Below are 53,872 nucleotides of genomic sequence, written 5' to 3' on the forward strand. Positions count from 1 at the left end.
GCCCCGCTCCCCACCACCACCCGGCTGCTGCGCGCCCTGGTGCTGGCGGCCTGCTGCGGCTGCAGCCTGGCGACGGCCCAGGTGGCCGAATACGACCTCAAGGCGGCGTTCGTGTTCAACTTCGCCGTCTTCACGGAATGGCCGGCCGAAGCGCTGCCCGGCGGCGCGCCGCTGCAGCTGTGCGCCTATCCGGGCAATTCGCTGCACGGCGCGCTGGCCGCGCTGGGCGACAAGCAGATCAACGGCCACCGCGTGCAGCTGCGCCAGCCCGGCAGCGGCGCCGCAGCCCGCGCCTGCAATGTGCTGTTCCTGGACGGCCAGGACCGCGAACGCTGGCACGCGCTGCGCCCCGAACTGGCCGGCGCCAGCGTGCTGACGGTAGCCGACGACCGCGTGATCGGCGCCGCCGGCGCGATCCTGGCGTTGGCCATGGACCATGCCCGCATCGTGTTCGACGCCGACCTGGCGGCCGCCCGCCAGGCGCACCTGACTATCAGCTCCAAGCTGCTGCGCCTGGCCAGGAGCGTGCAATGATCGCCCGCGCCAAGATCTCGACCCGCGCGCTGGGCCGGCGCGTGGCCCACCTCAACATGCTGGCCGCCGGCGCCGCCCTGGCGCTGGCCGGCGTGCTGCTGATCGTGGTCCAGTTCATCGCCCTGCGCGGCGCCCTGCGCGACGACTTGCAGGTGCAGGCCCGCATCGTCGGCAGCAACAGCAGCGCGCCCCTGCTGTTCCAGGACCGGCGCGCCGCCACCGAAACGCTGGCCGGGCTGGCGCTGTCGCCCAGCGTCCAGGGCGCGGGCATCTACGACCCTGCCGGCGTGCTGCTGGCCGGCTACCAGCGCCGGCCGGCCGACGCCATGCCGGCCAGCGACCAGCCACTGCCGCCGCCGCGCTACGAATTCGGCGCGCGCCATGTGGAAGTGCTCGAGCCGGTGGAGGCGAATGGCGCGCGCATCGGCACGGTGCTGATCCGTGCTTCGATGGCGCCGCTGTACCAGCGCCTGGCCAGCTTCACCGGCTTTACCCTGGTGGTGGCGGCCGGCTCCTACGCGCTGGCCTGGCTGCTGGTGGCGCGCATGCGGCGCGCCGTGCAGCGCGCCGAGGACCACCTGCACTACCTGGCCCACGTCGATCCCGTCACCGCCCTGCCCAACCGCAACGCCTTCAACGACAAGCTGGCCACGGCGCTGGCACACGCCGACCGCCAGGAGACCAGCGTGGTGCTGCTGCTGCTCGACCTGGACAACTTCAAGGTCGTCAACGACACGCTGGGCCACAACAGCGGCGACGTGCTGCTGCAGATGGTGGCGCAGCGCCTGACACAGACCTTGCGCACCACCGACGTGATCTGCCGCATCGGCGGCGACGAATTCGTCGTCATCGTCGAGCCGCACGAGGACGAGACGGAGCCGGACGCCGTGGCGCGCAAGATCCTGCGGGCGCTGGCCGCCCCGTTCCAGCTCGACCATCACCTGCTGTACGTAAGCGCCAGCATCGGCGTCAACGTCTATCCGCAGCACGCGCGCGACGAGCAGGCCCTCATGCGCGGCGCCGACACGGCCATGTACTACGCCAAGAACCAGGGCAAGAACGACTACGAGACGTTCAAGCCGGAGATGGAGCAGCGCGCCCGCAAACGGCTGCAGCTGGAAGCGAACCTGCGCCGCGCGCTGGAAAACAATGAACTGAGCCTGCACTATCAACCGCAGATCGACGTGGCCAGCGGCCGCATGACGGGGCTGGAAGTGCTCACGCGCTGGACCTGCCCGGAGCTGGGACCGGTCAGCCCGGTCGAATTCATCCCGGTGGCCGAGGAAAGCGGCGTGATCGTGCCGCTGGGACGTTGGGTGCTGCAGACGGCCTGCCGCCAGGCCGCCGCCTGGCACGCGGCCGGCCTGCTCGACGAGATCAGCCACGTGGCCGTCAACCTGTCGGCCTGCCAGACCCGCGACAGCGACTTGATGGCCGACGTGCACGCCATCCTGGCCGAGACCGGCCTGCCGCCGGCGCTGCTGGAACTGGAGATCACGGAAGGGGTGCTGATGGAAAACGTGCACGCCAACCTGGCGCTGATGCAGCAGATCCAGACGGCCGGCATCCACCTTTCGATCGACGACTTCGGCACCGGCTACTCGTCGATGGCCTACCTCAAGCGTTTCCCCATCGACCAGCTCAAGATCGACCGCAGCTTCGTCAACGACGTGCCCGGTGACGGCGCGGCCATCGCCACCGCCATCATCGCCATGGCGCACAGCCTGAATCTGAAAGTGGTGGCCGAAGGGGTGGAAACGGAGCAGCAAGTGCGCTTCCTGCGCGAAGCCGGTTGCGACGTCATGCAGGGCTACTACTTTGCCAAGCCCATGCCGCCGGCCGCCCTGGAACAGCTGCTGGCCGAACGGCGCCAGTTCCTGGCCGCCGCCTGACCCCGCCCTGCTTACAAAAAAAGGCAGGGCATCGCTGCCCTGCCCTCCTTGTCATTCAACCTACATCGGCGCCCGCGGTGCGGGGCCGATGGCGGCCTCAGTTCGATGCCTGCATGGCCGCCTGCGGCAGCTGCGCCACGGCCGGCCCGGCGCCGTCCCAGCCGCCGCCCAGCGAGCGGATCAACGCCACCGTCGTCACGGCCCGGTTGCCGCGCAACTGCACGGCGTTGCGCTCGACCGTGGCCAGGTTGCGCTGCGCGTCGAGCAGGTCCAGGTAGCTGGAACGGCCCGCCGCATACAGCTTCTGCGCCAGGTCGGCCGAACGGCGCGCCGAGACGACGGCGTCGTCGATCTGCGCCGTCTGCCCGGACAGGATGCGCAATCCGGCCAGGTTGTCTTCCACCTCGGCGAACGCGGTCAAGACGCTCTGGCGGTAGCTGCCCACCGATTCCTGCAGGGCCGCTTCGCTGCGCGTGATGTTGGCGCTGTTGCGGCCACCGTCGAGCAGCGGCATGGACATCAGCGCGCCCAGCATCCAGGACCGGCTGCTCCACTTGAACACGTCGGCAAAGGTGCCGGCCGCGCCGCCGCCGTTGGCGCTGATGGTCAGCGCCGGGAACATGGCGGAACGGGCCACGCCGATGCGGGCGTTGGCCGCCTCCATGTTGCGCTGGGCAGCGGCGATGTCGGGCCGGCGCTCGAGCAGCGTGGATGGCAGGCCGGCCGGGATCACGGGCAGCAGCGACGAGTCGAGCAGCGGGCTGGCGCTGGCCGTGAAGCCGGCCGCCGGCTTGCCCAGCAGGACGGCCAGCGCATGCTCGGTCGTCACGCGCTGGCGTTGCAGGCCGATGGCCTCGGCGCGTGCCGTCGACAGTTCCGTCTTGGCGCGCGACAGGTCGAATTCGCCGATGTCGCCCAGGTCGAAGCGGCGCTGGTTGACCTTCACGCTCTCCTCGCGCAGGCTGACGGTGCGCTCGAGCGTATCGAGTTCGGCGTCGGTGGCGCGCAGACGGAAATAAGTCTGCGCCACGTCGGCCTGCACCGCCAGCAGCACCGAGCGGTAGGTCGCTTCCACCGCGGCGGCGTCGTTGCGGGCGGCGCTGACGTTGGACGACACGCGCCCGAACAGGTCCACCTCGTAGCTGGCCGTCAGGTTGGCCGAGTAGGCCGTGCCCGGCGCCACCGGCGTGCCGGCCGGCAGGCCCAGCGACAGGGCCGAAGCCCGGTTGCGCTGGGCGCCCACGTTGACGCCCACCTGCGGGATGCGGTCCGCTTCGGCGATGCCGGCGATGGCGCGCGCCTCCTTGACGCGGGCCGCCGCCACTTCCAGGTTGGCGTTGGCCCTGGTCGCCTCGGCGATCAGCTCATTGAGGGCCGTGTCGTGGAAAGCCAGCCACCATTCGCCGCGCGGCTGGCGCTCGGCCGGCTGGCCCAGCTTCCAGGTGCTGCCGTCGGCGGCCGTGCGTACTTCGGCGGCCGACGGCGTCTGGGTTTCCTTGAACGCGGCCGGCACGTCCATTTTCGGCTGCTTGAATTCCGGCGCGGCGCAGGCGGTCAGCAGCAGCGCCGCCACCAGCGGGGCCACGCCCTTGGCTATCAGGTTCGGTTTCATCAGTGGGTTCCTTCCAGTTTCGCCGCGACGACGTCGGCCGTCGCGGATTTTTTCTCCAGGCGCTGGGCCAGCTTGCGCAGCAGGACGTAGAACACGGGCGTCAGGAACAGGCCGAAGAAGGTCACGCCCAGCATGCCGGCGAACACCGCCACGCCCATCGCATGGCGCATCTCGGAGCCGGCGCCGTGCGAGAACACCAGCGGCACCACGCCCATGATGAAGGCGATCGACGTCATCAGGATGGGACGCAGACGCAGACGGCACGATTCCAGCGCGGCCTGCACCACGGTGCGGCCATGCAGTTCCAGTTCGCGGGCAAATTCCACGATCAGGATCGCGTTCTTGGACGCCAGGCCCACCAGCACGAACAGCGCGATCTGGGTGAACACGTTGTTGTCGCCGTGGGTCAGCTTGACGCCCAGCAGCGCGCACAGGATGGACATCGGCACGATCAGGATCACGGCCAGCGGCAGGGTCCAGCTTTCGTACTGGGCGGCCAGCACCAGGAACACCAGCAGCACGCACAGCGGGAACACATAGATCATCGTGTTACCGGACAGGATGTCCTGGTACACCAGTTCCGTCCATTCGTAGCTGATCCCCTTGGGCAGCACTTCGTTGACGATCCTGGTCATCTCGGCCTGCGCCTCGCCGGACGACACGCCAGGCGCTGGGCCGCCGTTGATTTCGGCCGACACGTAGCCGTTGTAGCGCTGCACCCGGTCCGGACCATAGCTGTCCTTGACCCGCATCAGCGACGACAGCGGGATCATCTCGCCCTTGTCGCTGCGTACCTTGAGCTGGGCGATGTCTTCCGCGTGCGAGCGGAACTTGGCGTCCGCCTGCACCCGCACCTGGTAGGTACGGCCGAACTGGTTGAAGTCGTTCACATACAGCGAGCCGAGGTTGATCTGCAAGGTCTGGTAGATGGTCTGCAGCGGCACGCCCAGCTGCTTGGCCTTGACCCGGTCCACGTCCGCGAACAGCTGCGGCACGTTGATCTGGTAGCTCGAGAACACGCCGGCCAGCTTGGGATTCTGCCAGGCCTTCATCTGCACCGCCTGCACCGCCTTGTTCAGCTCATCGTAGCCAAGGTTGTCGCGGTCTTCCAGCATCAGCTTGAAGCCGCCCGTGGTACCGAGGCCGTTGACGGGCGGCGGCGGCAGCACCATCACGAACGCGCCTTCGATGGCGCCCATGCGCTTGTTGATCTCGGCGGCGATGGCCTGGGCCGATTCGCTCGGCTTGGTGCGCTCCTCGAACGGCTTGAGCGGGGTGAACACGATGCCGGCGTTGGGCGCGTTGGTAAAGCCGTTGATCGACAGGCCGGGGAAGGCGACCGACGCTTCCACGCCCGGCACGTCCTTGGCGATGTCCGACATCTTGCGGATCACGGCGTCGGTGCGGTCCAGCGAGGCGGCGTCGGGCAGCTGGGCGAAGCCGATCAGGTACTGCTTGTCCTGGGCCGGCACGAAGCCCGGCGGCACCAGCTTGAACATGAAGCCGGCGGCCGCGGCCAGCACGGCGTACACCACCAGCGAACCGCCCTTGCGCTTGAGGATGCTCGTCACGCCGGTCTCGTAGCTGTCCGAGGTGCGGTGGAAGAAGCGGTTGAACCAGGCGAAGAAGCGGCCGAACACGGCGTCCATCAAACGCGTCAGCTTGTCCTTGGGCGCGTCGTGCGGCTTCAGCAGCGAGGCGGCCAGGGCCGGCGCCAGCGTCAGCGAGCTGAAAGCGGAGATCACGGTCGAGATGGCGATGGTCAGCGCGAACTGCTTGTAGAACTGGCCCGACAGGCCCGACACGAAGGCGATCGGCACGAACACGGCGCACAGCACCAGCGCGATGGCGATGATGGGGCCACTGACTTCCTTCATGGCCTGGATGGTGGCGTCGTGCGGCGACAGGCCGTTGGCGATGTTGCGCTCCACGTTTTCCACCACCACGATGGCGTCATCGACCACGATACCGATGGCCAGCACCAGGCCGAACAGCGACAGCGTGTTGATCGAGAAGCCGAAGCCCAGCATCACGGCGAAGGTGCCGATGATGGACACCGGCACGGCCAGCAGCGGAATCACCGAAGCGCGCCAGGTTTGCAGGAACACGATCACCACCAGCGCCACCAGGATCACCGCTTCGACCAGGGTGTGGATGACGGCACGGATCGATTCGCGCACGAATTGGGTCGGGTCATATACAACGCTGTACGTGACGCCTTCCGGGAAATCTTTCGACAAACGGGCCATGGTCTCGCGCACGTCGTGCGACAGCTGCAGCGCGTTCGCGTTCGGTGCCTCGAAGATGGGGATGGCCACCGCCGAATTGTTGTTCAGCAGCGAGCGCAGGGCGTAGGAATTGGAGCCCATCTCCATCCGCGCCACGTCCTTCAGGTGCGTGACGGCGCCGACGGCGTTGGTCTTGATGATGATGTTGCCGAATTCCTCTTCGCTCTGCAGCCGGCCCTGGGTGTTGACGGTCAGCTGGAAGTCCGCATTTTTAGTGGGACCGGCGCCGATCACGCCGGCGGCCACCTGCACGTTCTGCTCGCGGATGGCGGCCACCACGTCGCCCGCCGTCAGGCCGCGCGCGGCCACCTTCTGCGGGTCGAGCCAGATGCGCATGGCGTAGTCGCCCGAACCGAACAGCGACACCTCGCCCATGCCAGGCAGGCGGGCCAGCTGGTCCTTGATGTTGAGCACCGCGTAGTTGCGCAGGTACAGGTCGTCGTAACGGCCGTTGGGCGACTGCAGGTGCACCACCATGGTCAGGTTGGGCGAGGACTTGACGGTCGTCACGCCGATCTGGCGCACTTCCTCGGGCAGGCGCGGCAAGGCGCGCTGCACGCGGTTCTGCACGGCCGTCTCGGCCTGCTCCACGTTGGTGCCGATCTTGAACGTGACGGTCAGCGCCAGCGCGCCGTCGGAGGTGTTCTGGGACGACATGTAGAGCATGTTCTCGACGCCGTTGATCTGCTCTTCGAGCGGCGCGGCCACCGTTTCAGCGATGATCTTGGGATTGGCGCCCGGGTACTGGGCCCGCACCACCACCGACGGCGGCACCACGTCCGGGTATTCCGAGATCGGCAGCTTGAAGATGGCGATCAGGCCCGCAACGAAGATGATGATCGACAGCACACCGGCGAAGATGGGCTTGTCGACAAAAAAACGCGATATGTTCATGGTTTATTCCTTCTTGGTGGCAGCGTCGCCGGTGCTGACGGCCGCTACCTTGTCTGCTTTTTTCGCTTCCGGCTTGGCCACGTTGGCGGCCAGCGGATCGAAGTCCATCGCCACCACCTGCGGCGTGACGGGCGCGCCCGGATGCACGCGCTGCAGGCCGTTGACGATGATCTTCTCGCCCGGTTTCAAGCCCTCGCGCACCACGCGCAGGCCGTCGAAGGCCTGGCCCAGCTTGATGGGGCGGTATTCGGCCTTGCTGTCGGCGCCCACCACGAACACGAACTTGCGGTTCTGGTCCGTGCCCACGGCCCGCTCGTTGATCAGGATGGCGTGCGACTGGCCGCCGTTGCCGCCGGCGCCGCCGTCCAGCTGGACGCGGGCGAACAGGCCGGGCACCAGGGTGCGGTCGGCGTTGGCGAAGGTGGCGCGCATGCGCACGCTGCCCGTCTGCGGGTCGAGCTGGTTGTCGACGAATTCCAGCTTGCCTTCGTGCGGGTAGCCGTTCTCGTTGGCCAGGCCCACTTTCACCGTCACCGGCTGGCCCTTGTGCGACATGGCGCCCACCCGCAGGTAGGTGTCCTCGTCGCCGTCGAAGCTGGCGTAGATGCGGTCGGTGGAGACGACGGAGGTCAGCACGGCCGACGCATCGACCAGGTTGCCCAGCGTGATCTCGGCCTTGCTGACGCGGCCGTTGATGGGGGCGCGCACCTGGGTGTAGCTCAGGTTCAGCTTGGCCGCCTCGAACTGGGCCACGGCGGCGCGGGCGTTGGCGTCCAGCTCTTTCAGGCCGGACGCTTTCTCGTCATATTCGCGCTGGGCGATGGCCTTGTCGGCCAGCAGCTTCTCGGCGCGCACCAGTTCCAGCTTGGCCAGGTCGGCCTTGGCGCGGGCCGAACCGGCGGCCGCCTCGGCCCGGTCACGCTCGGCCTGGTAAGGACGGGGATCGATCACGAACAGCACGTCGCCCTGCTTGACTTCGCTGCCCGGCTTGAAATTGACAGCCGTGATGAAGCCGCTCACGCGCGAGCGGATCTCGACCCGCTCCACCGCTTCCAGCCGGCCCGAAAACTCCTGGGTCTCGGTGACGGCTTTTTCCACCACGACGGCGGCGGAAATGGGCGGGCCGCCGGCAGCCGGCGCCTCGGCCGGCTTGCCGGTTGCTTCATCGCACCCTGCCAGACCGATCGCGGCCAGCCCCGCCAGTGCCATAGCGGCGACCAGGGGCCGGGCTACAGCGGTCAAGTGTTTCATGTTTTTCATGTTAATTCCTTTTTCTATGAAAATCTTTAATAGATATGGCGGAACCGGGCGACTCGGGCAAAATTCGAGGCAACACGGTACTACCGCTGCGGCGGCGGGCCACGCGCAGCGTCGTTCGGGTCTTGCTAAGGTGGCGGGGATCCCTTATGCGGCTGGCGGCGTCTCGGTCCGGTCCAGGCCAGCGATGAAGCTGGCGATTTCTCCCAGCGCGTGGACTTTGCACGCGCATTCATTACGCGCCCCCGATTCGTGCAGGGGCGCCGGCGGCAGCCGGCTGACGGTGGTCTTGATGCCGCAGGCGATCAGCTTGGCGCCATAGAGTTCCGCTTCGTCACGCAGCGGGTCATCCTCGGCCGACAGGATCAGTGCCGGCGGCAAATTCTTCAAACGGCTCGACTGCAGCGGCGACGCATACGGGTGCGTGCGGTCGGCCGCGTTGGGCAGATAGCCGCGGTAGCCGGCCGCGCAGGCGTCGGCTACGTCCACCATGTCGGCCCCCGCGCTGTTGCAGCGCATGGAGCCGGTGCTCAGGCCCGGGTCCAGCATGGGCATGATCAGCAGCTGGCCGGCCAGCGGCGGGCCGCCGCGGTCGCGCGACATGAGCGCGCTGACGGCGGCCAGGTTGGCGCCCGCCTCGATGCCGGCCACGATCATCTGCTTGCCGGTCCAGCCCAGCTTGGCCTTGTTCTTGCGGGCCCAGTTCAGGATGGCGTGCGCATCTTCCACCGCGGCCGGGAACGGGCGCACGGGCGCCAGCGTGTAGCTGGCCGCCAGCACCAGCTGCTCCGGATTGTCGTTGACCAGGTGACGCAGGAACAGGTCGCTGTCCTCCAGCCCGCCCGTCACGAAACCGCCGCCGTGGAAGAACACGATCAGCGCGTCGCGCCTGGTGCCGGCCGGGCCGTAGCTGTACAGGCGGGCCGGCAGCATGCCGTCCACGCCGCGCACGTCCAGGTTGCGGCTCTTGAGCTGGTCCGACAGCACCGCGTTCATTGATGCACCGTCAGCGCGACGTCGTCGGCGCAGGCGATAACGTCGCCGTTGGCCTGCCATTGTTCGGTCAGGGCATGGTAGCCGCTTGCCTCGGCCTGGGCCGCCAGCGCGTAGGTATCGGTGTAGACGACGGCCGCCAGCGCAGCCGCGCCCAGCGTCAATGCGATCGTTGCCATGATTTCAGTCCGATATGCCATGATGATTCCCTCCCAAACTGCCGGCGCCTGCCCGAAGGGGGCCGCGTTCCATGCTGCAGTACGGCAATCATAAACTTCCACTACAATTAGATAAATGAGGCAATGTCGAATTGATTGTTCACGAATCCGAACAATGAGTGGGGAAGATGAATAAACTGCAAGCGATGGAAGTATTTGTACAGGTGGTCGACGCGGGCGGCTTTACGCGCGCGGCCGACAACATGCAACTGCCCAAGGCGACCGTATCGACCCTGATCCAGTCGCTCGAGGCGGCCCTGTCGGTCAAGCTGCTGCACCGTACCACGCGCCACGTGAGCGTGACGGCCGACGGCGCCGCCTATTATGAACGCTGCCTGCGCATCCTGTCGGACGTGCGGGAAGCGGAGGAATCGCTGTCGCGCACGCGCCTGAGCCCCAGCGGCCGGCTGCGGGTGGACGCGCCCACGGGACTGGCCAGCGAAGTGCTGGTGCCGGCCCTGCCCGACTTTTTCGCCCGCTATCCCGACATCGTACTGGAACTGGGCTGCAGCGACCGCCCCGTGGACCTGATCGAGGAAGGGGTGGACTGCTGCGTGCGCGGCGGCGCCCTGGGCGACTCCAACCTGATCGCGCGGCGGGTGGGCTTTCTGCACTTTCTCACCTGCGCCGCGCCATCCTACCTGGAGCGCTACGGCCGGCCCCAGCACCCCAACGAGTTGCCGCGCCACCGCTGCGTGAACTATTTTTCGTCCCGCACCGGCAAGATCTTCGAATGGGACTTCAGCCGCGGCGACGAGAAGGTGCAAACCATGCTGCCCGGCTCGATCGCCGTCAACGACGCCAACGCCTACCTGAGCGCGGGGCTGGCCGGGCTGGGCATCATCCAGGCCGTGCGCTTCGTGCTGGAGCCGCTGATCGCCGACGGCAGGCTGGAACTGCTGCTGCCCGACTGGACGTCCGAACCCGTGCCCATCCACGTGGTCTACCCGCAGAACCGCCACCTGTCGGCCAAGGTGCGCGTGTTCGTGGAATGGGTGGCCGAACTGTTTGCCCAACATCCCGGCATGCGCCTGCCCAAACCGGCGCGCGCCGCCACCGCACTGGAGAATGCCCGATGAACCCGTCGCACCGCATCGTCTTCCTCGACCGTGACAGCCTGCTCGCCAGCGTGCGCCTGCCGGCCTTTCCCCACCACTGGAGCCAGTACCCGGCCACGGCCCATGCCGACGTGGTGGAACGGCTGCGCGACGCCACCATCGCCATCACCAACAAGGTGCCGTTGCGGGCGGCCGACCTGGCCCGGCTGCCGCAACTGAAGATGATCGCCGTGGCCGCCACCGGCACCGACATCCTGGACCTGGCCGCCTGCCGCGAGCGCGGCATCGTCGTGGCCAACATCCGCAACTACGCCGTCCACAGCGTGCCCGAACACACCTTCGCCCTGATGCTGGCCCTGCGCCGCAACCTGCTGGCCTACCGGGCCGACGTGGAAGCGGGCCGCTGGCAGCAGGCGGGCCGCTTCTGCCTGCTCGACCATCCCATCGCCGACCTGGCCGGCAGCCGCCTGGGGCTGGTCGGTTACGGCGCGCTGGGCAAGTCGGTGGCGGCGCTGGCGCGCGCCTTCGGCATGGAAGTGTGCGTGCATACGCGCTCGCCCGTGGACGATACGGCCGTGCGCCAGGTGTCGTGGGACGAGCTGCTGGAAACGTCGGACGTGATCAGCCTGCACCTGCCGCTGACGGCCCAGACCCGCCACCTGATCGGCGCGCCGGAACTGGCCCGCATGAAGCGCAGCGCCCTGCTGATCAACACGGCGCGCGGCGGCCTGGTGGACGAGCAGGCGCTGGCCGACGCCCTGCTCAATCACACCATCGCCGGCGCCGGCTTCGACGTGCTGACCCAGGAACCGCCGCCGGACGAGCACGTACTGCTCAAGCTGCGCCTGCCCAACTTCATCCTCACCCCGCACACGGCCTGGGCCAGCGGCCAGGCCATGCAGACGCTGGCCGACCAGTTGATCGACAATATCGAAGCGTGGGTGGCGGACGCGCCGCGCAACGTGGTGGCGTGAGCGGCGCGGCCGATTCAGCGTGACAGTCCGCTAGAAGCTGAGCGGCGTGCCCTTGTAATAGAGCGATGCGGGCACGATGCTGCAGTTGAAGGTGATCGGTGTGACCACCTCGTATGCCCAGCCCCGCGTGACCAGGTTGGCGACGTCCACCAGCGTCAAGGTGCGGTGGTTGGCGGCGCCCGCGGCCAGCCCTTCCGGCGTGAAGACGACCAGCACCACGGACCATGCGACGTTGAAGTCGCCCGTATGGGGCACCCCGATCAGGTGGTCATGGCCGATCAGCAGCGCGCATTGGTTGGCCGGATAGCCATACTGGACGCAGGCCGCCCCGCCGTTGGGATAGCCGGGCGCCGGGAACGGCAGCACATTGACGTGATCGCAATTGTGCGGCTGGCAGTTCAGGGTAGCCGGATTGATCGTCGAATTGCTGGGATAGGCGGGCAAATAGAGCGGGGCCGCGGCCCGTGGATTGGCCATGGCCGGGAACGGCGCCTTACTGGGCGTCAACAAATAGACGGTACTGCCGTCCGCAAGGTTTACCGCCGGTTCGACGGTGGCTTGACCGAAAGCGGTTTGCCCGGACTGGGCGTGTGCGTTCATGCCCCAGCCGGCCAGGCCAGCCGCGAGCAGCAACATCAAAGCAGTCTGCTTGCACATCTTCTTCTCCCGATGAAAACGGGCGCACACGGGGGCGCCCTTGCCCTCCTCCAGCGCCGCGGCGCGCCGCAAACAGCGCGCCCCGCCCTGGACTGATGCCAGTGCCTGCACGGATGGGCACCTGTTGGCCGCGCCCACGGCTTCACGGCGGAAGCCACCCGATGTCGCTTTCAATATAGTTCACGTAACTCTTCCGTGCGTTGTTTCACACTTCAATTGTGCGCATGGCTGTGCCGTATTGGCGCGTTTTGCGGCTCAGCACGCCGGGCTTGTCTTTGCTGAGATGCGACCTACAGTGAAGCATGTGGCATTACCGCGCGCGCAACTTTCAGGGAGGCGATCATGGCAACCGCAGACTGGCGTCTGGAAGGAGATTGGGTAAAGAACTGCACCTGTGCCTATGGGTGCCCATGCGACTTTAATGCAAGACCGACGGAGGGATATTGCAAGGGCCTGGTCGCCATGCATATCACGTCCGGCTATTTCGAGGCAACGCGGCTCGACGGGCTGACCTTCTGCGTCACCGTCCACTTCCCCGGCGCCCTACACGAGGGCAATGGACAGGCCCAGCCCATCATCGACGAGCGCGCCACGGCGGCGCAGCGCGACGCCCTGTTCGCCATCCTGTCGGGCCAGAACTCGCAGGAAGGCACGCTGTTCAACATCTTCAGCCTGATCGTGACCAAGATGCACGACCCCGTCTTCGCCCCCATCAGCTTTGAATTCGACCAGGGCGAACGCAAGGCCCGCATCGTCATTCCCGGCGTGCTGAGCACCGAAGTGGAACCGATCAAGAATCCCGTGACGGGCGCACCGCTGCGCGCCGCCATCGTCCTGCCCGACGGGTTCGAGCACCGCGAGGGACAGATTGCATCGTCGGACATCGACAGCACGGGCGCCATTGCCTTCGCCACGAAAGGCAAGCACAGCACCCTGGCCCATGTGATCCAGAGCCCGGCCGGCGTGCTGGGATAACGCAGCGCGGGCCATGACAGCGGCAACCCTGGCGCGCATCCTGCACCACGAACGGGCGCTGCCGGTCGTGGCGGTGGCGCTCGTGGCCGCGCTGGCGTGGGCCTACCTGCTCACCGGCGCCGGCACCATGCAGGACATGGACGGCATGCTCATGCCCATGAGCGCCGGACCATGGACCGCCGCGCACGCGCTCATCATGCTGTGCATGTGGGTGGTCATGATGGTGGCCATGATGCTGCCCAGCGCCCTGCCCATGATACTGCTGCACGCGACCATCGCCCGCCGCAACACGGCCGCGGGCGGACCGGGACCCGCCGTCGCGCTGTTCGCGCTGGGCTACCTTGCCGTGTGGAGCCTGTTCAGCATTGCCGCCGTCGCGCTGCAATATCTGCTGGAACGGGCGGCCCTGCTGTCGCCCATGATGGAAAGCACCAGCATCGTGCTGGCCGGGGGCACGCTCGTCGCGGCCGGCATCTACCAGTGGACGCCCGTCAAATCGGCCTGCCTGGCCCATTGCCAGTCGCCGCTCGATTTCGTGCTGGCCCATTGGCGCAGCGGCAGGCTGGGCGCGCTGCGGATGGGCATCCGGCACGGCGCCTACTGCGTGGGTTGCTGCTGGGCGTTGATGTTGCTGCTGTTCGTGGGCGGCGTGATGAACCTGGCCTGGATCGTCGGGCTGGCCGGCTACGTGCTGGTGGAAAAGCTGACACCTGCAGGCCACTGGATCAGCCGCGCCACAGGTGTCATCTTCGTCGCCTGGGGCGTGGCGACCCTGCTGGCGCCTTACCTGGCGCTGAATTTGGCGTAGTACGCCTGGATGGCCGGGGTGTTGGCGATGCGCTCCAGGTGGGCGTTCAGCGCCGGCGCGACGCTTTGCACCAGGTCCGTCGGCACATGGTCCAGGCGGCCGGAGTTGAGGTTGCGCACGTCGACGAACACCTTCAGGTCGGCGACGGTGAGGCGGTTGTCGGCGAAGTACTGGCCGCCGTGCGCCAGCAGCTGCGCTTCCAGCCAGCGCAGGTAGACGGGCATGGAACCGTTGACCAGGGCCAGGCGCGCCGCTTTCTGCTCGTCGCCCGTCATGCGGAAGCTGGGGCCGAGTTTGACGTTGGCGTCTTCCACCACATAGGTCACCTCATCGCACAGCAAGGCCTGGTAAGGGTCGGTCGGATAGAGGCCGGCCAGCTTGCCCGCGTAGCGCAGGATGGCATCGCTCTGCGTGACCAGGGTGCCGTCCACGTGCAGCGTGGGCACCTGGCCGAACGGCGTCGCCTTGCGCAATTCGGCGAACTCGGGAAAGGCGAAGCGGTGGTCTTCAAATGGAATGCCGCCGATATGCAGCGCCAGGCGGGCAGGCTCGCCGCGGCCGCCGTGGAAATCGAAATAAGTCAGTTTGAGCTGGGGCATCATGTTTTCCTGAGGTAGGTGGCGCGGGGTGGCCGCGCCAGGGTTGGCGAAAGATCAGAAATTCAAAATCGCCAACAATGATAATCCAAAGCGGGCTGGCGTGAAGGCGGGCACCGGAAAGCGACGGGTTCTCAACGTATAAATCGAACTTCGCGCAATCAGCTCATCGCCGCACTCGGCCGCTCGGCAATCCGGTCACGCCACGCCTGCAAATGCGCCATGCCTTCCGCACCGGGCCGGAACTTCATCAGCCCGCGCGCGAACTCCAGCGCGCAGAAGGCCGTGATGTCGGCGATGGTGAAACGGGCGCCGGCCACGTAGGGCTGGCTGGCCAGGGTCTGGTCCAGCCAGCGCGCCACTGCCCGCATCTTCTCGCCCTGCGCCGCGCCAAACTCGGGGAACTGCGGCTGCTCCAGCGACGCCAGGCCCGGATGGGTATGGCGGATGCAGTTGGCGATGCCGGCAAACAGGCGCAGTTCCACGCGGCGGTCGGCCATCTCGATGAAGGCGCGCTCCTCGTAGCCTTCGCCCATCAGGTTCGGCTCCGGCGCATAACCTTCCAGCCAGGTGCAGATGGCGCGCGTTTCGCACAGCATGCGGCCATCGTCCAGTTCCAGCGCCGGCACCTGCGCGAAAGGATTCCTGGCCAGGTAGGCGGCGCTTTTATGCTCGCCGGCGCCCAGGTCCACCATCACATGTTCGATGCCCTCGATGCCCTTTTCGGCGATGAACATGGCGACGCGGCGCGGATTCGGCGCGCGGAATGCGGTGTACAGCTTCATCATCAAACTCCTTGTTCGCGGGATTGTCCGGTTTCCAGCATCTTGCGCGCTTCGGCTGCAAACTGCTGGGCTTTCTCGTCGCTGGCCGTGCGGTCCAGCTGCGACGGCGGCAGCTGGATGCCGCGCTTGACGGCCGGGCGCTCGCCCACCGTGGCCAGCCAGCGCGTCAGGTGCGGCAGGTCGTCCGTCGGTACGCCGGACCAGTTGTGGGTGCGCACCCAGGCCCAGTTGGCGATATCGGCGATCGAATAATCGCCGGCCAGGTATTCGTGCTGCTTCAGGTGGCCGTCGAGCACGCGGAACAAGCGCCTGCTCTCGCCCTGGTAGCGGTCGATGGCCGGCTGTAGCTTCTCGGCGAAATAGCGGTAGAACACATTGGCCTGGCCCATCATGGGACCGATGCCGCCCATCTGGAACATCAACCACTGCATCACCAGCGAGCGGCCCTTGGGGTCGGACGGCATCAGCCGGCCCGTCTTCTCGGCCAGGTAGATCAGGATGGCGCCCGATTCGAACACGGCGAAATTGTCGGCCGCGCGGTCGACGATGGCGGGAATGCGGCCGTTCGGATTGATGGCCAGGAACCACGGTTCCTTCTGTTCGTTCTTCGACAGCTCCAGCGCATGCAGCGTGTAGGGCAGTTCCAGTTCTTCCAGCGCGATGGAAATCTTGTGGCCGTTCGGCGTGGCCGCGGTGTACAGGTCGATCATGTCTGCATCTTTCCTTTTGGGTCGGTGACGGCCGGCGGGAGGCGGGCCATGCAGCCCAGATCATAGCGCCATTTACCGGCCGGCGCTCCCCGGGCCGGCGAGTGTGGTCGCATTGACAAGAATGTCCTTTGCCCGTAGATTGCCGCTACACTCCAATCGTTTTCCCGACTCCACAAGATAAAGGGTTCAGCATGCAACGCAGCTTGATTTCACTGGCCGTCCTCGCGCTGGTCGCCAGCCACCAGTTTCCAGCCACGGCGGCCGTCGCCGCACCGGCCAAGGCCAGCGCCACGGCCGCCCAGGTCACCACCCAGCTGCCGCGCAATGCCCGCCCTAGCCATTACGCGCTGTCCATCGCGCCCGACGCCGAACACGGCACCTTCAGCGCCAGCGTCACCATCGCGCTCGAGATCGGCCAGCCCAGCACCAGCCTGACCCTCAACGCCGTGGACCTGGACTTCGCCAGCGCGGCCATCAGCGCCGGTCCCGGCCAGGCGCCGCTGGCGGCCAGCGCCATCACCACCGATGCCGACGAGCAGACCGTCACGCTGCGCTTTGCGCGCGAACTGGCGCCCGGCAGCTACCAGCTGCAGCTGGCCTATCGCGGCAAGATCGGCACCCAACCGGCCGGCCTGTTCCAGCTCGACTATCAGAACGGCGGCGTCGCCAAGCGCGCGCTCTACACCCAGTTCGAAAATTCGGACGCGCGCCGCGTGCTGCCCTGCTGGGACGAACCGAACTACAAGGCCACCTTCGCGCTGGAGCTGACGGCGCCGGCCGGCCAGAACGCCATCTCCAACATGCCGCTGGCCTCATCCAGCCCCCTGCCCGACGGCCGCCAGCTGCTGCGCTTTGCCACCACGCCGCGCATGTCGAGCTACCTGCTGTTCTTCAGCATGGGCGAGTTCGACCGCGCCACCGTGCAGGAAGGCGCCACCGAACTGGGCGTCGTCACCCAGAAGGGCAAGCTCGATCAGGCCCGCTTCTCGCTCGACGCCAGCCGCGCCGTGCTGCGCGAATTTAACGACTACTTCGGCCTGCCCTACCCGCTGCCCAAGCTGGACAACATCGCAGCACCGGGCCGCAGCCCCTTCTTCGGCGCGATGGAGAACTGGGGCGCCATCTTCTACTTCGAGAACGCGATGCTGCTCGATCCGTCCATCATGACCCAGACCGACAAGGAAGAAGTGTTCCTGACGGTGACGCACGAAATCGCGCACCAGTGGTTCGGCGACCTGGTCACCATGCAGTGGTGGGACGACCTGTGGCTCAACGAGGGCTTCGCCAGCTGGATGGAAAGCCGCACCACGGCCCGCCTGCATCCGGAATGGCATACCGAACTCAATGCCGTGAGCACGCGCGATCACGCCATGGGACAGGATGCGCTGGCCACCACCCACCCGGTGGTGACCCATATCGCGACGGTGGAACAGGCCAACCAGGCCTTCGACAGCATCACCTACCAGAAGGGCGAATCGGTCATCCGCATGCTGGAAAACTACGTGGGCGAGGATGCATGGCGTGCCGGCGTGCGCAGCTACATGCGCCGCCACGCCCACGGCAACACCGTGTCCGACGACCTGTGGCGCGAGATCGAGCACGCGGCCCACAAGCCGGTGCGCGCCATCGCCCACGACTTCACGCTGCAACCGGGCGTGCCGCTGATCCGGGTACAGGATGCCGTGTGCCGCAACGGCAGCACCAGCGTCACCCTGTCCCAGGGCGAATTCAGCAAGGACCGGCTGGACAAGGCACCGCTCACGTGGCAGGTGCCCGTCATTGCCCAGACCGTGGGCCACGCCAGCGCCCGCGCCATCGTCAGCGGCAAGCACGCCAGCATGACGGTGCCCGGCTGCGGCGCCGTGCTGGTCAACGCCGGCCAGGCCGGCTACTACCGCACGTTGTACGCGCCCAAGGTGTTCGACGCGCTGGCCGGGCAGTTCGCCAGCCTGGCGCCGATCGACCAGCTCGGCACCTTGACCAACAGCTGGTCGCTGGGCATGGCCGGCCTGCAGCCGGCCTCCGACTTCCTCGACCTGGCCAGCCGCGCGCCGCTGGACGCGGTGCCCCAGGTGTGGAGCCAGATCGCCCAGGTCTATGCCGACATCGACCAGCACTATGAAAACCAGCCGCAGCGCCGCGCCACCTTCGGCCGCTACGCGCGCGCGCGCCTGGCGCCCGTGCTGGCGCGCACAGGCTGGAACGCGGCCGCGAACGAGGGCGGCCCCGTGGCCAACCTGCGCGCCGAACTGATCTCGGCCCTGAGCGTGCTCGGCGACGCCGGCACCATCGCCGAAGCGCGCCGCCGCTTCGACGCCGCCGCCACCGATCCGTCGGCCATGCCGGCCGCCCTCAAGCTCACCATCATGAGCGTGGTGGCCCGGCATGCGGACGCCGCCACCTGGGAACGCCTGCACCAGATGGCCAGGGAGGAAACCACCGCCCTGGTGCGCACCGAGCTGTACCTGCTGCTGGGCGCGGCCGAAGACGCGGCGCTCGCTCAGCGGGCCCTGGAGCTGGCCCTCAGCGGCGAGCCGGGCGCCACCGACAGCGCCGCCATGATCTCGCGCGTGGCCGTGCACCATCCGGAGCTGGCATTCAATTACGCCGTGGCGCACCGCGAACAGGTGGAGGGCAAGATCGACGTGGCCTCGCGGTCCCGTTACTTCCCCCACCTGGCCAGCCGTTCGGCCGATCCGGCCATGATGGACAAGCTGACGGCCTATGCCAGGGAGCACTTGCCGGCCGGCGCCCAGGGCGACACCAGCGCCGCCGTGGCCGGCATTGCCTACCGCATCAAGGTGCGCCAGCAGCGCCTGCCGCAGATCGATGCCTGGCTGGCGCGCGCGGCGCCCTGAACGGCAAAAAAAGAGGCCGGCAGCATCGTTCGATGGGCCGGCCTGAAACGCTGATTAAAGCGTAGGGATTATCGGTTCCGGCGGCCATGGTGCCGCCTGGAGAATTCTGTGCCGGAGGATGAGTCCGGCAACTCTGCGCCGGGTTGATACCGTGCGCTACAGGTGTTACTTTGCCAGCTATCGGCAACGCTAGGCTTAGGACTTCATTAAGGTAACTGAATAATCGTTCACCCGGCCACGCGCGGGCGAACATGGGGAGCTGGGCGGGCCGGGATGCCCGCCGCGCAGGAATTCTGGTGCCGGTGCTCCAGGCCACCGGCTAACCTGCTGAGTCGTGCTCTGTGAAATCCCGTGCCGGCTCGGACACGGTGACCAGCTCAAGCACGCTGGGACCAGCGGGACGAATCATATAGGGCCATTGTGACGGCCAAATGACGGGCGGATATCCATTTCATGACATTATCAACAATATTACACCGCTTGCCGTTGCCGGCGCCATGGCGGCCGTCCGCCGCACCGCCCCGTAGCGTGCAATCGCCCCCTCCGTCCGCCTGGCGCGCCGGGCTGGCGCCGCTCCGTCCGTCGCGCCGGCGCGCCAGGCTGGCGGCCCCGCTCCTCGCCTGCCTGCTGGCCGCCTGCGCCCCAGCCGGATTGCAGCGGGAAACCGTGCCTGCCGGCGCCCCGCCGGCCGCCGCAGCAACGGCCGACTGGCGCGCCCCCTATCTGCAATGGCAGGCGGCCGGCCAGGCCGTGCTGCGCATCGACGGCCAGCGCTCCCTGATCGCCGTGCTGGTGCGGCGGGCCGGGCCCCTGGCCCGTTTCGGCCATGACCACCTGGTCGCGGTCCGCCAGCTCGACGGCTACGTGGCGCCGGCCCAGAACCGCGCCGATTTCCAGTTCCGGCTGGACCAGATGACGGTGGACGAGGCGGCGCTGCGCACGGAAGCGGGCCTGGCGCCGCAGCCGGCGGCCGACGCCATCGCCGGCACGCGCCACAACATGCTGACGCGCGTGCTGGACGCCGAACATTACCCGCTGGTGCAAGTGCACACTGAACGGAGCGACGGCGACCATCTGCAAGTGACGGTCACCCTGCATGGCATCACCCGCACCGTGCCGGTGCAAGCGCAACGCGAAGCGGACGGCGACGGCCTGCGGGTGCGCGGCACCGCCAAGCTCAAGCAGACGGATTTTGGCCTGGTGCCGTTCTCCGTCATGGCCGGCGCCATGGCCGTGCAAGACGAGCTCGAGCTGCGCTTCGACCTGCGCGCCCGCTAACTACCCGGCGAGGTCAGTGCGAGGAACCCCGATTGTAAAAAAATGGGGACGTACCCCTTTTTTTTTTGATTAAAAAAAAGCCCGCTCCCTTGCGGGGCGGGCGAAGATTTTCAAATCGGGAGAGACTTGAAAGAGCAAGGCCATTGTGGCAGTGCAGCATGACGGCTTGATGACATCGCTTATTACCATGACATTTTTTCTCTTTCGATAACGTCCCCGCCTCCACCCTTCAGCGGGCCACGATCAGGCGCAGGCCCAGGCCGACGAAAATGGCGCCCGCCACCCGGTCCAGCCACAGCCCGGCACGGGGATGGCGGTTGATCCAGGTGCCGACGGCGCCGGAAAAATAGCCCAGCAAACCAAACAGCAGGCAAGCCTGGGCCGTGAAGATCAGCCCCAGCTGGGCCGTCTGCCAGCTGGCGCCGCCCCGCTCGGCAATGACGAACTGCGGCAGGAAGGACAGGAAGAACAACACCACCTTGGGATTGATGCTGTTGGCGAACAAGCCCTTGGCAAACAGCTTGCCCAGCGATTCATCGGGCAGCGCGCTGCCGTCCACCCGGGCGCCGCCCCGGCTGCGCAAGGCACCTATGCCCAGCCAGACCAGGTACAGGCCGCCGGCCAGCTTGAGGCCGCCAAACGCCAGCGGCGAGGCCTTGATCAGGGCGCTCACGCCCAGCGCGGCCAGCACCGTGTGACTCAGACAGCCGAGCGCGCAACCCAGGCCGAATGCCATGCCCTGGCGCCGCCCGCGCGACATGCCCACGCCCAGCACCATCAGGTTGTCCGGCCCCGGCGAGACGGTAATCAGCAGCGCGGCGGCAAGGAAGGCGAAAAATTGTTCTGGGGCTATCAACATGACACCATCTCCGGCGAAAACGAAAAGCGCCATGATACCTGCAGGCCGTCAATTCTCCCCAAAAAAGCGCCCGCCCCGTAGCGCAATCGCTGGTCGAAACGACAATACGTCGATTAGAATGGGCGACGGCATGCTTGCCAAACCACAAACACGACGCCGCCGCCCCGCGGCAGGACAGCCATGAGCGATACGCCTTTCATCATCCCCATGCTCAAGCAGCTGGCCAGCAAGGACGCGGCGGCCACGCTGGCCGACCTGGCGCCGGCCGACTCCCCCGTGCTGCGTCCGCTGGCGGCCGACGTGGTGGTGATGTATGCCGTGGACCGTCCCAACCGCCTCGAGTACATCACCAACAAGACGTTCGACACCTTGGGCATGGACCTGGATGCGCTGCACCGGCTGGCCGTGCAGAACCTGCCGCGCTGCCTGGACCGCATCCAGCTGCACGATTGCGGCGACGGCGTCATCGGCATCTCGGCCGGCGGCACCTTCGAAGCCACCTTGCTGCTGCTGGACGACCTGTGGCCGCGCCTGGCGCCCCACCTGCCCGGCCAGCCGCTGGCGGCCATCCCGTCGCGCGACCTGATCTTTACCATCGGCTCCGAACAGCCGCGCGCCTTCGAGCTGATCGCCGAGCGCGCCCGTACGCCGCTGGCGGACCGCCGCTACGAATTGTCCAAATCCGTCTTCATCCGCCACGGCGGCGGCTGGAGCGCACACAACAACTGACGTTCAGGCGTCGCGCACGGCCGCGTCGTTGATGCGCAGCCGGGGCGAACCGTCGGCGATGTCGAGCAGCAAGCGGCGCACCCCTTCCACCGTCTCGGCCGCCAGCACGTCGCTGTGGCCGCGCACGATGGCGCCGTACGGCGCCGCCTGACCCGGTACGTCCGTGGCCGGCACGTAGGGGGCGAAATACGGCCCCAGCCGGACAATGTCGACCTGCACCGGCGCCGGCCCTTCCAGCAGCTGGTAAAACTGGTATTCGTCCATCATCGGCATGGTATCGTTGGCAATAATGCTCATCATCGTACTCCCGAAGTAGATCTGGCTGGCTCAGGCTGGGTTCGCGCCGCACCAGAAGTGGAAATGGCCGGCCCGCAAATCGGCCTCGAATGCTTCCAGCCAGCGGCCCAGTGCGTCCAGCGGATAGCGCCGGCAAGCGTGCGCGTGCAACACCCGTACCGTGCGGCGCCCGCCGCCGCTGCCGGGATGGCCCAGGACATCGACCATCACGAGGAAGCGTTCCGGGCGCAAGCCCTGTCGCCGGCACAGGCTGGCGAACCGTATCCGCTCGCACGGCGCCAGGCCGGATGCTGACAGCAAAGTTTCCATGGCTGCTCCTGTTGTGACCATGCCACTTTATTAACGGGGAAAACCGCATTGCCTGTTGTCAATTTAGTCCAACCTGACTATCCTGTCAAACATGACTTAACTACCGAGGTGCCATGGAACCGGACGAACAAGACGTATTGACCACAGGGGAAGCGGCGGCAATTTGCGGCGTCAACTTCCGCACCGTGCTGCGCTGGATAGATCGCGGACTGTTGCAGGCATACAAATTACCGGGTCGGGGCGACCGCCGCGTCACCCGCGCCGCGCTGCACCGTTTCATGGCCGAGCACGGCATTCCCGACCGCAGCGCGCCGCCGGCCCTGCCGCGCCGGGTATTGATCGCCGACGATGAACCGGCCATGGCGCGCGCCATCGAACGGGTGCTGCGCGGCGCCGGTTTCGAGACGGCCATCGCCGCCAACGGCTTCGAGGCGGGCGCCCTGCTGCCCACCTTCCGTCCCGGCGTCATGACGCTGGACCTGCGCATGCCGGGCATGGACGGGCTGGCCGTGTTGCGCTTCCTGCAAAGGGCAGAGTTGCCGGCCCCGTGCCGTATCCTGGTCATCTCGGCCGACACGGAAGAGCGGCTGCAGCAGGCGCTGGCCCTGGGCGCCCATGGCGTGCTGCGCAAACCGTTCGACAACGAAGCGCTGGTGGCGGCCGTGGAGCAGATGTATTTACCGCAAAGTTAAACAAACAGAAAGACTGCTACACTATCCTCATGTCAGGCCCTGGGGGCCTGAAACTGCCTGGGAGAACAAGCATGTCCAACCGTACCCTGGAACTTGACGATACGCTCTACCAATACCTGCTCGACCACTCGATCCGCGAACATCCGGCGCAAACCCGGCTGCGGGCCGCGACGGCCGCCCATCCGCTGGCCAACATGCAGATCTCGCCCGAGCAAGGCCAGTTCATGGCCCTGCTGGTCAAGCTGATGGGAGCGCGGCGCGCCATCGAGATCGGCGTCTTCACCGGCTACAGCGCCTTGTCCGTGGCGCTGGCCCTGCCCGCGCACGGCCGCCTGCTGGCCTGCGACGTGAACGATGAATACACGCGCATCGGCCAGCCCTACTGGGAGCAGGCCGGGGTGGCCGGCAAAATCGAACTGTGCCTGGGACCGGCGCTCGGCACGCTGGACGCCCGGCTGGCGGCCGGCGAGGCGGGCCAGTACGATTTCGCCTTCATCGACGCCGACAAGGTCAACTACGACGGCTATTACGAACGGTGCATGCAACTGGTGCGCGCCGGCGGCCTGATCGCCATCGACAACACGCTGTGGAGCGGCCAGGTGGCCGCGCCGGCCGCCACGCCCGAGACGGCGGCCCTGCAGGCGCTCAACATCAAGCTCCATGCCGACGAGCGCATCGACCTGTCGCTGCTGCCCCTGAGCGACGGCCTGACGCTGGCCCGCAAGCGCTGACGCAGCCGGCAACTACCAAAAAGCAACAAGCTGCCGCAAGCGGGCCCGCAACGGGGCGTCCGGCCCACACCGGGCCCGGCGCCGGTGTACGATGGTGGCGTGACGCGACACGCGATTTGGGAAAGGAAGCACAAATGGCCGGCGACCATCGCGCCTGGGTGCGTATGCCGTCGGGCAAGCGCCTCGATCTGCTGGACCCCACGCCACTGGACTGGGACGATACGGACCTGGCGCTGGGCCTGGCCCGCACCTACCGCTGGGGCGGCCATTCGCGCTGGGACCTGCCCCTGTCCGTGGCCCAGCACTCGATCACGGTGATGCTGTTGCGGCGGGCCATGGCGCCCGAGCCCCTGCCGCCGGAAGCGGAGCTGCGCGAGCTGATCCACGATGGCGACGAGGGCTTGATCGGTTTCGACTGCCTGAGCCCGCTCAAACCCTTCCTGGGCGAGCGTTTCCAGCAGCTGAGCGAGCGCCTGCAGGATGCCGTGTTCCAGCGTTACGGCTTGCAACGGTGGAATGCGCAGGAATTCGTGCTGCACAAACGGGCCGACCGGGTGGCGGCCGCCAGCGAGGCCGTGCATGTGGTGGGCTGGTCCGGCGAGGAAGTGCGGCGCACGCTCAAGATCGGCGAACGGCCGCTGGCGGACGATCCGCTGCAGGCGCGTTACGGCGGCGTGGCGTGGGAGCCATGGCCACCCCTGCTGGCGCAACAGCGGTTTCTGGCGGAATTGCAGCGGCTGGTCGCCGCCTTGTAGCCCGGCCGCTGATGCCGCCGTGTCAGGTCCGCCACAGATGCACCTGTTTTCTCAGCTATGTTGTCTAAGCAGGCGTTTACTAAGCACTTTTCGCAGATATCCACACCAACTGTGGATAACGTTGTGGGTAACCGCCACTTGACAGGCTGGAAGGCCAGTACTGGTGCGGGTTTCAACAAAATGCCCAATCTGCAGGCAGAAAAATTTATCAATAAAATCAATGACTTACATATTGTTAAATTATGCCGGACGGTCAGTTTTCAAGTGGCTGGAAAATATTTTTGATGCAGATTGGCAATTTTGCGCAGCGCCGCCGGGAATCCTTTGACAAAACGCTGGGGCAGGAATAGTGTCACTCTAAACTACCGCATTTCACAGGCGCTTGCAGTACACTACGCGCCCTTCCTAGACTTGCCGTGAGAAATTGCATGGACGTGAATGACGACGACTCGACGAACTGGATGATCGAAGATGAGGTAGCGCCGACCAAGCCAGCGCCGGCGCAGACGCCCATGCCATGGCGGGTGCTGATCGTGGACGACGACGTCGATGTGCACGTGGTCACCAAATTTTCCCTCAGCAATGCCTGCTTCATGGGCCGGCGCATCAGCTTCCTGCACGCCTACAGCGGCGAAGAAGCGCTGACCACCTTGCGGGCCAATCCCGACGTGGCGCTGGTGCTGCTCGACGTCATCATGGAGACCAGCGACGCCGGCCTGCGCGTGGCGCGCCAGATCCGCGACGTGCTGGGCAACCACCTGGTGCGCATCGTGCTGCGCACGGGCCAGCCGGGCCAGGCGCTGGAACACAGCATCATCCTCGATTACGACATCAACGATTTCTGGTGCAAGACCGACCTGACCACCCGCAAGCTGTTTACCACGGTCATCTCGTCGCTGCGCGCCTATGCGGGCCTGGAAGCGGCCGAGCAGCGCAACCACGCCCTGCAGACGGAACTGAGCCAGGCGCGCCGCCTGCTGGCGGCCGTGGACCAGCATGCACTGATGATGACCATCAACGCTGCCGGCAAGATCGCCGACGTCAACGACAAGCTGTGCGCCGTGCTCCATTTTGCGCCTGAGCAGCTGCTGGGGCAGTCGCCGCGCATGCTGCACGAAGCCACCCTGCCCCAGGACCAGCTGGCCGACGCGCTGCAGGCACTGCGGGATGGCGAGGCGTGGAGCGACGTCGTGACGGCCTACGCCAGCGATGGCCAGCCGGTGCGCCTGCGCACCACCATCATGCCCGCGCTCGACGGCAACGGCCGTCCGGCCGCCTACGTCGCCGTCGCCAGCCTGATGTAGGTGCCGGCGCGCCGCCGGACAAAATACTGTTCAGGCATACAGTAGTGAACTGCTTTCATTTTCGCTCAACTTTCCCCGTACTTGCCTGCATCTTGCCGACATCCGGACAACGGAACGCGCTAAGTCGCGGATTGTTAAGCACTTTTTCGGATATCCACAATGACTGTGGATATCTTTGTGGACAAGCCCCTCTTGACAACCCAAGAAGCCTGTACTGACGGGCCTTTCAACAAACTGCCTATCCAGAAGGCAAAAAATATCTTCAATAAAATCAACCACTTACAATATCACCGATTGTCACCATGAAAGTTACTTCAAAATATCTTCAAACGGCATTTTGTGTATAACTAAGCGGGTGGGGGCCGGCGGCAAAACGCCGCGCCGGCAGCGCGACCAGCCCGGCGGGAATATCTCTTACCGGGCTGAAATAGAAAGGCTTAAGAAAGGTTCAATGATGGGCTTTTCGCCGCTGTTCGGGGTGTAATAGCACCCGTTCAATGACGTGGGCCTGGACATTGTTGGACTTCAGGTACTCGATCGCGCACATGGTGTTGAAGCTGGCTTGGACCAGGATGCCGCGGTCGACGACATCGCGGCAGTGCTCGTCGATTCTCACTTGATACAGGTCAGCGGACGCAGGCGACGCTGTCGGTTGCAGGCTAAGAACGTTCATCACCATCCTTTAGTCGGTTGTTACATTGCGGCCAGCTCCTCTTCCGGCCGGGCGCCTGGGCGGCTGCCAGAAACGAGTATCGGCCAAGATGGACCAAAGTCAATGGCAGCTTCCCATCGCCGCGCAATTAAAAGTTATTCCCGCCCCACACCCTGAAAAAGCTGTTTTGTGCTAAATCAAATGTCCCGTTCGCAACTACGCCCGGGCCCGCTTTTTCGAGTGGCCGCACGGCAATTCGCGCGCCATGCCATAATTGCGGCATGACTGCGCCACCTGTGCCGGAACGGCCCCGCCCCACTTCCCTATCCGACCTGTTCGTCTCGTTTACCCTGCTGGCCCTGCAGGGCTTTGGCGGCGTGCTGGCCGTCGTCCAGCGTGAACTGGTCGAGCGCAAGCGCTGGCTGAGCCAGGAAGAATTCATCGAGGAATGGGCCGTGGCCCAGATCATGCCCGGCCCCAACGTGGTCAACCTGTCCATGATGATAGGCGGCCGTTATTTCGGCCTGCCCGGCGCGCTGGCGGCCCTGGGCGGCATGCTGACGGTGCCGCTGCTGCTGGTATTGCTGCTGGCCCTGCTCCACTCCCATTATGCCGCCCATCCGGGCGTGGCCGGCGCCCTGCGCGGCATGGCGGCCGTGTCGGCCGGCATGATCGCCGCCACCGGACTGAAAATGAGTTCGGCCCTGCGGCGCCATCCGCTGCCGCTGGCCGGTTCGCTGCTGATCGCCGCGCTGGGCGTGATATGCGTGGTGGTGCTGCACTGGCCGCTGATCTATACGCTGGCCCTGCTGGGCGGCCTGGGCTGTGTGATGACTTACCGGAAGATGCGCACGTGAACGCCCCTATCCACTTGACGCTGGACTGGGCCGACTGGCTCAACCTGTTCGGCCACTACCTGATGCTGTCGCTGATGTCGATCGGCGGCGCCATATCGACCACGGCGGAAATGCACCGTTTTCTGGTGGAAGAACACCATTGGCTGACACAATCACAGTTTAACGACTCGATCGCCATCGCCCAGGCGGCGCCGGGACCGAACGTGCTGTTCGTGGCCTTGATGGGCTGGAACGTGGGCCTCAATGCCGGCAGCTACCTGGCCGCCCTGGCCGGCGTGGCCGTCACCATGACGGGCATCATGGTGCCCAGCACCACCATTACCTACCTGGCGGCCCGCTGGGGCCACCAGAACCGCGACATGCTGGAAGTGCGCGCCTTCAAGCAGGGCATGGCGCCGGTGGTGGTGGGTTTGATGGTTTCAGTGGGCATCATCCTCGGCAGCGCTCACCGCGACCTGGCACAGGACTGGCCACTGTGGCTGTTGTCGGTGGCGGCCGGCCTGCTGATCTGGCGCACCAGGATACATTTGCTGTGGCTGCTGGCAGCGGGCGCCGTGCTGGGCTGGTTCCAACTGGTCTGAACCGCTAAAGAACCGCCCACGCAAGGGGCCGGACACCCACTTGCCGCTTATTCCTTGATGGCTTCGACAGCGAAGGTCAGGGTGACATCATCGCCCACGTAAGGGGCATATTTACCGGCGTTGAACTCGGTACGCTTGATCTTGGCGACGGCGTTGGCGCCGCACGCTTCCTTCTTCATCATCGGGTGCGGCATGCACATGAACGACGTCACCGTCAGCGTGACGGGCTTGGTCACGCCCTTGATGGTCAGGTTGCCGTCGACGGTGGCCAGCTTGTCGCCGTCAAAGTTGAACTTGGTCGATTTGTAGGTGATGACGGGATACTTGGCCGTATCGAAGAAATCCTCGCCCTGCAGGTGGCCGTTGAAGGTCGGATAGCCGGTATCAAGCGATTTGGCATCGATCGTCACTTCCACTGAACCCGTCTTGGCAGCGCGATCGAGCACGATCTTGCCCGTCGTGCTGTCAAAACGGCTCAACTGCGTGGAATAGCCGAAATGGCTGTATTCAAAGCGCGAAAACGTATGGGTGGTGTCCATGACGAAGGTTTCCGGGGTGGCCGAGGCGGCCATGGTGAAACCGGCGGCGAACAGCAGGGCGACTATCTTTTTCATCTAAAACTCCAATCGGGCAAACGGTGGTGAGCGGCCGGCGCGGCGCAGCTCAAGTGTGAGACCGATTATGCGTGCATGGACATTCGATGTAAAACGCAAAGTTTACCGGTTTAACATCGAAAAAATCGATAGTTCCAGCGGCCGGGGCTAGCCGATACGGGTTCAGCCCGAGTAGCGTAAAATACCGTTCCAAAGAACAAGAAGTACCCCATGAATATTCTGCTGACATTGTTGCTGGCCGGCCTGACCATGGTCGGACCATTGGCAATCGACACCTATCTGCCCTCTTTCCCAGCCATTGCCCGCGATTTCGACGCTACCCCGCTCGCCATCCAGCAGACGCTGAGCCTGTTCATGTTCTGTTTTGCCGCCATGATGCTGTTCTACGGCACCCTGTCGGACTCGTTCGGCCGCCGCCCCGTCATCCTGGGCTCGCTGCTGCTGTATATCGCCGCCTCGATCGGCGGCGCCCTGGCGCCCACGCTGGGGGTGCTGCTGGTATGCCGCGTGCTGCAAGGGCTGGCGGCCGGTGCCGGCTCGGTGGTGGGCCGGGCCATCGTACAGGACCGGTTCTCGGGCGGCGAAGCACAAAAGATCCTGTCGCACGTGATGATGGTGTTCGGCCTGGCGCCGGCCATCGCGCCCGTGCTGGGCGGCTGGCTGCAGGTGAGCCTGGGCTGGCGTTCCATCTTCTGGTTCCTGGCCGGCTTCGGCGTGCTGATGTTTGTCGCCGTGCAGCGCGCGCTGCCGGAAAGCTTGCCGCAGCAGGCGCGCCACCCGTTCCACCTGGGCGCCATCGCCGCCAATTACTGGAAAGTGCTGTGCCACCGCCAGTTCCTGCTGCTGTCCGTGGCCATCGGCCTGAGCTTTGGCGGCTTTGCCCTCTACATCGGCTCGGCCGCCTATTTCGTCATCGACATCCTGCATTTGCCGGAGACAGCCTTCGCCTGGCTGTTCATTCCCCTCATCAGCGGCATGATCGTCGGCTCGGCGCTGGCGGCCAAATTCGCCCACCGCTACCGCCAGCGCACGCTGGTCTGGCTCGGATACGGGCTGATGGCGCTGGCCGCCGCCGCCAACATGGCCTATAACTACCTCTATCCGGCACAAGTGCCGTGGGCCGTGCTGCCGCTGTTCGTCTATTCGTTCGCGCTGGCGCTGGCCATGCCGCCGCTGACGATGATGGCGCTCAACCATTTCCCCAACAACAGCGGGCTGGCCTCGTCCATGCAGTCGTTCATCCAGATGCTGCTGTTCGCCCTGGTGTCAGGCCTGGTGGCGCCCTTGCTGTTCGACAGCGCCTTCAAGCTGGCCTGCGGCGTGATGGCCGGCCTGGTGGCCAGCCTGGCGGCATGGCTGCTGGGCCAGCCGGCCCGGTCCGCAAGCTGAGAGGGCACTCACGGCCAGGGCGTGGGCGTGACATCGACGTACTGCGGGCCGCCTTCGGCCGGCTCCGGCACCTGGCCGCCCGGCATGGGGTGACGCTCATCGGCCAGGGCCAGGATTTCCTGGCGCGCCGCCACGAAATCGGCATTGGACAGGGGATGTTGCTTGTCGGGCCAGTTGTCGATGGCCCATTGCTGCAGCGCCTCGAACCGGCGCCACAGTTCGCCGACAAACTGCCGGCGCTGGTCGCTGTTGTCCATCATTCCTCCGCTTGTGAAGACGGGCCAGTATGTGGCAAGCTGCCGTCAAGATCGGTGCGATGCCGCACATGGTTGGCCCATGTGACCATCATACTGCAATCATGTGTGCCCTCGGCCGCCGGCAGGCTGAATTTCCCTCCACGCCGGCCAGCTAGTAGAATAGCAAGCTGCAAGGGGCATTGACAGCCCTCCCCGCCACCACGGAACCGACGATGCGACTGACTTCCTTCACCGATTACACGCTGCGCACGCTGCTGTACCTGAGCGCCCATCGGGATCGCCTGGTCACCATCCAGGACATCGCCGACGTCCATTCGATTTCGAAGAACCATTTGATGAAGGTGGTGTACCAGCTGGGCCAGTCCGGCATGGTGGAAACGGTGCGCGGACGCAACGGCGGACTGCGCCTGGGGCGCGAGCCCAAGGACATCAATATCGGCCAGCTGGTGCGGGAAACGGAAACGGATTTCTACATGGCCGAGTGTTTCGACCGCGAGCACAACACCTGCCCGCTGACGGGCGACTGCCGCCTCAAGTCCGCCCTGGGCCAGGCCACCCGCGCCTACCTGGACGTGCTCGACCGCCTGACCTTGCAGGACATGCTGCCCGGCGCCACGCCACCGGCCGAGGGCGTGCCCATCGTCCTGCAACGCCGCAGCTGAGCCGCTACAGCGCCGCCGGGCTGGCGTGCCGGTCCGGGCCGGCCATGCGTGGCGCGGGCGCCTGGCCTTCCAGCACCGCCTTCAGCCGCCGCAAGGCTTCGGCCGACTCGGCCGTCACCTGGCGCCGCACGCGCAGCTGGTCGGCCAGCAGGAACAGCAAATTGGGCCGCGCATACTCGAATTCACGCTCGAACAGCGTGCCGCCGTCCACGGCCGTAAGCCGGTAACTGACCTTGCCGCTGCCACCCTCCTCGATCTTGCCCGCGATGGCCCAGCGCTGCGGCGCCTGGCGCTGCACCACGGTCCAGCGCACCCGGCCCTGATAGCCGGCCACAATGAAATCCTCGTCCACCACTTCCCCCATGCGCAGCGAATGGTCGGTCGCGCCGGCCACGGCCAGCGACGAGGGATGCCAGCGCGGCCAGTTGCCCGGCGTGGTCACATAGTCGAACACGGCGCCCGGACTGCGGGCGATGACGGCGCTGTTGCGCACGGCGCCGGGCGGCAAAGGCAATGGCGCCAGCAGCACGGCACCCAAGGCCACCAGCAGGACAATGCCTGACACGGGAACGCGGCGCATCTTGCCTCCTTCAAGTTGACGGTGTCAGACCGCCTTTTGGCTCAGCAACGGCAACGACGCCATCAGATCGGAAAATCGCTGGCCCTGTATCATCACGTGCTCGCGCAGCAGCTGGGCCGCCCGCTCGCCGTCGCCATGCACGATGGCTTGCACCACGCCGTCGTGCTCATCGTAGGAATTGGCCAGCCGGTCACGCACCCGCAACTGCAGGCGCCGGTACGGCCGCAGGCGCCGGTACAGCGCCCGCGTCTGTTCGATCAGGAACTGGTTGTGGCTGCCCGCGTAGATCGCTTCGTGGAATTCCTCGTTCTTGTAATAGTAATCGTCCGGCTCGTGCGCGTCACGCGCGCTCTTGCAAGCCTGGTGCGCGTCCAGCAAGGCTTGCTGCTCCCGCGGCGTCATGCGGCGCGCGGCCAGCCGGCCGCAGGTGGCCTCCAGTTCCGACATCACTTCGAACATTTCCACCAGCTGCTGCGGCCCCAGCTCGGCCACGATGGCGCCCCGGCGCGGGCGTATCACCACCAGGCCCATGGAGGCCAGCTGGATCAGCGTTTCGCGGATGGGCGTGCGCGAGACGCCGAAGCGGGCCGCCAGTTCCGTCTCGTCCAGGTGCTGGCCGGGCGACAGCGCGCCCACGGCGATCATTTCCTCTATCTGTTCGCGCAAGGTGGCCGAATGGTTCTTCATCGTGTGCAGTCAAAACGTGTATATGAGACTCCATTATAAAACGCGGATTTGGCTTGACAATGTATTTAATCAATATATTCTTGTATACACAAAGAAGATTATTGCATATTCAAATGCAAGTAACCGTGAGACCATCCTTGGAGGACGTATGAGTTCGATCAATCGCAGGGCCATGCTCGGTGCGCTGGCCACCAGCCCGCTGTGGCTGTCAACGGCGTGGGCGCAGCAAGCGACGACGCTGAAAATCGCGCACCAATTCCCCGGCGGCACCGTCAACGAAGGCGACTTCCGCGACCGCCTGACCCGTATGTTCGCGGCCGAAGTGGAAAAGCGCAGCAAGGGCGCACTCAAGTTCGAAATCTATCCCGGCTCTTCCCTGATGAAGACGAACGCCCAGTTCTCGGCCATGCGCAAGGGCGCGCTGGACATGTCGCTGGTGCCCCTGTCGTACGCGGGCGGCGAGGTGCCCGAGGTCAATATCGGCCTGATGCCGGGCCTGGTCACCACCTACGATCAGGGCTACGCCTGGAAGAACGCGGAAGTGGGCAAGGAACTGAACCGCATCCTGCTCGACAAGGGCATCGTCGTCGTCAGCTGGATCTGGCAGGCCGGCGGCATGGCCTCGCGCACCAAGCCCGTGGTCGAACCGGAAGACGCCAGGGGCATGAAGATACGGGGCGGCTCGCGCGAAATGGACCTGATCCTCAAGGCGGCCGGCGCGGCCGTCGTCACCCTGCCGTCGAACGAGATCTATGCCGCCATGCAGACCGGCGCCATGGAAGCGGCCCTCACCTCGTCCACTTCGCTGATCTCGTTCCGGCTGGAGGAAGTGTCGAAGGCGCTGACCACGGGCCGCGGCAGCGCCTACTGGTTCATGTTCGAACCGCTGCTGATGTCCAAGGCCGTGTTCGACCGCCTGAGCAAGGAACAGCAAGCCATCATCCTGGCCGTGGGCGGCGAGCTGGAAGCGTTCGCCCGCAAGTCGGCCCAGGCCGACGACGCGCAGGTGGCGGCCGTCTACGCCAAGAGCGGCGCCAAGGTGGTCGACCTGAGCGCGGCCACCGTCAAGAAGTGGCAGGCCATCGCCCGCACCACGGCCTGGAAGGACTACGGCGAGCGCAATGAAAACTGCGCCAGGCTGCTCAAGCTGGCGGAGAAGCTGCTATGAGCCACGGCTTCGAACTGGAGCCGCCCAAGGGACCGGCGCTGCCCGACAACGCCGCCCTGGGCGCGCTGGCCGGACTGCTCAACCACCTGAACGGGGCCTTGCTGCGGCTGGCCATGGGCGCGCTGGTACTGACGGCCTTGATCCTGACCTATTCCGTGGTGTCGCGCTACTTCTTCCATGTACCGACCGACTGGCAGGACGAGGCGTCCGTGTTCATGCTGGTGGGCGTGACCTTCTTCTGCACGGCCTACGTGCAGTCGTACCGGGGCCACATCGGCATCGAGGCGCTGGCCGCGCTGCTGCCGCGCGGCGTGAACCAGGCGCGCCTGTTCATGGTCGATGCCGTGTCCTGCCTGTTCTGCTGCTTCTTCTCGTGGAAGTCCTGGACCCTGTTCCATGAAGCGTGGCGCGACGGCCAGACCACCTCCTCCACTTTCGCCCCGCCGCTGTGGATACCGTACGCGATGATGGCGGCCGGCATGACGCTGCTCACGCTGCAGCTCCTGCTGCAAAGCGCCACCCGCCTGACCGACAAACGGAGCGCCCCATGAGCGAACTGACCCTGGGCGCCCTGTACGGCGCCGTGACGCTGGTGGTCATGTTCTCGGGCATGCCGATCGCCTTCGCGCTGGGCGTGGTGGCCACCGGTTTCATGTACTTCTTCATGCCCGCCTCCTCGCTCGACACGGTGACCCAGAACGTGTACGAGGAAATGGCGTCGATCACGCTGCTGTCCATTCCCCTGTTCATCCTCAAGGGCGCCGCCATCGGCAAGTCGCCGGCCGGCAAGGACTTGTACTCGGCCATCCACACCTGGCTGCACAAGGTCCCGGGCGGGCTGGGTATCGCCAACGTGTTCGCCTGCGCGCTGTTCGCCGCCATGGCCGGCTCCTCGCCGGCCACCTGCTCGGCCATCGGTTCGGCCGGCATCCCCGAGATGCGCAAGCGCGGCTACTCGCCCGGTTTCGCGGCCGGCATCATCGCCGCCGGCGGCACGCTGGGCATCCTGCTGCCGCCGTCCATCACCATGATCCTGTACGCGGTGGCGGCCGAGCAGTCGCTGGGCCGGCTGTTCCTGGCCGGGATAGGACCGGGCCTGCTGCTGGTGGTGCTGTTCGCCGGCTATGCCGTCTACCGCGCCCGCAAGGAGTACCGCGCCGCGCTGGCGATCTACCAACAGGGCGGCACCAAGTCGGCCTACCTGGAGGACGAGCATTTCACGCTGGGACAAAAGGTGGAAATGCTGCCGCGCGTGCTGCCCTTCATCATCCTGCTGATCGGCGTGATGGTGGCGCTGTACGGCGGCTTCGCCACGCCGTCGGAAACGGCGGGCCTGGGCGCGCTGCTGGCGCTGCTGCTGATCGCCGGCATCTACCGCGTGTGGCGGCCCAGGGACCTGGCGCCCATCCTGACTTCGACCATCAAGGAGTCGACCATGCTGCTGCTGATCATCGGCATGTCGCTGTTCTATTCCTACGTGATGAGCTACCTGCACATCAGCCAGTCGGCCGCCAACTGGGTGGTCGCCATGCACCTGTCCAAGTGGGTGCTGCTGGGCGTGATCCTGCTGATGGTGATCGTGTTCGGTTTCTTCCTGCCGCCCGTGTCGATTATCCTGATGACGGCGCCCATCATCCTGCCGCCGCTGAAAGCGGCCGGCTTCGACCTGATCTGGTTCGGCATCGTCATGACGGTGGTGATGGAAATGGGCCTGATCCACCCGCCCGTGGGACTGAACATCTTCGTCATCAAGAACATCGCGCCCGATATCCCGCTCAAGGAAGTGATCTGGGGCGTGATGCCGTTCCTGCTGCTGATGTTTGCGGCAGTACTGCTGTTGTGCGTATTTCCCGGCATTGCCACCGGCCTGCCGGCCATGATCATGGGAGCCCAATGATGAATACCCCGCGCGTGTGGAACACGCTGCAGGTGAACCGCGCCGGACGCCTGCAAAGGGCGCGCACGGCGCTCGGGCACGACCTGGCCGGCAAGGCCTTGCCCGCCCACCGCATCGCCGACCTGCTGCATGCGGTGCTGGAACACGGCGACCGCGTCTGCCTGGAAGGGAACAACCAGAAGCAGGCCGACTTCCTGGGCCAGGCGCTGGCCGGGCTGGACCCGGAGCGCGTGCACGACCTGCACATGCTGCTGTCGGTGCTGGCCCTGCCGGAACACCTGGACGTGTTCGAACGGGGCGTGGCCTCGCGGCTGGACTTCTCGTTTTCCGGCCCGCAGGCGGTGCGCGTGGCGCAGCTGGTGGCGGCCGGCAAGCTCAATATCGGCGCCATCCACACCTATCTGGAACTGTTCGGCCGCTATTTCGTCGACCTGCCGCCGCGCGTGGCGCTGGTGGCGGCCGAAGCGGCCGACCGCCACGGCAACCTGTACACGGGGCCGAACACGGAGGACACGCCGGCCATCGTGGAAGCGACCGCGTTCAAGAACGGCATCGTGATCGTGCAGGTGAACCAGATCGTGGACCAGCTGCCGCGGGTGGACATTCCGGGCGACTGGGTCGACTTCGTCGTGCAGTCGCCCCGTCCCTACTACATCGAACCGCTGTTCACACGCGACCCGGCGCAGATTTCCGAGATCCAGGTGCTGATGGCGATGATGGCCATCAAGGGCATCTACGCCGAATACCAGGTCGAGCGGCTGAACCACGGCATCGGCTTCGACACGGCCGCCATCGAACTGCTGCTGCCGACCTATGCTGCCTCGCTCGGCCTGCAGGGCAAGATCGCCCGCCACTGGGCGCTCAATCCGCATCCGGCGCTGATCCCAGCCATCGAATCGGGCTTCGTCGAATCGATCCACTCGTTCGGCTCGGAGCTGGGCATGGAGCAGTACATCCGCGCCCGCCCCGACGTGTTCGCGGTGGGGCCGGACGGCTCGATGCGCAGCAACCGCGCCCTGTGCCAAGCGGCCGGCCATTACGCCTGCGACATGTTCATCGGCTCCACCCTGCAGATCGATTTGCAGGGCAACTCATCGACCGCCACGCTGGGACGCATCGCCGGTTTCGGCGGCGCGCCCAACATGGGCGCCGACGCGCGCGGCCGGCGCCATGCCAGCCCGGCGTGGCTGAAGGCGGGCCAGCAGGCGCGGGCCGGACGCAACGTCATCCCGCGCGGCCAGAAACTGGTGGTGCAGATCGTGGAAACCTTCCGCGAACACATGCACCCGGCCTTCGTCGACCGGCTCGACGCCTGGGAGCTGGCCGAGCAGTCCGGCATGGCCATCCCGCCGGTGATGATCTACGGCGACGACCTGACCCACATCCTGACCGAGGAAGGTATCGCCAACCTGCTGCTGTGCCGCAGCGACGAGGAACGCGAGCAGGCCATCCGCGGCGTGGCCGGCTACACGCCCGTGGGGCTGGCGCGCGACCACCGGATGGTGGAGAATCTGCGCGACCGCGGTATCATCCGGCGCGCCGAGGACATGGGCATCGACAAGCGCCTGGCCACGCGCGACCTGCTGGCGGCGCGCACGATGAAAGACCTGGTGCGCGCCTCGGGCGGCCTGTACGACCCGCCCAAGCGCTTCCGCAACTGGTAGGCGTCTGGCAGGCATCTGGTCGCTTAGGTACACAAAACAAGGAAGATTATGGAAACCCTCAACTATCGGTTCGAACAAGGCGAGCGGCGCCTGACCTTGCCGCCGCAGCTGGCAGGCGTGGTCGGCTCGGGCAACCTGGAAGTGCTGATCGAGGCGGCGCCGCTGCAAGGCGCCTGCACCATCGAAATCAAGACGGCGGCCGTGGGCTTCGGCCCGATCTGGGAAGCGGTGATGCGCGACTTCCAGCAACGCTGGCGCCTGGCCGATGTGCGCATCTCCATCAACGACATGGGCGCCACGCCGGCCGTGGTCAGCCTGCGCATGGACCAGGCCGTGCAATCGATGCTGGAGGCGCCATGAGCAGCTATCTGGAAGCGACGGCGCGCGAACGCCTGCGCGACCTGTTCGACGCAGGCAGCTTCGAGGAATTCGTCGCGCCCGTGCAGCGCGTCGTCAGCCCCCACCTGGCGCAGCTCAACGCGCCCGTCGCATTCGACGACGGCGTGGCCGTGGGCCGCGCGAAACTGAACGGCATGCCCGTCTACACGGCCGCGCAGGAAGGCGGTTTCATGGGCGGCGCCGTGGGCGAAGTGCATGGCGCCAAGCTGGTCGGCCTGCTGCGGCGCGCCGCCCGCGAGCGGGCGGCGGCCGTCGTGCTGCTGCTCGAATCGGGCGGCGTGCGCCTGCATGAAGCGAACGCCGGCCTGATCGCCGTATCGGAGGTGATGCGGGCCCTGCTCGACACGCGCGCCGCCGGCGTGCCGGTGGTAGTGCTGGTGGGCGGCTCCAACGGCGCCTTTGGCGGCATGGGCATCGTGGCGCGCTGCGCCAACGTGGTGGTGATGTCGGAGGAGGCGCGGCTGGCCATGTCGGGTCCGGAAGTGATCGAAACGGCCAACGGCGTGGAGGAATTCGACGCGCGCGACCGCGCACTGGTGTGGCGCACCACGGGCGGCAAGCACCGCTACCTGCTTGGCGACTGCCAGATGCTGGTGGCCGACGAGATGGCCGCCTTCCGCCAGGCGGCGCAGGAGGCCATCGCCGCCTGCGCCGGCGCGCCGGTGGAACTGACGCTCGAAGCGCTGGAACAGGAGCAGCTGCTGCTGGCGCAACGCATCGAACGCTTTGGCGCGCTGCGCGATCCGGAAGATATCTGGCGCGCGCTGGGCATACCCGACCCGCAACAGATCCCCATGCTCGAAGCACGGGCCTTCATCGACGCCGCCGCGGCGCATCGCCTGGGAGCGAAATAATGGAATGGACAGCATTGGCAGCAGCCTTGTTCCCGCAAGGGCACGCCATCACGGAACAGGACCACTTCCTGAGCGGCACCGCGCAGGTGGAGGATCAAACGGTGGCCGTGATCGGCACCACGGGTCACGCGCCCATCGGCGTGGAGATCGCACTGGCGCAAGCCCGGGCCGTGCTGCGCACGGTACGCGACGCGCCGGGCCGCCCCATCCTGCTGCTGGTCGACACCCAGGGCCAGCGCCTGCGCCACCGCGACGAAATGTTGGGCATCAACAGCTACATGGCCCACCTGGGCAAGTGCGTGGAGCTGGCGCGCCGGCGCGGCCATCGCATCGTCGCGCTGGTGTACGACCAGGCGCTGTCCGGCGGCTTCCTCACCAGCGGCCTGATGGCCGATGCCTGCTACGCCCTGCCCGACGCCACCATCCGCGTCATGGGCCTGCCAGCCATGGCCCGCATCACCAAGGTGCCGGAAGCCGTGCTGACGGAGCTGGCGCGCAGCAACCCCGTATTCGCGCCGGGACCGGAAAACTATCTGCGCATGGGCGGCCTGGAAGGTATCTGGCATGGCGACCTGGCCGCCGCGCTGGCCACGGCCCTGGCCGAAGCCGATCCGGCCGACCGGCGCAGCGCGCTGGGCCTGGCGCGCGGCGGCCGCCAGCTGGCGCAGCCGGTCGCCGCCGCCGTGATGGGGGATGGCCATGTTCGGGCGGCATGAGCTGGTCTGGCTGAACGCGGACGGCTGGCGCAGCGCGCGCGAGCGAGCAAGCGCCCCGCCCGCCCACGCGGACGCGCTCGCGCGCTGGCAGCACGAGGATTGGCCGCTGGTGGCGCGCCGCCGCGACGGCGATGCCGGCGCGGAGGAAGCATGCCTCGGCCTGCCCTTGCCGCCTGACGCCGATGGCGGCAACAAGGTGCGCATCGCGCTGCGGATCAACCGTAGCGGCGTGGCGCGCCACACTGCGCCGCTGCCGCTTGCGGCGCCATTCCCATCGCCATGGTCCGACCTGTTGGCCGGACTGGCGCGCGACGCCGGCAGCCTGCCGCTGCGCGTGTACGGTTCGCTGGCCATGCAGACACTGACCGGCCTGCCCTATGTCACCGCGCGCTCCGATATCGACCTGCTGGCCTATCCAGCCACCGGCCGGCAGCTGCACGCCGCGCTGGCGCTGCTGTCGCAGTACGCCACCCGCCTGCCGCTGGACGGCGAATTGATCTTCCCGTCCGGGCAGGCCGTGTCATGGAAGGAGTGGCTGCAAGCGAAACTGAGCCAGAGCCGGGTACTGGTCAAGGAGGCGCACGCCGTCCACCTGGCCGACCCGCAAACACTGCTGGCAACGCTGGAGCAGCCATGAAGTTCTCCGCCCAGACCATCCGCTTGCGCATGCCCAATACGATGGCGGCCGCGTTCCAGTCGCCCAGTCCTGCCGATTGCACCGATCGCGCCGACGCGCAACGATGGCACGCGCACGACATTGCCTGCCTGGCCGTGCGCAGCCTGCACGCGGAGCTGTGCCTGTATCCCAAGCCCGGTCTCGTATCGCTGGTCGACAGCGGCAGCCATGACGACATGGATGCCGAGACATTCATGCGCAGCCTGTTCTCGCTGCGGCACTATTTCAAGCGCATCTGCCTGGCCGGCATGGACGATGCGCCGTTTGCGCGCCTCAAGCAGCTTGGCATCGCGGCGGAAACGGCCATGCTGGCGGCGACGCGCGGGATCAACACGCACCGCGGCGCCATCTTCAGCCTGGGCCTGTTGTGCGCCGCTGCCGGACGCGCGCATGCCGGGCGCACGCCGGTATCGCCGCAGTCGCTGCGGGCCACGCTGCTGCATCGCTGGCGCGACGAACTGGCTGCGCACGCCAACCCACCGTTGCAAGGTCCGGGCAACGCGCTGGCGGACGCCGCATCGCCTGGCATGCACGACGCCGCGCCGGGCCTGAGCAACGGGCTGCGCGTGGCGATCCAGCATGCAGCCGCCGGCGCCCGCGAGGAAGGCGCGCTGGGACTGCCGTCCGTGTTCGAAGTCGGATTGCCGGCGCTGCAGGCCACGCTGGCGCGCGGCGGGGGCATGCACCGCGCCCGCGTGGATGCCCTGTACGCGCTGATGGCCCACGTCAGCGACACCAACATCTATCACCGCGCCGGGCCGCAAGGCGCGCAGACGGTACGCGCCGCCGCGCAACGCTTCCTGGCGCTGGGCGGCACGGCCAACCCCGGCTGGCGCCTGGAGGCGGAACAGCACCATCGCCGCTTCAAGGCGCAGCGCCTGTCGCCGGGCGGCGCGGCCGACCTGCTGGCGGCGACCTGCCTGGTCCATGCCATCGCCTGCCGGGACGCGCGATGAGATGCCGCCTGCTGTTGCTGTGCCCCGGCCAGGGCAGCCAGCACACCGCCATGTTCGAGCTGGCGCGCAGCGACGCGCGGGCGGCCGCCCTGCTGGACCGGCTGGAACTGCCGCCGCTGACGGGCGACATCTACGGCAACCGCAATGCCCAACCCCTGATCGTGGCCGCTGCCCTGGCCATTTGGGAAGCCGTGCGGCCGTTCGCACCAGCGCCCGCCCTGGTAGCCGGTTACAGCATCGGTGAACTGAGTGCCTACGGCGTGGCCGGCGCGCTGACGCCGGACGACGCCATTGCGCTGGCCGTCACGCGCGCCCGCCTGATGGACGCCTGCCTCGACACCCATCCGGGCCAGGCGCTGCTGGCCATCGCCGGCCTGCCGCTGGCGCGCATCGGCGCGCTGGTCGCGGACCGGCAATACTACATCGGCATCGAAACAGGGGAAGACAGCTGCATCGCCGGCGGCCCGGCCGCCGCGCTTGTATCGCTGGAGCAGACGCTGGCCGCAGCCGGGGCACGCTGCACGCGCCTGCCCGTGCAGGTGGCCTCGCACACGCCCTACATGGCGCCGGCCGTGGCGCCGTTCGCGGCCGCCCTGCATGCCACGCCGTTCGCGCCCATGCAGGCGCCCGTGCTGGCCGGCGTGGATGCGGTGGCCGTCCGCGGCAAAGCGCCGGCGGTGGAACAGCTGTCGCGCCAGTTGGCCGAGACCATACACTGGCAAAGCTGCATGGATGCCTGCGCCGAAGCGGGCATCACGCTGGCGCTGGAACTGGGGCCGGGGTCGGCGCTGTCGCGCATGTTGCAGGCACGCCATCCGCATATCGCCTGCCGTTCCGTGGCGGACTTCCGCAGCCTGGCCGGCGTGCGCGCGTGGCTGGAGCGCGAGTCCGGTCATACCACCTGAACTGCCCCGTCGACGCTGCCCGGGGGCGGCAAAATGCAGTCCGCTGTCCTAGCCGCGCAGATGCTGGTTGGCCCAGGCCACGATATTGGCGGCGTCCATGGCGCCCGGCTGGCGCGCCACTTCCCGCCCGTTGCGGAACAGCGCCAGCGTGGGGATGCTGCGGATGGCATGGCGGGCAGCCAGTTCCTGCGCCTCTTCCGTGTTGAGCTTGACGACGCGGAACGCCGGTTCCAGCCGCTGCGCGGCCTGCGCATAGAACGGCGCCATGGTCCGGCACGGACCGCACCAAGGCGCCCAGAAGTCGACCAGGACGGGAATATCGCTGCGTTCGATATGTTTCAAGAAGCGGGCCGCCGACAGCTCCAGCGGCTGGCCCGTGAACAGAACCTTCTGGCACTTGCCGCACACGGGCTCCTGCCCCAAGCGGGCCGCCGGGACCCGGTTGACGGCGTCGCAGTGCGGACAAACGATGTGTAACGATGAGCTGGAGTCGGCGGTCATGGCCAGTGCCTTGTAAATTGACAGGAAACAGATGCAAGGTTAGCAGAATTTGGCGCCAAGGTGCGCCAGTCGCAAGCTGTCCGCGCCCGGTGCCGTCACCCGCCTGCTATGAAGCAGGCCGGACTATCGGTATGATGTGGAAGTCATCGGTTTCCAGCGGCCGCGGTCAGGCCGGACCAGCCCTCAGGCGGAGAACGCTATGGAATACATCAACACGGAACGACTGCGCATCGGCTACCGCGAACACGGCGTGCCGGACGGCGAGCCCCTGGTCCTGCTGCACGGCTGGCCCGACGACATCCACACCTGGGACCAGCTGGTCCCCACGCTGGCCAGCGTAGGCTACCGCGTCATCGTGCCGTTCTTGCGCGGCGCCGGCGAAACCCGCTTCCTCGATCCCCACACGCCCCGCAGCGGCCAGCTGAGCGCGCTGGCGCAGGACTTGCTGGACCTGGCCGACGCCCTGCGCCTGCCGTCATTCACCGTCATCGGTCATGACTGGGGCGCCCGTGCCGCCTACAACGCGGCCCTGCTGGCGCCGCAGCGCGTGCGGCGCTGCATCGCCCTGTCCGTCGGCTGGGGCACCAACGATGCGACCCAGGCGCTGAGCCTGGAACAAGCCCGCAACTACTGGTATCACTGGTACATGGCGACGGAACGCGGCGCCGACGCCGTGCGCAAGGAACGGCGCGAACTGGCCTGCCTGCTGTGGCAGACATGGGCGCCTGACTGGCAATTTACCCAGGCAGAGTTCCGCAGCACGGCCCACTCGTTCGACAATCCCGACTGGCCCGCCGTCACCCTGCATTCCTATCGTCACCGCTGGGGCTTCGTGGCCGGCGATCCCTACTACGCACAGCAGGAAGCGGCCCTGCGGCAAAACAGCGTGATCGGCGTGCCGACCCTGCTGCTGCATGGCGAGCAGGATGGCGCCAACGGCGTGGCCACGTCGGCCCACAAGGAACACCTGTTTTCCGGTCCTTACACACGCCTGGTGCTGCCCGGCGCGGGCCACTTCCCCCAGCGGGAACAGCCGGAGGTCGTGGCCGGTCACATCATGAACTGGCTGCGCGAAACGCCGTAACGGCACCGGGCCGTGGTCAGGTCTCCTTGCGCGCACCCTGCTTGCCGCCAGCGCTGGACGTGGCGCCCTGCTGCATGCCCGCCCCCGCCGGACTGCCGCCCTGCATGCTGGACTGGGTTTCGCGCCCTTCCATGCCGTCGCCATGGGTGCTCTGCAGGGTCGACGAGCCGCGCATTTCGTTACCGCGCGCGGCCTGCCGCATGCCGCTGTCGGCCAGCCGCTCGAACGGATCGGTGAACTTGCGCATGGCGTCCTGCTGGTTGCGCATGGTCTTTTCCGTCTCTTCGCTGGCCACGCGGGCCACCTCGTCGGCCAGGGCCTTGGCCGTGCGGCTCGTTTCGGCCACGTGCTCCTCGGCCACCTTGGCCAGGTCCACGTGGGTGTCGGCCGCGATGCGCGACACATGCTGCTGGTAGGCGCGCAGCTTTTCCGCCGCCGGCTGGGCGTGGGCGGCGGCGGCCGCCAGCAGCTCGGTCGGACGGCAGGCCGTCAGCATCTGCTGGCCGGTCATGGCGCTTTCCTCGAGCATGGTCTGCGCCAGTTGCAGGTTCAGGTCGCTGTACTGCTGCATCGTGCGGAACAGGGATTTGGACATATCGTTAAAGTACGACAATTGCGCCTCCAGGTGGGTCTTGGCGGCGGGCGTTACGGTTTGCTGAAATGGATACATGGATGCCTCGAATGGTCTGGATGGTGGGTGGATGAGTTAGCGGCATTCCCCGTTCGCCGGGGTGGCCGGCAGTCGAACCGGGTAGCACTTCGCGGTTGGAGCGCGAGAGACAAGGCTACGTTAGCAGCACCTTCAAGGCATGATCTGTATCAAACGTGCGGGCCTTCGCCATGGCCGCCTCCTGCCGAGCTGTGCCGGTGGACAATGATTCGTACCGGCAAGCATTTGCCACGCCATGCAGAGTGGACGATGTTAAATGGCGCAATTGGCGTAATTGGCGCAAATGCGGCTGCCGGGACGGTCCGGCACAGGGCCGTCCGCTGGCCCGTCACAGGGGCAGCGACAGCTGCGGCGCCGCTTCCGCCTGGGATTCCACCGGTTTGGCGGCCGGCCGTGCCGGCACCAGCGTGGCCTGGTGCCAGTCGAACCGCTCCGGCCCCAGCGCCAGGGCGCGGGCCAACTCGGCGGCCTGTTCCGGCGACAGGTCCGGATCCAGCCAGGTGGCCGCGTCGGCCGCTTCCAGCACCAGCGGGCTGCGGTCGTGCACGTCCACCATGCCGCCCCGGGAATCGGTGGTCAGCAGCACGAAGCCCGCTTCCGCCGGGTGCGCGCCGGGCGGCGCAAAACTGGCCAGCGCCAGCATGAACAGGGGGGCGTGGTCCCGTCGGTGGATATGCCAGGCCTGGCGCTTGCCCTTTTCGCCCGTCCATTCATACCAGCCATGGGCCGGCACCACGGCCCGCCCCGACTGCAGCAGCCGGCGCCAGTAATTGCCGTGGATTTTTTCCAGCCTGGCCTGATAGGCAACTGGCAGCTTGCCCACGGCCCAGGATGGGCGATACCCCCAGTACACATCCTCGGCCACCGGCTGGCCGCCATGCCGGTGCAGGATCAGCCGCGCCGTGCCAGGCGTGGCGTTGTGGGTGGGCTCGGCCTGGCCACGGTAGGCCGCATCGGCCCAGCCGAAGGCGGCCACGTAGCGCCGCGCTATATCGTTCTGATCGAATCGTCCGCACATGGGGAGCACTCGCTGGCTTCGGTGACGGCCTATTCTAGCGCCGAATGGGGAATGCCGTACTCAACAGCCGGCTGCCCGCGCGACCGTTGTCGCCCCCTTCCGCCACATCGATTTGCTCAAATTTTCATCAGAATGTGCACGCACGGATAATTTGCGGTGTACACTATGGTTTCTTGCCGAAGGGAAATATCATGAGTATAGCCGCCCTCAGCGCCGGCCTGTCCGGTCTGAACGCCAGCCAGCGCGCCCTGGATTCCACGGCGCACAACGTCGCCAACGCCAGCACCCAGGGCTTCAAGCCGCAGCAGGTGCAGTTCCAGGAAGCCAGCCCGGCCGGCAGCGGTGTGACCTTGTCGCAACAGGCGCGGGCCCAGGCCGCAGCCACGCCGGCCGCCACTTCCGGCGCCCTGCAAGGCCCCAGCGGTACCGACCTGGGCAAGGAATTGACGGACTCGCTGGTCTACAAGGCCCAGTTCGACCTGTCGGCCAAGGTCATCAAGACCACCGACCAGACGCTGGGCTCGCTCATCGACATCAAGGCCTGATCCGGGCCTGAGGCGACCCAACTGCGGGCCAATTGCGGGCCAACCGCGGCCCAATAGCGGGCCAAAAAACGTCGCCCGCGCGCGGCAACCTTTCAGAAAAATCATTGACAGCGGCGCCCCCGCAGGGGCACACTGCGCCGGACACTGGCGTGGCGCAGCGCCGTTCCCAGGCCCGGCGCGGCATCCGCCCGCCCCACCGGCCGGGCACTCCCACCTTCTCCACGACCAGGGCCAGCACGCGCCCGGCGCCCGCACCTGGTGCGATCGCCCCGGCGACGCAAGCGGGCCACGCAACCGGGCGCCAGTATCCGGACCCGGAACCCAACCGCGGGCCACGCCAGCCCGCCAGCGAAAGGATGCCCATGATACGGGACCAGGAAACGCTACAGCTGCTGCTCGACAGTGTGCGCCGCTTCGTGCGCGAAGTGCTGCTGCCGCATGAGCAGGAAGTGGCCGATACCGACCAGATCCCACCCGCCGTCGTGGCGCAGATGCGCGAACTGGGCCTGTTCGGCCTGTCCCTGCCCGAGCAGTACGGCGGCCTGGCCCTCACCATGGAAGAGGAAGTGCTGGTGGCGTTCGAACTGGCCCACGCCTCGCCCGCCTTCCGCTCGCTGGTCGGCACCAACAACGGCATCGGCGCCCAGGGCATCGTGCTCGACGGCAGCGAGGAACAGAAACAGCGCTACCTGCCGCGCCTGGCCAGCGGCGAGCTGATAGGCTCATTCGCCCTGACGGAGCCCGAAGCCGGTTCCGACGCCGCCGCGCTGCGCACCAGCGCCGTGCGCGACGGCGATCACTACCTGATCAACGGCACCAAGCGCTACATCACCAACGCCCCGGAAGCGGGCCTGTACACGGTCATGGCCCGTACCGACGCGGCCACGCCCGGCGCGGCCGGCGTGTCGGCCTTCATCGTCGAACGGGGCACGCCCGGCATCACGCTCGGCCCCATCGACAGGAAGATGGGCCAGCGCGGCGCCCACACCTGCGACGTCATCTTCGAGAACTGCCGGGTGCCGGCCGCCAACCTGATCGGGCGCGAAGGCACCGGCTTCAAGACGGCCATGAAGGTGCTCGACAAGGGCCGGCTGCACATCGCCGCCGTCTGCGTGGGCGCGGCCGAACGCATGCTGGACGACGCCCTGCGCTACGCCATGGAGCGGCGCCAGTTCGGCCAGCCGATCGCCGAATTCCAGCTGGTGCAGGCCATGCTGGCCGACAGCAAGACGGAAATCTACGCCGCCCGCAGCATGGTGCTGGACGCGGCCCGCCGCCGCGACGACGGCGCCGGCATCGGCACCGAGGCCGCCTGTTGCAAGCTGTTCGCCTCCGAAATGTGCGGCCGGGTGGCCGACCGCGCGGTGCAGATCCTGGGCGGCGCCGGCTACATGGCCGACTACGCGGCCGAACGCTTCTACCGCGACGTGCGCCTGTTCCGCATCTTCGAAGGCACCTCTCAGGTGCAGCAGCTGGTCATCGCCCGCAACATGATCAAGGCCGCACATGGCTGATTTCGACACCGCCTCCCTGCTGGCCGGCCTGCCCGCGCGCCTGTCCGACATCGTGCGCCGCGGCGCGGCCCGCGCCCCGCACGACCACGCCCTGCACGACGGCCAGCGTCACTGGACCTACGGCGAACTGGCGCAGGCCGTGGACGACACGGCCGCCCTGCTGCGCCAACTAAAAGTACGCGGCGGCGACCGCGTGATGGTGGTGGCGGAAAACTGCGTGGCCCAGGTGGTGCTGACCTTCGCCTGCGCCGCCGTCGATGCCTGGGTGGTGCACGTGAACGGCCGCCTGTCGGCGCGCGAAGTGGACCAGATCCGCGACCATAGCGGCGCGCGCCGCGTGTTCTACACATCCTCCTGTTCACCGGAAGCGGCGGCCCACGGCCAGCGCCACGGCGCCCGCCCGGCCGACACGCCGTTCGGCCAGTGGATGACAGGCGAGCTCAATCCGGCGTGCGTGCCGGAGCCGGTGGCCGCCGACGGCGCCCGGCAGACGGCCGCCCTGCTCTACACCACGGGCACCACGGGCCAGCCCAAGGGCGTGATGCTGAGCCACCGCAGCCTGCTGTTCATCGCCGCCGTCTCCAGCCGGCTGCGCGGGCTGCAGCCCAGCGACCGGGCCTGGGGCGTGCTGCCCGTATCGCACGTGTACGGCCTGGCCTCGGTGATGCTGGGCACCCTGTACGCGGGCGCCTGCCTGTACCTGTGTCCGCGCTTCCAGCCGGCCCTGCTGCTGCAGGCGCTCGAGCGCGACCGCCTCACCATTTTGCAGGGCGTGCCCGGCATGTATGCGCGCCTGCTGGAAACGCTGGCCACGCCCGGCCAGCGCCTGGTTACCCAGTTGCGCTTCATCTACGCGGGCGGCTCGCCGCTCACGCCCAGCCTGAAGGCGGACGTGGAGCAGCTGTTCGGCCTGCCCCTGCACAACGGCTACGGCCTGACGGAATCGGCCCCCACCATCAGCCAGACCCGCCTGGACCGGCCGCGCGCCGATACCTCGGTCGGCATGGTGATCCCCGGCGTGCAGGCGCGCGTCGTAGACCTGGACGGCGCGGAAGTGGCGCCCGGCACGCCGGGCGAGCTGTGGGTGCGCGGTCCCAACGTCATGCTGGGCTACTACCGCGAGCCGGCCCTGAGCGCGGCCGCCATGCGCCCCGGCGGCTGGCTCAATACGGGCGACATCGCCCGCATCGAGGACGACGGCGCCCTGTTCATCGCCGGCCGCACCAAGGAACTGATCATCCGCTCCGGCTTCAACGTCTATCCGCTGGAAGTGGAGACGGTGCTTAACGCCCACCCGGGCGTGACGCAATCGGCCGTGGTCGGGCGCAACGCGGCCGACGGCAACGAGGAAGTGGTAGCCTATGTCGAACTGGACCCGCGCTACCATGTCACGCTGGACGAACTGCACCGCCACCTGGCCGCCGCGCTGGCGCCCTACAAGCGCCCGGCCGAGATCATCGCCATGGCGGCGCTGCCGGCGGCGGCCAGCGGCAAGATCCTGAAAAACCAGCTGCGCCAGATGGCACAACGGGCAGCGGCCAACGATAACAACCAAGAGGGGAACTGACTACATGCAAACGACATTCAAGCGCGCCGCGCTGGCGGCACTGGCAGCGGCGGCCTGCGCCTCCGGCACGGCCCGGGCCGAGGAATTCCTGGTCGGCGTGGAACTGCCGCTGACGGGCAGCCTGGCCCGGGTAGGCAACGGCATGCAAGAAGGGGTGGCGGTGGCGGCCGAAGTGTTCAACAAGACCAACGGCAAGCACAAGATCAAGCTGACCACGGTGGACGACGAGTCGGCCCCGGCCAAGGCGATAGCGGCGGTGGAAAAGCTGGCCAGCCAGGGCGTGGTGGCCATCACGGGCGGCTACGGTTCGAACAACATCTCGCCCGCCTCGGACGCGGCCAACAAGCTCAATCTGGTCTACATGACTTCCGGCGGCGTGGACGACAGCCTGGTCAACAGCGGGCGCAAGAATTTTTTCCGCATCAATAACACGGCCGGCTACGAGAAGGCCGTACTGGGCCTGCTGTCGGACGTGGGCGCCAAATCCGTTTCCATCATCTACTCGACCAAGGAAGCGACCTCCGACCTGGCCGCCTCCGTCACCAAGGCGCTGGGTGCGCGCGGCGTCAAGGTCAACGGCCATTCGTTCGATCCGGCCATCACCGACTTCAAGCCCATCGTCAACAAGATCAAGCTGCAGGACAAGTCGGACGTGATCCTGATGGTCGGCTACGAGAACGACTACGTGGGCATCCTGCGCGCGGCGCGCGTGCTCAAGCCCGGCGTCAAGGCCATGGTGGGCGTGTGGTCGCTGGCCACGCCCAAGATGGCGGCCGAATTCCCGGATCTGATGCCAAACGTGTACGGCACGGCGCTGCTGCCCTTCCCCGCCACCTTCGAGACGGCCGACGGCAAGGCCTTCGCCGACGGCTACCGCCAGTTGTACAAGAAGGAACCGGACTACCTGGGCCAGTTCGGCTATGTGCAATCGATGCTGCTGTTCGAAGCCATCGCCCGCGCCGCCGACAAGGGCACGGTAAAGAAAGGCGGCATCGCCGAGGAACTGCGCAAGACCGACCGCGACACGCTGATCGGCCGCGTGCAGTTCGGCGCCAACGGCGACAACCCCAACTTCGTGCACCGCATGGGCCAGCACCAGGACAAGAAAATCGTCATCGTGTGGCCGAAGGAGCAGGCCACCGGCAAGCCGGTCTATCCCGGCCTGCCGTGGTAACAGCGGCATGACAGAACTGCTGCTCCAGGCCCTGTATTCGGGCCTGCTGCAAGGCTGCTCGTACGCCCTGATCGCGCTCGGCCTGGCGCTCGTGTTCGGCACCATGAAGGTGATCAACCTGGCGCACGGCGAGCTGGTGCTGCTGGCGGCCTATGTGGCCTATACGCTGGAGTCGGGCTTCGGGCTGGGCCCCGTGGCCGCCATCCCGGCCGCGCTGGTGGTCACCAGCCTGGCCTCGGCCGGCGTGTACGGCATCGTCAGCCGCATCCGCCGCGACCGCGAAATCAACTCGCTGATACTCACCTTCGGCATCGGCGTCATGCTCACCAACCTGATGCTACTGGTGTGGAAGGCCGACGTGCGCTCCACCAGTTCCAGCTGGCTGCAGGACGCCATGGTCATCGGCCCGTTCTACAGCATGCGCAGCGAACTGCTGTTCGCGGTGCTGGCCGTGGTGCTGCTGGCGGCCCTGTGGTGGTGGCTGGCGCGCAGCTGGCATGGCCGCGCGCTGCGCGCCGTGGCCAGCAACCGCGACGCGGCCGCGCTGATGGGCATCCGCCCGGGGCGCACGGAACTGCTGTCCTTCCTCGTCTCCGGCGCGCTGGCCGCCTTTGCCGGCGTGGCCCTGTACAGCTACGGCGTGATCCAGCCTGCCTACGGCGGCGCCCTCACCATCAAGGCTTTCGTCATCACCGTGCTGGCCGGCGTCGGCTCCATACCCGGCGTGCTGCTGGGCGCCCTGCTGCTCGGCGTTTGCGAAGCGCTGACCGTCACGCTGGCCAGCTCCGCGCTGCAGGAACTGGCCGGCATGGCGCTGTTCCTGCTGGTGCTGTTCGTGCTGCCCAACGGCCTGCTGGGCACTGCCCGGAGGCGCGGATGACGGCCCGCCCCGATGTCCGGCGCGTGCCGGCCCTGGCGGCCGCGCTGGCGGCGGCCTACCTGCTGGTGCCGCTGCTGCTGGGCGCCAACCACTACGTCATGAGCCTGGTGGTGGCGGCGCTGGTGATCGCCTGCGTGGCCCTGTCGTGGGCCTTGCTGGGCAACCTGGGCGGCATGGTCAGCTTCGGCCACAGCGCCTTCTTCGGCGTGGGCGCCTACGTCTCGGCCCTGCTGACGGCCAGGGCGGGATTGCCCGTGCCGCTGGGCATGGCGCTGGGCGGCGCCGGCGCCGTGCTGGCCGCCGTCGTCATGCTGCCCGTGCTGCGCCTGCGCGGGCCCTATTTTGCGCTGGCGATCCTGGCCTGCGCCCACATCCTGCGCATCGTGGCCACCGAATGGCACGGCCTGACGGGAGGCGCGGCCGGCATCGCCAACATTCCCGTGCTGCCGTCCGTGTTCGGCCTGGAGGCCGGCAGCAAGACGGGCGCCTACCTGCTCATGCTCACCATCGTGCTGCTGTTCGCCTGGATCTACCACCGCATCCGCGCCAGCCATTACGGCCTGGCCCTGCGCGCCATGCACGACAGCGAGGACGCCACCCGGGTGGTGGGCGTCAACAGCACGCTGCTCAAGGGCGCCATGCTGCTGGTGTCGGCCTTCATGGCCGGCGTGGCGGGCGCCTTCAATGCCCACTACATCAATTTCCTGGAGCCGGACTACGCCTTCAACAGCGTGTGGATCACGGTGCCCATCGTGGCCGCCATCTTCGGCGGCTATCGCACCATCGCCGGGCCGGTGGTCGGCGCGCTGGTGGTGTACCTGCTCGACCAGCTGCTGTTCAAGGCCCTGATGCCGACCGGGCACCAGCTGGTGCTGGGCGCGCTGCTGGTGGCCATGATCGTCGCCAGCCCGTCCGGCCTGCTGCCGCTGCTGCGGCGGCGCAAGGGAGAAAGCCATGCTTGAACTGGACCAGGTGAGCGTGCGCTTCGGCGGCTTGACGGCCGTGGACGGCATCTCGCTGCGGGTGGACAGCCACGAGGTGCTGGGACTGGTCGGCCCCAACGGCGCCGGCAAGACCACGCTGTTCAACGCCATATCCGGGCTGGTACGCCCGGCCGGCGGCGCGATCCGTTTCAACGGCCAGGACATCCTGCGCACGCCCCTGTTCCGCCGCGCGCGCCTGGGCATAGGCCGCACCTTCCAGATCCCGCAACCGATGCACGAACTGACGGTGCGCGAGAACCTGCTGGTCGCGCAGCGCTTCGGCACCGGCCGCGTGGATCCGCGGCGCATAGCCGAGATCCTCGACTTCACCGGCCTGGCCGCCAAGGCCGGCAGCGACGCCGCCACCGGCCTGGCGCTGACGGAACTGAAGGCGCTGGAAGTGGCCAAGGCCCTGGCCACCGATCCGCAACTGCTGCTGCTCGACGAAGTGCTGGCCGGGCTGGAGACGGCGGGCAAGCGCCGCTTCATGGGCATGCTGCGCGAGCTGCATGCGCGCTTCGGGGTGGCCATCGTCATCATCGAGCACGACATCGACACCATCAGCACCCTGTGCCAGCGGGTGGCCGTGCTCGATTTTGGCCGCCTGATCGCGGACGGCACGCCGGACGCCGTGTTCCGCGACCCGGCCGTGATGCGCAGCTATACAGGAACGTCGGCCGGAGCATCCCATGCTTGAACTGAAGGAAGTGCGGGCCGGCTACGGCGCCATCAACGTGCTGTGGGACGTGTCGCTGACGGCCGCCGCCGGCCAGCTGACGGCCATCATCGGCCCCAACGGCGCCGGCAAGACCACGCTGCTGCGCGCCGTCATGGGCTTGCTGCCGCTGGGCGCGGGCCAGGTGGCGCTGGACGGCCGTCCGCTGGCCGGCACGCCCGCCTGGCGCATGGCCGAACTGGGCGTGGCCATGGTGCCCGAGGGCCGCATGGTGTTTCGCGACATGAGCGTGGAGGAAAACCTGGTCATGGGCGCGTTCCTGCCGGTCCACCGGCCGCACGTGAAGGCGCGGCTCGAACAGGCCTACGCCATGTTCCCGCGCCTGCGCGAGCGGCGCGCGCAGGCGGCCGGCGCGCTGTCGGGCGGCGAGGCGCAGATGCTGGCCCTGGCGCGCGGCCTGATGTCCGAACCGCGCCTGCTGATCGTCGACGAACCGTCGCTGGGGCTGGCGCCGCTGGTGGTCAACGAACTGTTCGAGATCCTGGCCCGGCTCAAGGCGGCCGGCCGCACCATCATCCTGGTCGAGCAGAACACGGAGCGGGCCGTGGCCGTGGCCGACCATGTGTACCTGATGCAGGGCGGGAAAGTGGCCCTGTCCCGGCCGGCCCGCGAGGTGGACCTGGACCAGCTGCACGCCCTGTATTTCGCCCGTTAGGCACGACACCGGCGGCCCGGCTGGCGCCGGCCGTAGCGCGCGCCGCCCCGCCCGCCGCTATGGCACACTGACCTTTTTGCCAGCATGGGCCCGGGCATGGACCAAGGTGAAGACAAGACGGAACCGCCGCGCCGCCGCAAGGAGGACGCGGAGGAAGCCATGCCGCGCTATCTCGACCCTGGCGACACCGTATTCAGCCTGTGGGGCCGGGTGCTGCGGGCCCGCTACCAGCGCATCGCCGCCGCCGTCACGCGCCACATCATCCAACGTCCGCTGCACATCGGGATTTCGGCCCGCATCTTCCACCCGGAACCGGGGGCGCGCGGCCTGCGCAGCAAGAAGCTGCAATACCTGGAAGAGTCGATCGCGCAATGGGTGATGTCGCGCGACGTGCTGGTGTTCATGATCCCCACTGTCAACACGGACGGCCTGCTCCACCCCAGCAATATCCGCCTGCGCGACTACGCCCGCCACCTGGACGGGCTGGTGCTGCAGGGCGGCGCCGACGTTTCGCCGCAAAGCTATTCGGAAGCGCCGACCCGGCCCGAATGGAGCGGCGACCGCGCGCGCGACATGTACGAGCTGGAGCTGCTGCATGAATTCGTCGAGGCGGGCAAGCCGGTGCTGGGCGTGTGCCGCGGCTGCCAGCTGATCAACGTGGCCTTTGGCGGCACGCTGTACCAGGACATCGCCTCCGACGTGCCGGAAGCCCTGCCCCACGTGCACGAGGACTACGACCGTCACCGCCACGCCGTCGCCTTCCCCCGCGGCTCGTCGCTGGCCCGGCTGTTCCCGGGCCAGGCGGAGGGCATGGTCAACTCCATCCACCACCAGGCCGTCAAGACGCTGGGGCGCGACATGGCCATCGAAGCGCTGTCCATGCCGGACCGGATGGTGGAGGCGATCCGCTACCGCAAGGCGCCGTTCGTGATGGGCCTGCAGTGGCATCCCGAATTCCACCGCGCGGG

Annotated in this window: 58 protein-coding genes (1 of these 58 cut by a window edge); 38 read left to right on the forward strand and 20 right to left on the reverse strand. The window is 67.1% G+C overall.

What is annotated here, in order from left to right; translation table 11 throughout:
- The first annotated feature begins 39 nt into the window (after positions 1 to 39).
- Together AC3WOS_RS18780 and AC3WOS_RS18785 are read left to right on the forward strand one after the other, a co-directional pair.
- A complete protein-coding gene (locus tag AC3WOS_RS18780; protein ID WP_492717615.1) occupies positions 40 to 534 on the forward strand; it encodes a YfiR family protein in 495 nt (164 codons plus the stop codon).
- On the forward strand, positions 531 to 2,426 hold the full coding sequence (locus AC3WOS_RS18785) for a putative bifunctional diguanylate cyclase/phosphodiesterase (protein WP_492717544.1): 1,896 nt from the start codon (positions 531 to 533) through the stop codon (positions 2,424 to 2,426). The genes AC3WOS_RS18780 and AC3WOS_RS18785 overlap by 4 nt, the downstream gene beginning before the upstream one ends.
- Positions 2,427 to 2,523: 97 nt before the next feature.
- Here AC3WOS_RS18785 and AC3WOS_RS18790 read toward each other — a convergent pair whose 3' ends face one another.
- From AC3WOS_RS18790 to AC3WOS_RS18810, 5 genes are all read right to left on the reverse strand, one after another.
- A complete protein-coding gene (locus tag AC3WOS_RS18790; protein ID WP_492717545.1) occupies positions 2,524 to 4,038 on the reverse strand; it encodes an efflux transporter outer membrane subunit in 1,515 nt (504 codons plus the stop codon).
- Positions 4,038 to 7,220: an efflux RND transporter permease subunit gene (locus AC3WOS_RS18795; RefSeq protein ID WP_492717546.1), complete on the reverse strand. Its 3,183-nt coding sequence runs from the start codon at positions 7,218 to 7,220 to the stop codon at positions 4,038 to 4,040. The genes AC3WOS_RS18790 and AC3WOS_RS18795 overlap by 1 nt, the downstream gene beginning before the upstream one ends.
- Before the next feature lie 3 nt (positions 7,221 to 7,223).
- Entirely contained in the window at positions 7,224 to 8,480 is a 1,257-nt protein-coding gene (locus tag AC3WOS_RS18800; protein ID WP_492717547.1) for an efflux RND transporter periplasmic adaptor subunit, read from the reverse strand.
- Between the two features lie 144 nt (positions 8,481 to 8,624).
- A complete protein-coding gene (locus AC3WOS_RS18805; protein WP_492717548.1) occupies positions 8,625 to 9,473 on the reverse strand; it encodes an alpha/beta hydrolase in 849 nt (282 codons plus the stop codon).
- The gene (locus AC3WOS_RS18810; protein WP_492717549.1) at positions 9,470 to 9,649 is read right to left on the reverse strand and encodes a hypothetical protein; all 180 of its coding nucleotides are present in this window, start codon (positions 9,647 to 9,649) and stop codon (positions 9,470 to 9,472) included. Before AC3WOS_RS18810 ends, AC3WOS_RS18805 begins: the two co-directional genes overlap by 4 nt.
- Before the next feature lie 167 nt (positions 9,650 to 9,816).
- Between AC3WOS_RS18810 and AC3WOS_RS18815 the strand changes: the two genes are divergently transcribed.
- Positions 9,817 to 10,767, forward strand: coding sequence for a LysR family transcriptional regulator (locus AC3WOS_RS18815; protein WP_492717550.1), 951 nt, complete (start codon positions 9,817 to 9,819; stop codon positions 10,765 to 10,767).
- On the forward strand, positions 10,764 to 11,720 hold the full coding sequence (locus AC3WOS_RS18820; RefSeq protein WP_492717551.1) for a D-2-hydroxyacid dehydrogenase: 957 nt from the start codon (positions 10,764 to 10,766) through the stop codon (positions 11,718 to 11,720). Before AC3WOS_RS18815 ends, AC3WOS_RS18820 begins: the two co-directional genes overlap by 4 nt.
- A 30-nt stretch (positions 11,721 to 11,750) precedes the next feature.
- Here AC3WOS_RS18820 and AC3WOS_RS18825 read toward each other — a convergent pair whose 3' ends face one another.
- A complete protein-coding gene (locus tag AC3WOS_RS18825) occupies positions 11,751 to 12,377 on the reverse strand; it encodes a hypothetical protein (protein ID WP_492717552.1) in 627 nt (208 codons plus the stop codon).
- A gap of 342 nt (positions 12,378 to 12,719) precedes the next feature.
- On the opposite strand from AC3WOS_RS18825, the gene AC3WOS_RS18830 reads away from it, so the two are divergent.
- Complete coding sequence (locus AC3WOS_RS18830) at positions 12,720 to 13,352, forward strand: DUF1326 domain-containing protein (protein ID WP_492717553.1); 633 nt, start codon at positions 12,720 to 12,722, stop codon at positions 13,350 to 13,352.
- Between the two features lie 13 nt (positions 13,353 to 13,365).
- The gene (locus AC3WOS_RS18835) at positions 13,366 to 14,160 is read left to right on the forward strand and encodes a DUF2182 domain-containing protein (protein ID WP_492717554.1); all 795 of its coding nucleotides are present in this window, start codon (positions 13,366 to 13,368) and stop codon (positions 14,158 to 14,160) included.
- On the opposite strand, the gene AC3WOS_RS18840 is transcribed toward AC3WOS_RS18835, so the two are convergent.
- From AC3WOS_RS18840 to AC3WOS_RS18850, 3 genes are all read right to left on the reverse strand, one after another.
- Positions 14,136 to 14,759, reverse strand: coding sequence for a glutathione S-transferase family protein (locus AC3WOS_RS18840; protein WP_492717555.1), 624 nt, complete (start codon positions 14,757 to 14,759; stop codon positions 14,136 to 14,138). The two genes, AC3WOS_RS18835 and AC3WOS_RS18840, sit on opposite strands and share 25 nt — an antisense overlap.
- A gap of 158 nt (positions 14,760 to 14,917) precedes the next feature.
- The gene (locus AC3WOS_RS18845; RefSeq protein WP_492717616.1) at positions 14,918 to 15,541 is read right to left on the reverse strand and encodes a glutathione S-transferase family protein; all 624 of its coding nucleotides are present in this window, start codon (positions 15,539 to 15,541) and stop codon (positions 14,918 to 14,920) included.
- Between the two features lie 2 nt (positions 15,542 to 15,543).
- Complete coding sequence (locus AC3WOS_RS18850) at positions 15,544 to 16,251, reverse strand: glutathione S-transferase family protein (RefSeq protein WP_492717556.1); 708 nt, start codon at positions 16,249 to 16,251, stop codon at positions 15,544 to 15,546.
- A gap of 191 nt (positions 16,252 to 16,442) precedes the next feature.
- On the opposite strand from AC3WOS_RS18850, the gene AC3WOS_RS18855 reads away from it, so the two are divergent.
- Both AC3WOS_RS18855 and AC3WOS_RS18860 read left to right on the forward strand, forming a co-directional pair.
- Positions 16,443 to 19,109, forward strand: coding sequence for a M1 family metallopeptidase (locus tag AC3WOS_RS18855; RefSeq protein ID WP_492717557.1), 2,667 nt, complete (start codon positions 16,443 to 16,445; stop codon positions 19,107 to 19,109).
- Between the two features lie 528 nt (positions 19,110 to 19,637).
- Positions 19,638 to 20,387, forward strand: coding sequence for a YceI family protein (locus tag AC3WOS_RS18860; RefSeq protein WP_492717558.1), 750 nt, complete (start codon positions 19,638 to 19,640; stop codon positions 20,385 to 20,387).
- A gap of 229 nt (positions 20,388 to 20,616) precedes the next feature.
- On the opposite strand, the gene AC3WOS_RS18865 is transcribed toward AC3WOS_RS18860, so the two are convergent.
- Positions 20,617 to 21,246: a LysE family translocator gene (locus tag AC3WOS_RS18865; RefSeq protein ID WP_492717559.1), complete on the reverse strand. Its 630-nt coding sequence runs from the start codon at positions 21,244 to 21,246 to the stop codon at positions 20,617 to 20,619.
- Positions 21,247 to 21,426: 180 nt separating this feature from the next.
- Between AC3WOS_RS18865 and AC3WOS_RS18870 the strand changes: the two genes are divergently transcribed.
- Positions 21,427 to 21,975: a DUF1444 domain-containing protein gene (locus AC3WOS_RS18870; protein ID WP_492717560.1), complete on the forward strand. Its 549-nt coding sequence runs from the start codon at positions 21,427 to 21,429 to the stop codon at positions 21,973 to 21,975.
- A 3-nt stretch (positions 21,976 to 21,978) separates the two neighbouring features.
- On the opposite strand, the gene AC3WOS_RS18875 is transcribed toward AC3WOS_RS18870, so the two are convergent.
- Positions 21,979 to 22,275 carry a hypothetical protein gene (locus AC3WOS_RS18875; protein ID WP_492717561.1) on the reverse strand — a complete coding sequence of 99 codons (297 nt, stop codon included), beginning with the start codon at positions 22,273 to 22,275 and terminating at the stop codon, positions 21,979 to 21,981.
- Between the two features lie 27 nt (positions 22,276 to 22,302).
- Complete coding sequence (locus AC3WOS_RS18880) at positions 22,303 to 22,581, reverse strand: hypothetical protein (protein ID WP_492717562.1); 279 nt, start codon at positions 22,579 to 22,581, stop codon at positions 22,303 to 22,305.
- Between the two features lie 113 nt (positions 22,582 to 22,694).
- Between AC3WOS_RS18880 and AC3WOS_RS18885 the strand changes: the two genes are divergently transcribed.
- The 5 genes from AC3WOS_RS18885 (at position 22,695) to AC3WOS_RS18905 (ending at position 26,063) form a co-directional block, all read left to right on the forward strand.
- Entirely contained in the window at positions 22,695 to 23,273 is a 579-nt protein-coding gene (locus AC3WOS_RS18885; RefSeq protein ID WP_492717563.1) for a response regulator, read from the forward strand.
- A gap of 71 nt (positions 23,274 to 23,344) precedes the next feature.
- On the forward strand, positions 23,345 to 24,004 hold the full coding sequence (locus AC3WOS_RS18890; protein ID WP_492717564.1) for a class I SAM-dependent methyltransferase: 660 nt from the start codon (positions 23,345 to 23,347) through the stop codon (positions 24,002 to 24,004).
- Between the two features lie 134 nt (positions 24,005 to 24,138).
- Positions 24,139 to 24,759 carry a phosphohydrolase gene (locus AC3WOS_RS18895; RefSeq protein WP_492717565.1) on the forward strand — a complete coding sequence of 207 codons (621 nt, stop codon included), beginning with the start codon at positions 24,139 to 24,141 and terminating at the stop codon, positions 24,757 to 24,759.
- A 123-nt stretch (positions 24,760 to 24,882) separates the two neighbouring features.
- Positions 24,883 to 25,044, forward strand: a complete 162-nt coding sequence (locus AC3WOS_RS18900; protein ID WP_492717566.1) for a hypothetical protein — start codon at positions 24,883 to 24,885, stop codon at positions 25,042 to 25,044.
- Positions 25,045 to 25,187: 143 nt separating this feature from the next.
- Positions 25,188 to 26,063, forward strand: a complete 876-nt coding sequence (locus AC3WOS_RS18905; RefSeq protein ID WP_492717567.1) for a PAS domain-containing protein — start codon at positions 25,188 to 25,190, stop codon at positions 26,061 to 26,063.
- A 448-nt stretch (positions 26,064 to 26,511) separates the two neighbouring features.
- Here the strand turns inward: AC3WOS_RS18905 and AC3WOS_RS18910 are convergent, their stop codons facing one another.
- On the reverse strand, positions 26,512 to 26,736 hold the full coding sequence (locus AC3WOS_RS18910; RefSeq protein ID WP_492717568.1) for a hypothetical protein: 225 nt from the start codon (positions 26,734 to 26,736) through the stop codon (positions 26,512 to 26,514).
- 260 nt (positions 26,737 to 26,996) lie between these two features.
- Here AC3WOS_RS18910 and AC3WOS_RS18915 point away from each other — a divergent pair, with 260 nt between their 5' ends.
- Together AC3WOS_RS18915 and AC3WOS_RS18920 are read left to right on the forward strand one after the other, a co-directional pair.
- Positions 26,997 to 27,572, forward strand: coding sequence for a chromate transporter (locus AC3WOS_RS18915; RefSeq protein WP_492717569.1), 576 nt, complete (start codon positions 26,997 to 26,999; stop codon positions 27,570 to 27,572).
- The gene (locus tag AC3WOS_RS18920) at positions 27,569 to 28,153 is read left to right on the forward strand and encodes a chromate transporter (protein ID WP_492717570.1); all 585 of its coding nucleotides are present in this window, start codon (positions 27,569 to 27,571) and stop codon (positions 28,151 to 28,153) included. Before AC3WOS_RS18915 ends, AC3WOS_RS18920 begins: the two co-directional genes overlap by 4 nt.
- 47 nt (positions 28,154 to 28,200) lie before the next feature.
- Here the strand turns inward: AC3WOS_RS18920 and AC3WOS_RS18925 are convergent, their stop codons facing one another.
- Positions 28,201 to 28,767 carry a YceI family protein gene (locus AC3WOS_RS18925; RefSeq protein WP_492717571.1) on the reverse strand — a complete coding sequence of 189 codons (567 nt, stop codon included), beginning with the start codon at positions 28,765 to 28,767 and terminating at the stop codon, positions 28,201 to 28,203.
- Positions 28,768 to 28,977: 210 nt separating this feature from the next.
- Here AC3WOS_RS18925 and AC3WOS_RS18930 point away from each other — a divergent pair, with 210 nt between their 5' ends.
- On the forward strand, positions 28,978 to 30,156 hold the full coding sequence (locus AC3WOS_RS18930; RefSeq protein WP_492717572.1) for a multidrug effflux MFS transporter: 1,179 nt from the start codon (positions 28,978 to 28,980) through the stop codon (positions 30,154 to 30,156).
- Positions 30,157 to 30,164: 8 nt separating this feature from the next.
- On the opposite strand, the gene AC3WOS_RS18935 is transcribed toward AC3WOS_RS18930, so the two are convergent.
- Positions 30,165 to 30,413, reverse strand: a complete 249-nt coding sequence (locus AC3WOS_RS18935) for a hypothetical protein (RefSeq protein WP_492717573.1) — start codon at positions 30,411 to 30,413, stop codon at positions 30,165 to 30,167.
- Positions 30,414 to 30,625: 212 nt separating this feature from the next.
- On the opposite strand from AC3WOS_RS18935, the gene AC3WOS_RS18940 reads away from it, so the two are divergent.
- Positions 30,626 to 31,075 (forward strand): RrF2 family transcriptional regulator, encoded by a 450-nt coding sequence (locus AC3WOS_RS18940; protein ID WP_492717574.1) that lies wholly within the window; start codon positions 30,626 to 30,628, stop codon positions 31,073 to 31,075.
- Between the two features lie 4 nt (positions 31,076 to 31,079).
- Here AC3WOS_RS18940 and AC3WOS_RS18945 read toward each other — a convergent pair whose 3' ends face one another.
- Positions 31,080 to 31,655: an SRPBCC family protein gene (locus AC3WOS_RS18945; RefSeq protein WP_492717575.1), complete on the reverse strand. Its 576-nt coding sequence runs from the start codon at positions 31,653 to 31,655 to the stop codon at positions 31,080 to 31,082.
- Between the two features lie 24 nt (positions 31,656 to 31,679).
- Positions 31,680 to 32,342 (reverse strand): GntR family transcriptional regulator, encoded by a 663-nt coding sequence (locus AC3WOS_RS18950; protein WP_492717576.1) that lies wholly within the window; start codon positions 32,340 to 32,342, stop codon positions 31,680 to 31,682.
- A gap of 148 nt (positions 32,343 to 32,490) precedes the next feature.
- Here AC3WOS_RS18950 and dctP point away from each other — a divergent pair, with 148 nt between their 5' ends.
- The 10 genes from dctP to AC3WOS_RS19000 are packed head-to-tail and all read left to right on the forward strand — an operon-like array spanning position 32,491 to position 41,577.
- Entirely contained in the window at positions 32,491 to 33,510 is a 1,020-nt protein-coding gene (gene dctP / locus AC3WOS_RS18955) for a TRAP transporter substrate-binding protein DctP (RefSeq protein WP_492717577.1), read from the forward strand.
- On the forward strand, positions 33,507 to 34,061 hold the full coding sequence (locus AC3WOS_RS18960; protein ID WP_492717578.1) for a TRAP transporter small permease: 555 nt from the start codon (positions 33,507 to 33,509) through the stop codon (positions 34,059 to 34,061). Before dctP ends, AC3WOS_RS18960 begins: the two co-directional genes overlap by 4 nt.
- Positions 34,058 to 35,407, forward strand: a complete 1,350-nt coding sequence (locus AC3WOS_RS18965) for a TRAP transporter large permease (RefSeq protein ID WP_492717579.1) — start codon at positions 34,058 to 34,060, stop codon at positions 35,405 to 35,407. Before AC3WOS_RS18960 ends, AC3WOS_RS18965 begins: the two co-directional genes overlap by 4 nt.
- A complete protein-coding gene (mdcA, locus tag AC3WOS_RS18970; RefSeq protein WP_492717580.1) occupies positions 35,404 to 37,071 on the forward strand; it encodes a malonate decarboxylase subunit alpha in 1,668 nt (555 codons plus the stop codon). Before AC3WOS_RS18965 ends, mdcA begins: the two co-directional genes overlap by 4 nt.
- A gap of 48 nt (positions 37,072 to 37,119) precedes the next feature.
- Positions 37,120 to 37,431, forward strand: a complete 312-nt coding sequence (gene mdcC, locus AC3WOS_RS18975) for a malonate decarboxylase acyl carrier protein (RefSeq protein ID WP_492717581.1) — start codon at positions 37,120 to 37,122, stop codon at positions 37,429 to 37,431.
- Positions 37,428 to 38,324, forward strand: coding sequence for a biotin-independent malonate decarboxylase subunit beta (locus AC3WOS_RS18980; protein ID WP_492717582.1), 897 nt, complete (start codon positions 37,428 to 37,430; stop codon positions 38,322 to 38,324). The genes mdcC and AC3WOS_RS18980 overlap by 4 nt, the downstream gene beginning before the upstream one ends.
- Positions 38,324 to 39,040: a biotin-independent malonate decarboxylase subunit gamma gene (gene mdcE, locus AC3WOS_RS18985; protein WP_492717583.1), complete on the forward strand. Its 717-nt coding sequence runs from the start codon at positions 38,324 to 38,326 to the stop codon at positions 39,038 to 39,040. The genes AC3WOS_RS18980 and mdcE overlap by 1 nt, the downstream gene beginning before the upstream one ends.
- Positions 39,024 to 39,677 carry a malonate decarboxylase holo-[acyl-carrier-protein] synthase gene (gene mdcG, locus AC3WOS_RS18990; protein WP_492717584.1) on the forward strand — a complete coding sequence of 218 codons (654 nt, stop codon included), beginning with the start codon at positions 39,024 to 39,026 and terminating at the stop codon, positions 39,675 to 39,677. The genes mdcE and mdcG overlap by 17 nt, the downstream gene beginning before the upstream one ends.
- Positions 39,674 to 40,672: a triphosphoribosyl-dephospho-CoA synthase MdcB gene (gene mdcB / locus AC3WOS_RS18995; RefSeq protein WP_492717585.1), complete on the forward strand. Its 999-nt coding sequence runs from the start codon at positions 39,674 to 39,676 to the stop codon at positions 40,670 to 40,672. The genes mdcG and mdcB overlap by 4 nt, the downstream gene beginning before the upstream one ends.
- Complete coding sequence (locus tag AC3WOS_RS19000) at positions 40,669 to 41,577, forward strand: ACP S-malonyltransferase (protein ID WP_492717586.1); 909 nt, start codon at positions 40,669 to 40,671, stop codon at positions 41,575 to 41,577. The genes mdcB and AC3WOS_RS19000 overlap by 4 nt, the downstream gene beginning before the upstream one ends.
- 48 nt (positions 41,578 to 41,625) lie before the next feature.
- On the opposite strand, the gene trxC is transcribed toward AC3WOS_RS19000, so the two are convergent.
- Positions 41,626 to 42,078: a thioredoxin TrxC gene (gene trxC / locus AC3WOS_RS19005; protein WP_492717587.1), complete on the reverse strand. Its 453-nt coding sequence runs from the start codon at positions 42,076 to 42,078 to the stop codon at positions 41,626 to 41,628.
- Between the two features lie 199 nt (positions 42,079 to 42,277).
- Between trxC and AC3WOS_RS19010 the strand changes: the two genes are divergently transcribed.
- Positions 42,278 to 43,162 carry an alpha/beta fold hydrolase gene (locus AC3WOS_RS19010; protein WP_492717588.1) on the forward strand — a complete coding sequence of 295 codons (885 nt, stop codon included), beginning with the start codon at positions 42,278 to 42,280 and terminating at the stop codon, positions 43,160 to 43,162.
- 16 nt (positions 43,163 to 43,178) lie between these two features.
- Here the strand turns inward: AC3WOS_RS19010 and phaP are convergent, their stop codons facing one another.
- Positions 43,179 to 43,832: a TIGR01841 family phasin gene (gene phaP, locus AC3WOS_RS19015; protein WP_492717589.1), complete on the reverse strand. Its 654-nt coding sequence runs from the start codon at positions 43,830 to 43,832 to the stop codon at positions 43,179 to 43,181.
- Positions 43,833 to 44,160: 328 nt separating this feature from the next.
- Complete coding sequence (locus AC3WOS_RS19020; protein ID WP_492717590.1) at positions 44,161 to 44,850, reverse strand: SOS response-associated peptidase; 690 nt, start codon at positions 44,848 to 44,850, stop codon at positions 44,161 to 44,163.
- A 191-nt stretch (positions 44,851 to 45,041) separates the two neighbouring features.
- Between AC3WOS_RS19020 and AC3WOS_RS19025 the strand changes: the two genes are divergently transcribed.
- The 9 genes from AC3WOS_RS19025 to AC3WOS_RS19065 form a co-directional block, all read left to right on the forward strand.
- Positions 45,042 to 45,395 (forward strand): flagellar basal body protein, encoded by a 354-nt coding sequence (locus tag AC3WOS_RS19025; protein WP_492717591.1) that lies wholly within the window; start codon positions 45,042 to 45,044, stop codon positions 45,393 to 45,395.
- 362 nt (positions 45,396 to 45,757) lie between these two features.
- Positions 45,758 to 46,909, forward strand: a complete 1,152-nt coding sequence (locus tag AC3WOS_RS19030; RefSeq protein ID WP_492717592.1) for an acyl-CoA dehydrogenase family protein — start codon at positions 45,758 to 45,760, stop codon at positions 46,907 to 46,909.
- A complete protein-coding gene (locus tag AC3WOS_RS19035) occupies positions 46,902 to 48,476 on the forward strand; it encodes a class I adenylate-forming enzyme family protein (protein WP_492717593.1) in 1,575 nt (524 codons plus the stop codon). The genes AC3WOS_RS19030 and AC3WOS_RS19035 overlap by 8 nt, the downstream gene beginning before the upstream one ends.
- A gap of 4 nt (positions 48,477 to 48,480) precedes the next feature.
- The gene (locus AC3WOS_RS19040; RefSeq protein WP_492717594.1) at positions 48,481 to 49,650 is read left to right on the forward strand and encodes an ABC transporter substrate-binding protein; all 1,170 of its coding nucleotides are present in this window, start codon (positions 48,481 to 48,483) and stop codon (positions 49,648 to 49,650) included.
- Between the two features lie 7 nt (positions 49,651 to 49,657).
- Entirely contained in the window at positions 49,658 to 50,530 is an 873-nt protein-coding gene (locus AC3WOS_RS19045; protein ID WP_492717595.1) for a branched-chain amino acid ABC transporter permease, read from the forward strand.
- The gene (locus AC3WOS_RS19050; RefSeq protein ID WP_492717596.1) at positions 50,527 to 51,492 is read left to right on the forward strand and encodes a branched-chain amino acid ABC transporter permease; all 966 of its coding nucleotides are present in this window, start codon (positions 50,527 to 50,529) and stop codon (positions 51,490 to 51,492) included. Before AC3WOS_RS19045 ends, AC3WOS_RS19050 begins: the two co-directional genes overlap by 4 nt.
- Positions 51,485 to 52,210 (forward strand): ABC transporter ATP-binding protein, encoded by a 726-nt coding sequence (locus AC3WOS_RS19055; RefSeq protein ID WP_492717597.1) that lies wholly within the window; start codon positions 51,485 to 51,487, stop codon positions 52,208 to 52,210. The genes AC3WOS_RS19050 and AC3WOS_RS19055 overlap by 8 nt, the downstream gene beginning before the upstream one ends.
- Complete coding sequence (locus tag AC3WOS_RS19060; RefSeq protein ID WP_492717598.1) at positions 52,203 to 52,904, forward strand: ABC transporter ATP-binding protein; 702 nt, start codon at positions 52,203 to 52,205, stop codon at positions 52,902 to 52,904. Before AC3WOS_RS19055 ends, AC3WOS_RS19060 begins: the two co-directional genes overlap by 8 nt.
- A 96-nt stretch (positions 52,905 to 53,000) precedes the next feature.
- A protein-coding gene (locus AC3WOS_RS19065; RefSeq protein WP_492717599.1) for a gamma-glutamyl-gamma-aminobutyrate hydrolase family protein crosses the window boundary here: on the forward strand, positions 53,001 to 53,872 show its 5' portion. It continues 73 nt past the right edge of the window; the window shows 872 of its 945 coding nt (coding positions 1–872); it begins with the start codon at positions 53,001 to 53,003; its stop codon lies beyond the right edge, outside the window.

It is taken from the genome of Rugamonas sp. FW305-51, from assembly GCF_058786935.1.

Excerpts from the sequence above, each read along its gene's own strand:
- AC3WOS_RS18785 (WP_492717544.1), top strand. The coding sequence starts at position 531 with ATGATCGCCCGCGCCAAGATCTCGACCCGCGCGCTGGGCCGGCGCGTG.
- AC3WOS_RS18790 (WP_492717545.1), bottom strand. The coding sequence starts at position 4,038 with ATGAAACCGAACCTGATAGCCAAGGGCGTGGCCCCGCTGGTGGCGGCG.
- AC3WOS_RS18795 (WP_492717546.1), bottom strand. The coding sequence starts at position 7,220 with ATGAACATATCGCGTTTTTTTGTCGACAAGCCCATCTTCGCCGGTGTG.
- AC3WOS_RS18800 (WP_492717547.1), bottom strand. The coding sequence starts at position 8,480 with ATGAAAAACATGAAACACTTGACCGCTGTAGCCCGGCCCCTGGTCGCC.
- AC3WOS_RS18805 (WP_492717548.1), bottom strand. The coding sequence starts at position 9,473 with ATGAACGCGGTGCTGTCGGACCAGCTCAAGAGCCGCAACCTGGACGTG.
- AC3WOS_RS18810 (WP_492717549.1), bottom strand. The coding sequence starts at position 9,649 with ATGGCAACGATCGCATTGACGCTGGGCGCGGCTGCGCTGGCGGCCGTC.
- AC3WOS_RS18815 (WP_492717550.1), top strand. The coding sequence starts at position 9,817 with ATGAATAAACTGCAAGCGATGGAAGTATTTGTACAGGTGGTCGACGCG.
- AC3WOS_RS18820 (WP_492717551.1), top strand. The coding sequence starts at position 10,764 with ATGAACCCGTCGCACCGCATCGTCTTCCTCGACCGTGACAGCCTGCTC.
- AC3WOS_RS18825 (WP_492717552.1), bottom strand. The coding sequence starts at position 12,377 with ATGTGCAAGCAGACTGCTTTGATGTTGCTGCTCGCGGCTGGCCTGGCC.
- AC3WOS_RS18830 (WP_492717553.1), top strand. The coding sequence starts at position 12,720 with ATGGCAACCGCAGACTGGCGTCTGGAAGGAGATTGGGTAAAGAACTGC.
- AC3WOS_RS18835 (WP_492717554.1), top strand. The coding sequence starts at position 13,366 with ATGACAGCGGCAACCCTGGCGCGCATCCTGCACCACGAACGGGCGCTG.
- AC3WOS_RS18840 (WP_492717555.1), bottom strand. The coding sequence starts at position 14,759 with ATGCCCCAGCTCAAACTGACTTATTTCGATTTCCACGGCGGCCGCGGC.
- AC3WOS_RS18845 (WP_492717616.1), bottom strand. The coding sequence starts at position 15,541 with ATGAAGCTGTACACCGCATTCCGCGCGCCGAATCCGCGCCGCGTCGCC.
- AC3WOS_RS18850 (WP_492717556.1), bottom strand. The coding sequence starts at position 16,251 with ATGATCGACCTGTACACCGCGGCCACGCCGAACGGCCACAAGATTTCC.
- AC3WOS_RS18855 (WP_492717557.1), top strand. The coding sequence starts at position 16,443 with ATGCAACGCAGCTTGATTTCACTGGCCGTCCTCGCGCTGGTCGCCAGC.
- AC3WOS_RS18865 (WP_492717559.1), bottom strand. The coding sequence starts at position 21,246 with ATGTTGATAGCCCCAGAACAATTTTTCGCCTTCCTTGCCGCCGCGCTG.
- AC3WOS_RS18870 (WP_492717560.1), top strand. The coding sequence starts at position 21,427 with ATGAGCGATACGCCTTTCATCATCCCCATGCTCAAGCAGCTGGCCAGC.
- AC3WOS_RS18875 (WP_492717561.1), bottom strand. The coding sequence starts at position 22,275 with ATGATGAGCATTATTGCCAACGATACCATGCCGATGATGGACGAATAC.
- AC3WOS_RS18880 (WP_492717562.1), bottom strand. The coding sequence starts at position 22,581 with ATGGAAACTTTGCTGTCAGCATCCGGCCTGGCGCCGTGCGAGCGGATA.
- AC3WOS_RS18885 (WP_492717563.1), top strand. The coding sequence starts at position 22,695 with ATGGAACCGGACGAACAAGACGTATTGACCACAGGGGAAGCGGCGGCA.
- AC3WOS_RS18890 (WP_492717564.1), top strand. The coding sequence starts at position 23,345 with ATGTCCAACCGTACCCTGGAACTTGACGATACGCTCTACCAATACCTG.
- AC3WOS_RS18895 (WP_492717565.1), top strand. The coding sequence starts at position 24,139 with ATGGCCGGCGACCATCGCGCCTGGGTGCGTATGCCGTCGGGCAAGCGC.
- AC3WOS_RS18905 (WP_492717567.1), top strand. The coding sequence starts at position 25,188 with ATGGACGTGAATGACGACGACTCGACGAACTGGATGATCGAAGATGAG.
- AC3WOS_RS18910 (WP_492717568.1), bottom strand. The coding sequence starts at position 26,736 with ATGAACGTTCTTAGCCTGCAACCGACAGCGTCGCCTGCGTCCGCTGAC.
- AC3WOS_RS18915 (WP_492717569.1), top strand. The coding sequence starts at position 26,997 with ATGACTGCGCCACCTGTGCCGGAACGGCCCCGCCCCACTTCCCTATCC.
- AC3WOS_RS18925 (WP_492717571.1), bottom strand. The coding sequence starts at position 28,767 with ATGAAAAAGATAGTCGCCCTGCTGTTCGCCGCCGGTTTCACCATGGCC.
- AC3WOS_RS18930 (WP_492717572.1), top strand. The coding sequence starts at position 28,978 with ATGAATATTCTGCTGACATTGTTGCTGGCCGGCCTGACCATGGTCGGA.
- AC3WOS_RS18935 (WP_492717573.1), bottom strand. The coding sequence starts at position 30,413 with ATGGACAACAGCGACCAGCGCCGGCAGTTTGTCGGCGAACTGTGGCGC.
- AC3WOS_RS18940 (WP_492717574.1), top strand. The coding sequence starts at position 30,626 with ATGCGACTGACTTCCTTCACCGATTACACGCTGCGCACGCTGCTGTAC.
- AC3WOS_RS18945 (WP_492717575.1), bottom strand. The coding sequence starts at position 31,655 with ATGCGCCGCGTTCCCGTGTCAGGCATTGTCCTGCTGGTGGCCTTGGGT.
- AC3WOS_RS18950 (WP_492717576.1), bottom strand. The coding sequence starts at position 32,342 with ATGAAGAACCATTCGGCCACCTTGCGCGAACAGATAGAGGAAATGATC.
- dctP (WP_492717577.1), top strand. The coding sequence starts at position 32,491 with ATGAGTTCGATCAATCGCAGGGCCATGCTCGGTGCGCTGGCCACCAGC.
- AC3WOS_RS18960 (WP_492717578.1), top strand. The coding sequence starts at position 33,507 with ATGAGCCACGGCTTCGAACTGGAGCCGCCCAAGGGACCGGCGCTGCCC.
- AC3WOS_RS18965 (WP_492717579.1), top strand. The coding sequence starts at position 34,058 with ATGAGCGAACTGACCCTGGGCGCCCTGTACGGCGCCGTGACGCTGGTG.
- mdcA (WP_492717580.1), top strand. The coding sequence starts at position 35,404 with ATGATGAATACCCCGCGCGTGTGGAACACGCTGCAGGTGAACCGCGCC.
- mdcC (WP_492717581.1), top strand. The coding sequence starts at position 37,120 with ATGGAAACCCTCAACTATCGGTTCGAACAAGGCGAGCGGCGCCTGACC.
- AC3WOS_RS18980 (WP_492717582.1), top strand. The coding sequence starts at position 37,428 with ATGAGCAGCTATCTGGAAGCGACGGCGCGCGAACGCCTGCGCGACCTG.
- mdcE (WP_492717583.1), top strand. The coding sequence starts at position 38,324 with ATGGAATGGACAGCATTGGCAGCAGCCTTGTTCCCGCAAGGGCACGCC.
- mdcG (WP_492717584.1), top strand. The coding sequence starts at position 39,024 with ATGTTCGGGCGGCATGAGCTGGTCTGGCTGAACGCGGACGGCTGGCGC.
- mdcB (WP_492717585.1), top strand. The coding sequence starts at position 39,674 with ATGAAGTTCTCCGCCCAGACCATCCGCTTGCGCATGCCCAATACGATG.
- AC3WOS_RS19000 (WP_492717586.1), top strand. The coding sequence starts at position 40,669 with ATGAGATGCCGCCTGCTGTTGCTGTGCCCCGGCCAGGGCAGCCAGCAC.
- trxC (WP_492717587.1), bottom strand. The coding sequence starts at position 42,078 with ATGACCGCCGACTCCAGCTCATCGTTACACATCGTTTGTCCGCACTGC.
- AC3WOS_RS19010 (WP_492717588.1), top strand. The coding sequence starts at position 42,278 with ATGGAATACATCAACACGGAACGACTGCGCATCGGCTACCGCGAACAC.
- phaP (WP_492717589.1), bottom strand. The coding sequence starts at position 43,832 with ATGTATCCATTTCAGCAAACCGTAACGCCCGCCGCCAAGACCCACCTG.
- AC3WOS_RS19020 (WP_492717590.1), bottom strand. The coding sequence starts at position 44,850 with ATGTGCGGACGATTCGATCAGAACGATATAGCGCGGCGCTACGTGGCC.
- AC3WOS_RS19025 (WP_492717591.1), top strand. The coding sequence starts at position 45,042 with ATGAGTATAGCCGCCCTCAGCGCCGGCCTGTCCGGTCTGAACGCCAGC.
- AC3WOS_RS19030 (WP_492717592.1), top strand. The coding sequence starts at position 45,758 with ATGATACGGGACCAGGAAACGCTACAGCTGCTGCTCGACAGTGTGCGC.
- AC3WOS_RS19035 (WP_492717593.1), top strand. The coding sequence starts at position 46,902 with ATGGCTGATTTCGACACCGCCTCCCTGCTGGCCGGCCTGCCCGCGCGC.
- AC3WOS_RS19040 (WP_492717594.1), top strand. The coding sequence starts at position 48,481 with ATGCAAACGACATTCAAGCGCGCCGCGCTGGCGGCACTGGCAGCGGCG.
- AC3WOS_RS19045 (WP_492717595.1), top strand. The coding sequence starts at position 49,658 with ATGACAGAACTGCTGCTCCAGGCCCTGTATTCGGGCCTGCTGCAAGGC.
- AC3WOS_RS19050 (WP_492717596.1), top strand. The coding sequence starts at position 50,527 with ATGACGGCCCGCCCCGATGTCCGGCGCGTGCCGGCCCTGGCGGCCGCG.
- AC3WOS_RS19055 (WP_492717597.1), top strand. The coding sequence starts at position 51,485 with ATGCTTGAACTGGACCAGGTGAGCGTGCGCTTCGGCGGCTTGACGGCC.
- AC3WOS_RS19060 (WP_492717598.1), top strand. The coding sequence starts at position 52,203 with ATGCTTGAACTGAAGGAAGTGCGGGCCGGCTACGGCGCCATCAACGTG.